The sequence below is a fragment of the Stenotrophomonas pavanii genome (genome assembly GCF_900101175.1).
GTDB classification, from domain to species: domain Bacteria; phylum Pseudomonadota; class Gammaproteobacteria; order Xanthomonadales; family Xanthomonadaceae; genus Stenotrophomonas; species Stenotrophomonas pavanii.
The window spans coordinates 1-57,190 of the sequence record NZ_FNFQ01000010.1 but is presented as its reverse complement, the minus strand read 5'-3'; the positions used below and the strand labels follow the sequence as shown (position 1 = coordinate 57,190).

51 protein-coding genes (1 of these 51 cut by a window edge) are annotated in these 57,190 nt (G+C 68.1%); 1 reads left to right on the top strand and 50 read right to left on the bottom strand.

Annotated features, from left to right (window positions below):
• A protein-coding gene (gene acnB / locus BLS66_RS16085) for a bifunctional aconitate hydratase 2/2-methylisocitrate dehydratase (protein WP_049407406.1) crosses the window boundary here: on the top strand, positions 1–2,575 show its 3' portion. 17 nt of this gene lie to the left of the window's left edge; only the last 2,575 of its 2,592 coding nucleotides appear in the window; its start codon lies off the left edge, out of view; its stop codon occupies positions 2,573–2,575.
• Positions 2,576–2,668: 93 nt separating this feature from the next.
• On the opposite strand, the gene BLS66_RS16080 is transcribed toward acnB, so the two are convergent.
• The 50 genes from BLS66_RS16080 to BLS66_RS15835 form a co-directional block, all read right to left on the bottom strand.
• Positions 2,669–4,144 carry an XVIPCD domain-containing protein gene (locus tag BLS66_RS16080; protein ID WP_074726311.1) on the bottom strand — a complete coding sequence of 492 codons (1,476 nt, stop codon included), beginning with the start codon at positions 4,142–4,144 and terminating at the stop codon, positions 2,669–2,671.
• On the bottom strand, positions 4,141–4,779 hold the full coding sequence (locus BLS66_RS16075) for a hypothetical protein (RefSeq protein ID WP_074726310.1): 639 nt from the start codon (positions 4,777–4,779) through the stop codon (positions 4,141–4,143). The genes BLS66_RS16080 and BLS66_RS16075 overlap by 4 nt, the downstream gene beginning before the upstream one ends.
• Positions 4,780–5,182: 403 nt before the next feature.
• Entirely contained in the window at positions 5,183–6,256 is a 1,074-nt protein-coding gene (locus BLS66_RS16070; RefSeq protein WP_074726309.1) for a protein-glutamate methylesterase/protein-glutamine glutaminase, read from the bottom strand.
• On the bottom strand, positions 6,253–6,849 hold the full coding sequence (cheD, locus tag BLS66_RS16065; protein ID WP_014037083.1) for a chemoreceptor glutamine deamidase CheD: 597 nt from the start codon (positions 6,847–6,849) through the stop codon (positions 6,253–6,255). Before cheD ends, BLS66_RS16070 begins: the two co-directional genes overlap by 4 nt.
• Positions 6,846–7,715, bottom strand: a complete 870-nt coding sequence (locus tag BLS66_RS16060; protein WP_049416359.1) for a CheR family methyltransferase — start codon at positions 7,713–7,715, stop codon at positions 6,846–6,848. Before BLS66_RS16060 ends, cheD begins: the two co-directional genes overlap by 4 nt.
• A gap of 34 nt (positions 7,716–7,749) precedes the next feature.
• Positions 7,750–10,020: a methyl-accepting chemotaxis protein gene (locus tag BLS66_RS16055; RefSeq protein WP_074726308.1), complete on the bottom strand. Its 2,271-nt coding sequence runs from the start codon at positions 10,018–10,020 to the stop codon at positions 7,750–7,752.
• 662 nt (positions 10,021–10,682) lie between these two features.
• Positions 10,683–13,058 (bottom strand): methyl-accepting chemotaxis protein, encoded by a 2,376-nt coding sequence (locus BLS66_RS16050; protein ID WP_074726307.1) that lies wholly within the window; start codon positions 13,056–13,058, stop codon positions 10,683–10,685.
• Positions 13,059–13,159: 101 nt separating this feature from the next.
• Positions 13,160–13,543 carry a hypothetical protein gene (locus BLS66_RS16045; RefSeq protein WP_014647020.1) on the bottom strand — a complete coding sequence of 128 codons (384 nt, stop codon included), beginning with the start codon at positions 13,541–13,543 and terminating at the stop codon, positions 13,160–13,162.
• A gap of 135 nt (positions 13,544–13,678) precedes the next feature.
• The gene (locus BLS66_RS16040; protein WP_049465492.1) at positions 13,679–14,170 is read right to left on the bottom strand and encodes a chemotaxis protein CheW; all 492 of its coding nucleotides are present in this window, start codon (positions 14,168–14,170) and stop codon (positions 13,679–13,681) included.
• 324 nt (positions 14,171–14,494) lie between these two features.
• Complete coding sequence (locus BLS66_RS16035; protein ID WP_049465495.1) at positions 14,495–15,268, bottom strand: flagellar brake protein; 774 nt, start codon at positions 15,266–15,268, stop codon at positions 14,495–14,497.
• 160 nt (positions 15,269–15,428) lie between these two features.
• Positions 15,429–17,678: a methyl-accepting chemotaxis protein gene (locus BLS66_RS16030; RefSeq protein ID WP_074726306.1), complete on the bottom strand. Its 2,250-nt coding sequence runs from the start codon at positions 17,676–17,678 to the stop codon at positions 15,429–15,431.
• Positions 17,679–18,047: 369 nt separating this feature from the next.
• Positions 18,048–20,033 carry a chemotaxis protein CheA gene (locus tag BLS66_RS16025; protein ID WP_074726305.1) on the bottom strand — a complete coding sequence of 662 codons (1,986 nt, stop codon included), beginning with the start codon at positions 20,031–20,033 and terminating at the stop codon, positions 18,048–18,050.
• A gap of 45 nt (positions 20,034–20,078) precedes the next feature.
• Positions 20,079–20,444 carry a response regulator gene (locus tag BLS66_RS16020; RefSeq protein WP_005409521.1) on the bottom strand — a complete coding sequence of 122 codons (366 nt, stop codon included), beginning with the start codon at positions 20,442–20,444 and terminating at the stop codon, positions 20,079–20,081.
• Positions 20,441–20,749, bottom strand: coding sequence for an STAS domain-containing protein (locus tag BLS66_RS16015; RefSeq protein ID WP_057494251.1), 309 nt, complete (start codon positions 20,747–20,749; stop codon positions 20,441–20,443). The genes BLS66_RS16020 and BLS66_RS16015 overlap by 4 nt, the downstream gene beginning before the upstream one ends.
• A gap of 285 nt (positions 20,750–21,034) precedes the next feature.
• Positions 21,035–22,336, bottom strand: coding sequence for a chemotaxis protein CheW (locus tag BLS66_RS16010; protein ID WP_074726304.1), 1,302 nt, complete (start codon positions 22,334–22,336; stop codon positions 21,035–21,037).
• Positions 22,333–23,115 carry a ParA family protein gene (locus BLS66_RS16005; protein WP_049466530.1) on the bottom strand — a complete coding sequence of 261 codons (783 nt, stop codon included), beginning with the start codon at positions 23,113–23,115 and terminating at the stop codon, positions 22,333–22,335. The genes BLS66_RS16010 and BLS66_RS16005 overlap by 4 nt, the downstream gene beginning before the upstream one ends.
• Positions 23,116–23,119: 4 nt before the next feature.
• Positions 23,120–24,136, bottom strand: a complete 1,017-nt coding sequence (gene motD / locus BLS66_RS16000; protein ID WP_049466528.1) for a flagellar motor protein MotD — start codon at positions 24,134–24,136, stop codon at positions 23,120–23,122.
• Position 24,137: 1 nt separating this feature from the next.
• Positions 24,138–24,878 carry a flagellar motor protein gene (locus tag BLS66_RS15995; RefSeq protein WP_005409527.1) on the bottom strand — a complete coding sequence of 247 codons (741 nt, stop codon included), beginning with the start codon at positions 24,876–24,878 and terminating at the stop codon, positions 24,138–24,140.
• A gap of 101 nt (positions 24,879–24,979) precedes the next feature.
• A complete protein-coding gene (locus tag BLS66_RS15990; RefSeq protein WP_074726303.1) occupies positions 24,980–26,809 on the bottom strand; it encodes a chemotaxis protein CheA in 1,830 nt (609 codons plus the stop codon).
• Positions 26,810–26,811: 2 nt separating this feature from the next.
• Positions 26,812–27,417: a protein phosphatase CheZ gene (locus BLS66_RS15985; protein WP_074726302.1), complete on the bottom strand. Its 606-nt coding sequence runs from the start codon at positions 27,415–27,417 to the stop codon at positions 26,812–26,814.
• Complete coding sequence (cheY, locus tag BLS66_RS15980) at positions 27,417–27,809, bottom strand: chemotaxis response regulator CheY (RefSeq protein ID WP_005413247.1); 393 nt, start codon at positions 27,807–27,809, stop codon at positions 27,417–27,419. The genes BLS66_RS15985 and cheY overlap by 1 nt, the downstream gene beginning before the upstream one ends.
• A 57-nt stretch (positions 27,810–27,866) precedes the next feature.
• Positions 27,867–28,610: an RNA polymerase sigma factor FliA gene (locus BLS66_RS15975; protein WP_049465789.1), complete on the bottom strand. Its 744-nt coding sequence runs from the start codon at positions 28,608–28,610 to the stop codon at positions 27,867–27,869.
• Positions 28,607–29,494, bottom strand: coding sequence for a MinD/ParA family ATP-binding protein (locus BLS66_RS15970; protein ID WP_032959426.1), 888 nt, complete (start codon positions 29,492–29,494; stop codon positions 28,607–28,609). Before BLS66_RS15970 ends, BLS66_RS15975 begins: the two co-directional genes overlap by 4 nt.
• Complete coding sequence (flhF, locus tag BLS66_RS15965) at positions 29,481–31,097, bottom strand: flagellar biosynthesis GTPase FlhF (protein ID WP_057494248.1); 1,617 nt, start codon at positions 31,095–31,097, stop codon at positions 29,481–29,483. Before flhF ends, BLS66_RS15970 begins: the two co-directional genes overlap by 14 nt.
• Before the next feature lie 145 nt (positions 31,098–31,242).
• Positions 31,243–33,303 carry a flagellar biosynthesis protein FlhA gene (flhA, locus tag BLS66_RS15960; protein WP_180995886.1) on the bottom strand — a complete coding sequence of 687 codons (2,061 nt, stop codon included), beginning with the start codon at positions 33,301–33,303 and terminating at the stop codon, positions 31,243–31,245.
• Positions 33,304–33,347: 44 nt separating this feature from the next.
• Positions 33,348–34,478 (bottom strand): flagellar biosynthesis protein FlhB, encoded by a 1,131-nt coding sequence (gene flhB, locus BLS66_RS15955; protein WP_049404619.1) that lies wholly within the window; start codon positions 34,476–34,478, stop codon positions 33,348–33,350.
• Positions 34,479–34,684: 206 nt separating this feature from the next.
• Positions 34,685–36,817, bottom strand: a complete 2,133-nt coding sequence (locus BLS66_RS15950) for a putative bifunctional diguanylate cyclase/phosphodiesterase (RefSeq protein ID WP_057494245.1) — start codon at positions 36,815–36,817, stop codon at positions 34,685–34,687.
• Positions 36,818–36,984: 167 nt separating this feature from the next.
• Complete coding sequence (gene fliR / locus BLS66_RS15945; RefSeq protein WP_046430450.1) at positions 36,985–37,776, bottom strand: flagellar biosynthetic protein FliR; 792 nt, start codon at positions 37,774–37,776, stop codon at positions 36,985–36,987.
• 13 nt (positions 37,777–37,789) lie between these two features.
• On the bottom strand, positions 37,790–38,059 hold the full coding sequence (locus BLS66_RS15940; RefSeq protein ID WP_005413254.1) for a flagellar biosynthetic protein FliQ: 270 nt from the start codon (positions 38,057–38,059) through the stop codon (positions 37,790–37,792).
• A gap of 59 nt (positions 38,060–38,118) precedes the next feature.
• Positions 38,119–38,898, bottom strand: coding sequence for a flagellar type III secretion system pore protein FliP (gene fliP / locus BLS66_RS15935; protein ID WP_049466148.1), 780 nt, complete (start codon positions 38,896–38,898; stop codon positions 38,119–38,121).
• Position 38,899: 1 nt separating this feature from the next.
• The gene (fliO, locus tag BLS66_RS15930; RefSeq protein ID WP_053495137.1) at positions 38,900–39,319 is read right to left on the bottom strand and encodes a flagellar biosynthetic protein FliO; all 420 of its coding nucleotides are present in this window, start codon (positions 39,317–39,319) and stop codon (positions 38,900–38,902) included.
• Positions 39,316–39,651, bottom strand: coding sequence for a flagellar motor switch protein FliN (gene fliN, locus BLS66_RS15925; RefSeq protein WP_005409543.1), 336 nt, complete (start codon positions 39,649–39,651; stop codon positions 39,316–39,318). The genes fliO and fliN overlap by 4 nt, the downstream gene beginning before the upstream one ends.
• Positions 39,648–40,652 carry a flagellar motor switch protein FliM gene (gene fliM, locus BLS66_RS15920; RefSeq protein WP_014647040.1) on the bottom strand — a complete coding sequence of 335 codons (1,005 nt, stop codon included), beginning with the start codon at positions 40,650–40,652 and terminating at the stop codon, positions 39,648–39,650. The genes fliN and fliM overlap by 4 nt, the downstream gene beginning before the upstream one ends.
• A gap of 10 nt (positions 40,653–40,662) precedes the next feature.
• Positions 40,663–41,178, bottom strand: a complete 516-nt coding sequence (locus BLS66_RS15915; protein WP_005416435.1) for a flagellar basal body-associated FliL family protein — start codon at positions 41,176–41,178, stop codon at positions 40,663–40,665.
• 193 nt (positions 41,179–41,371) lie between these two features.
• Positions 41,372–42,550, bottom strand: coding sequence for a flagellar hook-length control protein FliK (locus tag BLS66_RS15910; RefSeq protein WP_074726301.1), 1,179 nt, complete (start codon positions 42,548–42,550; stop codon positions 41,372–41,374).
• On the bottom strand, positions 42,550–43,017 hold the full coding sequence (gene fliJ, locus BLS66_RS15905) for a flagellar export protein FliJ (protein WP_021203862.1): 468 nt from the start codon (positions 43,015–43,017) through the stop codon (positions 42,550–42,552). Before fliJ ends, BLS66_RS15910 begins: the two co-directional genes overlap by 1 nt.
• Positions 43,018–43,020: 3 nt before the next feature.
• Complete coding sequence (locus BLS66_RS15900) at positions 43,021–44,406, bottom strand: FliI/YscN family ATPase (RefSeq protein WP_014647044.1); 1,386 nt, start codon at positions 44,404–44,406, stop codon at positions 43,021–43,023.
• Complete coding sequence (locus BLS66_RS15895; protein ID WP_049466157.1) at positions 44,403–45,044, bottom strand: FliH/SctL family protein; 642 nt, start codon at positions 45,042–45,044, stop codon at positions 44,403–44,405. The genes BLS66_RS15900 and BLS66_RS15895 overlap by 4 nt, the downstream gene beginning before the upstream one ends.
• Complete coding sequence (gene fliG / locus BLS66_RS15890) at positions 45,041–46,027, bottom strand: flagellar motor switch protein FliG (RefSeq protein WP_024958226.1); 987 nt, start codon at positions 46,025–46,027, stop codon at positions 45,041–45,043. The genes BLS66_RS15895 and fliG overlap by 4 nt, the downstream gene beginning before the upstream one ends.
• A 7-nt stretch (positions 46,028–46,034) precedes the next feature.
• Complete coding sequence (gene fliF, locus BLS66_RS15885) at positions 46,035–47,681, bottom strand: flagellar basal-body MS-ring/collar protein FliF (RefSeq protein WP_049466159.1); 1,647 nt, start codon at positions 47,679–47,681, stop codon at positions 46,035–46,037.
• Between the two features lie 13 nt (positions 47,682–47,694).
• Positions 47,695–48,060, bottom strand: a complete 366-nt coding sequence (gene fliE, locus BLS66_RS15880; RefSeq protein ID WP_014037113.1) for a flagellar hook-basal body complex protein FliE — start codon at positions 48,058–48,060, stop codon at positions 47,695–47,697.
• Positions 48,061–48,800: 740 nt separating this feature from the next.
• Complete coding sequence (locus BLS66_RS15875) at positions 48,801–50,306, bottom strand: sigma-54 dependent transcriptional regulator (RefSeq protein ID WP_053462827.1); 1,506 nt, start codon at positions 50,304–50,306, stop codon at positions 48,801–48,803.
• Positions 50,303–50,680 (bottom strand): response regulator, encoded by a 378-nt coding sequence (locus tag BLS66_RS15870; RefSeq protein WP_005409556.1) that lies wholly within the window; start codon positions 50,678–50,680, stop codon positions 50,303–50,305. The genes BLS66_RS15875 and BLS66_RS15870 overlap by 4 nt, the downstream gene beginning before the upstream one ends.
• Before the next feature lie 14 nt (positions 50,681–50,694).
• On the bottom strand, positions 50,695–52,104 hold the full coding sequence (rpoN, locus tag BLS66_RS15865; RefSeq protein ID WP_049466166.1) for an RNA polymerase factor sigma-54: 1,410 nt from the start codon (positions 52,102–52,104) through the stop codon (positions 50,695–50,697).
• A 321-nt stretch (positions 52,105–52,425) separates the two neighbouring features.
• Complete coding sequence (locus BLS66_RS15860) at positions 52,426–53,058, bottom strand: response regulator (RefSeq protein ID WP_032959406.1); 633 nt, start codon at positions 53,056–53,058, stop codon at positions 52,426–52,428.
• 92 nt (positions 53,059–53,150) lie between these two features.
• Positions 53,151–53,729 (bottom strand): PilZ domain-containing protein, encoded by a 579-nt coding sequence (locus BLS66_RS15855; RefSeq protein WP_049466167.1) that lies wholly within the window; start codon positions 53,727–53,729, stop codon positions 53,151–53,153.
• Positions 53,726–54,019 (bottom strand): hypothetical protein, encoded by a 294-nt coding sequence (locus tag BLS66_RS15850; protein WP_049466169.1) that lies wholly within the window; start codon positions 54,017–54,019, stop codon positions 53,726–53,728. The genes BLS66_RS15855 and BLS66_RS15850 overlap by 4 nt, the downstream gene beginning before the upstream one ends.
• Positions 54,016–54,432 carry a flagellar export chaperone FliS gene (gene fliS, locus BLS66_RS15845; RefSeq protein WP_005416447.1) on the bottom strand — a complete coding sequence of 139 codons (417 nt, stop codon included), beginning with the start codon at positions 54,430–54,432 and terminating at the stop codon, positions 54,016–54,018. Before fliS ends, BLS66_RS15850 begins: the two co-directional genes overlap by 4 nt.
• Before the next feature lie 128 nt (positions 54,433–54,560).
• The gene (fliD, locus tag BLS66_RS15840) at positions 54,561–55,976 is read right to left on the bottom strand and encodes a flagellar filament capping protein FliD (protein ID WP_074726300.1); all 1,416 of its coding nucleotides are present in this window, start codon (positions 55,974–55,976) and stop codon (positions 54,561–54,563) included.
• Between the two features lie 441 nt (positions 55,977–56,417).
• Positions 56,418–57,190: flagellin (locus tag BLS66_RS15835; RefSeq protein WP_074726299.1), on the bottom strand; the 773-nt coding region annotated here is incomplete at its 5' end.

Here is a 57,190-nt window from a genome sequence, read left to right as displayed (position 1 = left end):
CCACCACGTCGCCGAGCGCGCTGCGCTTGGCATCCCGCCGCTGCCGCTGAGCGCGCAGCAGACGGCCGATGTCATCGAACTGCTGAAGAACCCGCCGCAGGGCGAGGCCGAGTTCCTTCTCGACCTGCTGACCCACCGCGTGCCGGCCGGCGTCGATGACGCGGCCAAGGTCAAGGCGTCGTACCTGGCGGCGATCGCCCTGGGCAGCGAGCAGAACCCGCTGATCAGCCGTGAGCGCGCCACCGAACTGCTGGGCACCATGCTCGGCGGCTACAACGTGGCCCCGCTGGTGCAGCTGCTGGACGACGCCAGCGTCGGCACCATCGCCGCCAACGGCCTGAAGAAGACCCTGCTGGTGTTCGATGCGTTCCATGACGTGCAGGAAAAGGCCAAGGCGGGCAATGCCAACGCCCAGGCCGTGCTGCAGAGCTGGGCCGATGCCGAGTGGTTCACCAGCAATCCGGAAGTGCCGCAGAGCCTGACCGTCACCGTGTTCAAGGTGCCGGGCGAAACCAACACCGACGACCTGTCGCCGGCACCGGACGCGACCACCCGCCCGGACATTCCGATGCACGCCCTGGCGATGCTGAAGAACAAGCGCGACGATGCGCCGTTCACCCCGGAAGAAGACGGCAAGCGCGGCCCGATCCAGCAGATCCTGTCGCTGAAGGAAAAGGGCCACCTGGTTGCCTACGTCGGCGACGTGGTCGGCACCGGTTCCTCGCGCAAGTCGGCCACCAACAGCGTGCTGTGGTGGACCGGTGATGACATTCCGTTCATCCCGAACAAGCGCGCCGGTGGCGTCTGCCTGGGCGGCAAGATCGCACCGATCTTCTACAACACCATGGAAGATGCCGGCGCGCTGCCGATCGAGCTGGACGTATCGAAGATGGAGCACGGCGACGTCATCGAGCTGCGCCCGTACGAAGGCAAGGCGCTGAAGAACGGCGAAGTGATCGCCGAGTTCCAGGTCAAGTCCGACGTGCTGTTCGATGAAGTGCGTGCCGGCGGCCGCATTCCGCTGATCATCGGCCGTGGCCTGACCGGCAAGGCGCGCGAAGCGCTGGGCCTGGCCCCGACCGACCTGTTCCGCCTGCCGGTGCAGCCGGCCGATACCGGCAAGGGCTTCTCGCTAGCGCAGAAGATGGTCGGCCGCGCCTGTGGCCTGCCGGAAGGCCAGGGCATGCGCCCGGGCACCTACTGCGAACCGAAGATGACCTCGGTCGGCTCGCAGGACACCACCGGCCCGATGACCCGCGACGAGCTGAAGGACCTGGCGTGCCTGGGCTTCTCGGCCGACCTGGTGATGCAGTCGTTCTGCCACACCGCCGCTTACCCGAAGCCGGTGGACGTGAAGACCCACCACACCCTGCCGGAGTTCATCTCCACCCGTGGCGGCGTTTCGCTGCGCCCGGGCGACGGCGTGATCCACAGCTGGCTCAACCGCATGCTGCTGCCGGACACCGTGGGTACCGGCGGTGACTCGCACACCCGTTTCCCGGTGGGCATTTCGTTCCCGGCCGGTTCGGGCCTGGTCGCCTTCGCCGCAGCCACCGGCGTGATGCCGCTGGACATGCCGGAGTCGGTGCTGGTGCGCTTCAAGGGCAAGATGCAGCCGGGCGTGACCCTGCGTGACCTGGTCAACGCGATCCCGCTGTACGCGATCAAGTCCGGCCTGCTGACCGTGGCCAAGGCTGGCAAGAAGAACATCTTCTCCGGCCGCATCCTGGAAATCGAAGGCCTGCCGGAGCTGAAGGTCGAACAGGCGTTCGAACTGTCCGACGCCTCGGCCGAGCGTTCGGCCGCCGGCTGCTCGGTACGCCTGAACAAGGAACCGATCATCGAGTACCTGACCAGCAACATCACCCTGCTGAAGTGGATGATTGCCGAGGGTTACCAGGATCCGCGTTCGCTGCAGCGTCGCATCGAGAAGATGGAAGCCTGGCTGGCCAACCCGCAGCTGCTGGAGCCGGATGCCGACGCCGAGTACGCCGCCGTCATCGAGATCGACCTGGCCGACATCCACGAGCCGATCGTGGCCTGCCCGAACGACCCGGACGACGTGAAGACCCTGTCCGAAGTGGCCGGGGCCAAGATCGACGAAGTGTTCATCGGTTCGTGCATGACCAACATCGGTCACTTCCGCGCCGCGGCCAAGCTGCTGGAAGGCAAGCGTGACCTGCCGACCCGCCTGTGGGTGGCCCCGCCGACCAAGATGGACGCCTCGGAGCTGACCAAGGAAGGCGTGTACGGCACCTTCGGCGCCACCGGCGCGCGCATGGAAATGCCGGGCTGCTCGCTGTGCATGGGCAACCAGGCGCAGATCCGTGAAGGCTCCACTGCGATGTCGACCTCGACCCGCAACTTCCCGAACCGCCTGGGCCGCAACACCAACGTGTACCTGGGTTCGGCGGAACTGGCGGCGATCTGCTCGCGCCTGGGCCGCATCCCGACCAAGGAGGAGTACATGGCCGATGTGGGCGTGATCGCCGCCAGCGGCGCGGAGATCTACCGCTACATGAACTTCGACCAGATCGAGGAATACCAGGACGTGGCCAAGACGGTCGCTGCCTGATGCGGTAGTGCCGGTCGCTGGCCGGCATCCTGTTGAAATGAAAAACCCCCGGCGAAAGCCGGGGGGTTTTTTGTGTGCGGCGGGCTGGGTGGCCTAGCCCATCCGCATCGCCGTCCGGATCTGCTCTTGGGCGTGGTCCTGCTGACCGACCTGCTGTGCCTGCGCAATCTGTTCGGCTTTGGCGAGCGACTGCTCCACCGGCGTATTGATTGCCTCGCTGATCGGTACCGACGCCCGCAGGTGTGCTGGATTCTCCGGCGCTCCCTGCACAACGAACATGTGAGGGCCCGAGCCATCGCTGGGTGGAGTGCCCAGGACCACATGATCAACGCGTTCGAGGCCGCTGCGCTTGGCCGTCGCAAGCAGGCTGGCCGTCATGCGCTCACTGGTTTCATCGAAGCTGCGCCCGTGCCTGGCATCCACGGCGGATACACCCTCGCGAATCTGCTGGTAGAGCGCATGGTCTGGATGGCCTTCCTTCCTGGGATCCAAGCTTGCCTTGTCCAAGGTTGACTCAATGCTTTCCTGCAATGGACTCCTGGGAGAGAAGGCGGGATTGCCGAGCGAGGGCGAGCCCTTGTCGGTTGCATCCTGGATCAGCTGCTCCCCCGGCTTGAGCGCATTCCGGGCCCGCTGCTCCGCTTCAGCCTCGCGGCGGGCATATGCACCGGCTTCCTCGGTACCGCGCAGGTAATTGATCCCGTCGCGCAGCAGGCCAGGTCCGCCGCCGACCAGCACGGTGGTGCCCGCACGCAGCTGATGAACATCACGGCGATAGTCGGCAATCCGGCGCAGGTCGTCAGGATCTGTGATCCGGGCCTGCGGATTGTCGAGTACAGACTGCACCGGGCCCTTGTCGGTCACGCGATCAAGGAAATGAACCAATCGATGGGAGTCGCCCAACTGGACCGCCACTGCGGCGGACATGACATGGCCGCTTTTCATCCCGGGTGTTCCAAGTGAAGCGATGCGCTGGCCGTGCTCGGCGTTGCGCAGAACCTCCAGTTCCCTGGGCAGCGCATACATCTCGACCTTGCCGTAATGAGGACCGCCCGCGCTGACCAGGTCGCCTGCCATCACGTGGTTGGTGAAGGGTGCCGCGTTGGCCGGCTGGCCTTCGGGAAGGCGATACGCCAGCCCGGCGGCACCGTAGGGATTGAATGCATCACCGGGGAGGTTGTAGTGATGCGCAGTGATCTGCGCAAGCGCGCCGCCCAGCGAGTGGCCGGTGACGTACACCGGACCATACCCATTCTCTTTAGCCAGATCGATTGCCTGCTTGGTGAGTGCGAGGGCATCGCCGAGTTGTGCGTTGACTCTTGCGGTGACCATTGCAGCGTCGATGCCGCCATCAATCAAAGGCTGGCGATCGAACTCGGTACCGCGATGGGTGACGATTACTTCTTTGGATTCGAGATTATGGTAAATGACGCCTTGGTAGCCGGTGGCGGAGTTTGGGCTGGCCAGTACACGATATTCCGTCCCGGCAATGGTAACAATGGCCTTGGGCTCAGGGAGCGGATCCTTGTAGACATGATCTGAGAGGGCTGCATTTGCTCCAGGATTCATTGGGCTGTTCCTTCAGTCCGTGTGGAGATTTCGATTGGGAAGTAATCCTTTCGCTTATCTTGAGACATCTTCTCGTACCAAGTCGAAGGCTCGGTAGGCGTCCACTCTGGCGATCCCCCTGAAGTCATGGGGCGTAAGGCGCGATGTACGTAGGTAGTAGCGAGTTTTTCGGTTTCAAGCTTTGTGAATGAAGTCCATGCGGTTGCTTGGATAGGACGATCATCGATGATGAAGGCGAATGAAGCTTCCACGAGCACGGGTGTCCAAGTGCACGGGCCACGACCGTAATAGTCGGCAACTTCCATGCCGTCGTTGAAAACAATAGTGCTGAATTCAGTTGCACTGAGGCGCTGTGCCTGAAGCTCAACCTTGTGCTGGTTCGGCTCGTACTGCACCCCCTCCCAATTGTTGACCGGCGGGAGACAGAGTGGGTCTATCTCATACGTGACGAAGACCGAAGGAACGGGGACATCCACGGGTGCATCATGGACCCGGACCACAATCGGCAGCGCATCCTTTGGCGCAGGATTCTCGCGATAGACCGGGTATGAGCGTTCCTTGCTGCAGCCCGGGACGGCCAGTGTGATCGAGGCGATCAACGCAACGTGAGCAAGGGTCGGGAGAATTTTCAGCATGAGCAGTCCATGTCGCTGCAGGATTGTCCTTGCTCCTTGGAACATGCGGTCCCATCACGAACGAAGGCGCCACATCCGGGCAAATGCGACAGGTTGCGCAGTGGGTATTGCGGACTTCCCTCCCTGCGTACCCGAGCAGCGCGGCCTTGCGGGGTAACGTTCATCGGCGTTCCATTGCTGTGCGATAACTGACTATACGACCCGCTCCAGCCGCGCTCCAAGTCGATGCCCTGCGGGCTCCCGGTCGACGCGCATCGCCTGCGGCAGGGTCACGCCTCGAGCACGCCGTTGAAGCATCAATGGTCGAAGGCACTGCCGGCGGATCGGCAATTGAGCCTGACGTCTCGTGGAGGTGTTCAGCAGGGTGCAGAGCCGAGCGTCGGCTCGGCTCCACAGGGGCCTGTCAGCTGCGGGCGAGGGCGAGCAGCCGCTCGGCGATCCGCTCCAGCGGCACCTGTTCCTCGGCCGCGCCCAGCTTGAACGCGGCGCCGGGCATGCCCCAGACCACGCTGGTCGCTTCGTCCTGCACCAGCGTCGGCGCGCCGGCCTGGCGCATTTCCAGCAGGCCGCGTGCGCCGTCGTCGCCCATGCCGGTGAGGATGGCACCGATCGCATTGCCACCGGCGCTCTGCGCGACCGAGCGGAACAGCACGTCCACCGCGGGCTTGTGGCGGTTCACCGCGGGGCCGTCGTCGACGCGGCAGCGCCAGCGGGCACCGTCGCGGATGATCCGCAGGTGCTTGCCGCCCGGCGGCAGGTAGGCGTGGCCGGGCAACACCGCTTCGCCGTCGCTGGCCTCGCGCACGGCCATCGCCGAGTGGCGGTCCAGTCGCTCGGCGAAGGCACTGCTGAAGCTGGCCGGCAGGTGCTGGGTCATTACCACGGCGGGCGCGTCGGCCGGCATGCCTTCCAGTACCACGCGCAGCGCCTCGGTGCCGCCCGCCGAGGAGCCGATCGCGATCAGCCGGTCGGTGGTGCGGAACTGCGGAGCGGCGGGGCGCATCACGGGCGCGGCGTCCAGCAGGAGTTTCGGTGCGGCGGCACGCACCAACGGGCGGACGCGTGAGCGCGCCGCCATCTTGACCTTGGCGATGATCTCGTCGGCGTAGCCTTGCAGGCCCCGGGCCACGTCCAACTTCGGCTTGGAAACGAAATCCACGGCGCCCAGCGCCAGTGCCTGCAGGGTGGTGTCGGCGCCGCGCTCGGTCAGCGAGGAGATCATCACCACCGGCAACGGGTGCAGGCGCATCAGGTTTTCCAGGAACGCCAGCCCGTCCATGCGCGGCATTTCCACATCCAGGGTGATCACGTCCGGGGCCAGTCGCTTGATCTTTTCACGGGCCAGCAGCGGGTCAGCGGCGGTGCCGACCACGTCGATGGCCGGATCGCTGGACAGGATCTCGGTGAGCATCTGGCGCACGACGGCGGAGTCGTCGACGATCAGCACCCGGCAGGGAGCGTTGCCGGTGAAGGTCATTCGAACAGCTCCACGCCACCGGTGACCGGTGCCTTGGACAGGCGCGCGCGCACGGCCGATTCGGTGGCGGCCACTTCGGCCTCATGTGCATGGGGCAGGCGCTGCACCACCACGCGGCCGGTGTCGGCGAAGAACCAGATCTTGCGCGGATGGATGCCGCACAGGTCCTCGGCGATGATCGGGATGTGCTCGGCCTGCAGGTACTGGCGCACGAATTCGGCGTTGCGGGTGCCTACTGGATTGCTGGTGAAGCCCTTGAGCACGTTGGCGCCGCCGAACACCTTGGCTTCGATGCGCTTGCGGTGGGCGCCGCGCTTGAGCATGTCGTTGATCAGCAGTTCCATCGCGTAGCTGCCGTAGCGCGCGGGTGCACCATCGCCGGCGTTGCCTTCGGGCAGCAGGAAGTGGTTCATGCCGCCGATCTTCAGCACCGGGTCGCGCAGGCACGCCGCCACGCACGAGCCTAGGGTGGTGGTCAGCGCGGTGGTGTCATCGACCACCAGGTACTGGGTCGGCAGCAGCTTGGCGGCGATGGTCTGGAAACGCGCATCCTGGTAGCGCATCACATCGTCGGTACGCAGCGAAGCGTTCATGCGCCGGCCTTCGCTGCACGGCGGTACAGGGTGCGGCCACAGGGCTGGATCAGATCGGCGGCGTGCAGGTAGTTCTCCGAGTGGCCGGTGTAGAGCAGGCCGTCGTCGGCCAGGTGCTGGACCAGGCGACCGAGGATGGCGCGCTGGGTGGGCTTGTCGAAGTAGATCATCACGTTGCGGCAGAACAACGCATCGAACGGGCCACCGACGTCGTAGCGCGGAGCGAGCAGGTTCAACGGGCGGAACTCGATCAGCTCGCGCAGCGCCGGCAGTACGCGGCACTGGCCCTCATTCGGACCGCTGCCCCGCTGGAAGTAGCGGCGGCGCAGGTCCGGATCGAGGCTGGCGACGCGATCGATGTTGTAGACGCCGCGGCCGGCGGTGGCCAGCACCTGGGTATCGACGTCGGTGGCGATGATGCGCACCGGCGGCTTCAGGGTGCCGAAGGCCTCGCAGGCGGTGATCGCCATCGAGTAGGGCTCTTCGCCGGTGGACGCCGCGCACGACCACAGCAGCAGCGGGGTGCGGCTGGAGCGCTGCTGGAGTTCTTCGCGCAGCTTGTCGAAGTGGTGCGGCTCGCGGAAGAAAGAGGTCAGGTTGGTGGTCAGGGCATTGGTGAACGCCTGCCACTCGTCGCCGTCCTCCTGTTCCAGATGGTCCAGGTACTGCTGGAAGCTGCGCATGCCCAGCGTGCGCAGGCGGCGCGACAGGCGGCCATAGACCATGTCGCGCTTCGCCGGGGCGAGGGCGATGCCCACGCGCTGGTAGATCAGGTCGCAGACGCGGCGGAAATCACGGTCGGCGAACTCGAATTCGCGCGGGCCGGTAACGATGGGAGTAGGACTTTGCACGGGGGACGTGTCCATCGGCGGAGGCGGTGGCCGAAGCCACCGCAGTGGGTCAGAATTCCTGCCAGTCGCTGTCGCTGGCAACGAAGGTGCCGCTGCCGCCTGCGCGCCGCGCCGGTGCTGGCACGCTGGCGGGCTGCGGGCGCGTTGCAGGGGCCGCGCGGGCGGGCTCGACGCGCGCGGCCGCGGCCTTCATTGCAGCAGCCACCTGATTGTCGAGGCGGAAGATCGCCACCGCGTCTGCGAGCTGCGCGGCCTGCTCTTCCATGGCGCGTGCGGCGGCGGTGGCTTCCTCCACCAGCGCGGCGTTCTGCTGGGTGGTCTCGTCCATCTGCACCACGGTCTGGTTGACCTGCTCGATGCCGGCGCTCTGTTCCTGCGAGGCGGCGGAGATCTCGGCCATGATGTCGGTCACGCGCTGCACCGAGGCGACGATCTCGCCCATGGTGCTGCCGGCCTGGCGGACCAGGCTGGAGCCTTCGGCGACCTTGCCGACCGAGTCGTCGATCAGGCCCTTGATCTCCTTGGCGGCCGCGGCCGAGCGCTGGGCGAGGGTACGCACTTCGCTGGCGACCACGGCGAAACCGCGGCCCTGTTCACCGGCACGCGCGGCTTCCACTGCGGCGTTCAGCGCCAGGATGTTGGTCTGGAAGGCGATGCCGTCGATGACGCTGATGATCTCGGCGATCTTTTTCGACGAGGCTTCGATGGCCGACATGGTGGTGACCACCTGGCCGACCACTTCACCGCCCTGCGAGGCGACGCCGTGCGCGCCGATGGCGAGCTGGTTGGCCTGGCGGGCGTGCTCGGCGTTCTGGCGCACGGTGGAGGTTAGTTCCTCCATCGAGGCGGCGGTTTCTTCCAGGTTGGCGGCCTGCTGCTCGGTACGGCGCGACAGGTCGCTGTTGCCGGAGGCGATCTCGCCGGCGGCCAGGGTGATGCTGGAGGCGCTGGCCTGGATCTGGCCAACGATCTGGGTCAGCTGGGTGACGGTGGTGTTGGCATCGTCGCGCATCCGTGCGAACACGCCCTGGTAGTCGCCGTGCATGCGTGCGGTCAGGTCACCCTCGGCGATCGCCGACAGCAGCTGCGAGAGCTTGCCGAGGTTGTCATCGCTGACCGCCATCATCGCGTTGAGGTTCTCCAGCATCAGGCGGAAATCGTGATCGAAACGCTGCGCGTCGCCACGGCGGCTGAAGTCGCCCGCCGCGGCGGCACTGGCCAGCTGCTTGATTTCGGCATTGATGCGGCCGAGGTTGGCCTTGACCGTGTCGACGGTGCGGGTCATCGCGGCCTTTTCGCCGGGATAGCGCGCGATGTCGCGGCTGAGATCACCGACCGCGTACTGCTGCACCACGTCCAGCACGTCGTGCAGGGTCTGCACGTGGCTGCCGACCAGCGCGTTGGTTTCCTGCACCATCAAGCCGTACTCGCCCGGGAAGGCACTGGCATCGATGCGATAGCTCAGTTCGCCGGCATCGTGGCGGCGGGCCATCTCGCGCTGGCCGCTGATCACCGCGTGCAGCTGCTGCTGCATGCCTGACATGGCCTCCAGCAGGCGGCCCGGTTCATCGTGCGGCTGCGGGCCGATGTGGCTGTCCAGGCGACCGCTGGCGATGCCTTCTGCCACGGCGGTGGCCTGCTTGAGCGGTCGTGCGATGCGGTTGCCGATGACCCAGCTCAGGGCGAGAACGATCAGCACCAGCAGGCCACCGGAGAGCGCCATGATGGCGGTGAACACCAGTGCCTGCTTCTGCACGTCGTCCATGTAGACGCCGCTGCTGACGACCCAGTTCCAGGGCGCGAACAGGCCGGCGTAGGCGACCTTTTCGACATCGCCCTTGCTTCCCGGCTTGGCCCAGCGGTAGTTGACGAAGCCGCCGCCGGCGCGGGCGGCCTGGACCTGGTCGTAGTAGATGCGCACGCCGTCGTCGGTGCGGAAGTCCTTCATGTCCTTGCCGACCAGGTCCTTGCGGAACGGGTGCATCAGCAGCGTGTAGCCGGTGTCGTAGACGTTGAAGTAGTAGGTATCGTTCTCGGCGCGCATCACCTCCAGCGCCTGCAGCGCAGCGGCCTTGGCCGCCGCTTCGCTGAGCTCGCCGGTGCCGGCCAGGCGGTGGTAGTGCTGCAGGATGCCGTAGCTCAGTTCGACCTGGGTCTTCAGCGCGGTCTTGCGGGTCTCGGTGAGGTCCAGGTACTGCATGCGGGCGGCGATCACCGAGAGCGCGATCACGCCGAGCGCGATGAGCAGCGTCAGCAGGTTGAGCTTGCGCCGGACGGAAAGATTGCTGAAGTAGTGTTGCCAGCGATGCAGGAGATTCATCGAGCAGGACCAGGTCGAAGGGGGCGGGCGGCGCCGAGCCGGTCATCGGCGGTACACGCCGTGACAACCCCGTTATCGGCCGTTGCGGCGGGGGATTGAGGCGTGCTGTCGGAACGTATTCAGGTTTCCTTGCAGCGGCGGCTGCGGCGCTGCCTGCGGCAGGCTTTTGAAGCAACGGCAACGGCAACGGCAACGGCAGCTCATGGCGGCATTGGGTTTCCAAGTGGAAAGAGGGGTCAGATCCGTTTTCCTACGGAAGACGGATCTGACCCCGGAAGCAACGCGGCTGTTGCTCTTGCTCTTCTTTCTTCAATCCGGGGGGGGGGGCGCGCACGGGAAGTGTCCGTGGCCGGGAGGATGGGTTGCGCAGGGGCGTGAGCCGCATGGGCTCGAGGCATGCCTCGGGCGGGTTGGGCAGGACGCCCAACCCCGGTCTTGCCGTGTGCGCAGGACAGTGCACACGAGCAAGCGGCGACCGAGCTTACAGGGACGTACTTGCAGCGTCCCCTGCGCAGCCCACCCTCCCGGCCAGCCCGCAGTAGCCAAGCGCTCTCCGCGACCACCCCGAGGGGCTTCGCCGTTGGCTGATATCCAGATGCCCCGTAAACGAAAACGCCCCGGCGCGGGGCCAGGGCGTGTTCGTGGATCAGGTCAGGCAGGCATCAGAACTCCTGCCAGTCTCCGTCGGCCAGTTCGGTGGCCATCGGGCGACCACCCGCCGTGCGGCGGGCCGGCGGGGCAGCCGGGGCCGGGGCAGCCGGTGCAGCGGCGCGCGGGGCCGGTGCGAAGACGCGCGGGGCGGTCACCACGTCGGCTTCGTCGACCACGAAGATCGACACCGCTTCGCTGAGGTGGCCAGCTTGTTCTTCCATCGCCCGTGCGGCGGCAGTGGCTTCTTCCACCAGCGCTGCGTTCTGCTGGGTGGTTTCGTCCATCTGCACCACGGTCTGGTTGACCTGCTCGATGCCGGCGCTCTGTTCCTGCGAAGCAGCGGAGATTTCGGCCATGATGTCGGTCACGCGCTGCACCGAGGCGACGATCTCGCCCATGGTCGCGCCGGCCTTGTGCACCAGCGCCGAGCCGTCGTTGACCTTGCCGACCGAGTCGTCGATCAGGCCCTTGATCTCCTTGGCGGCAGCGGCCGAGCGCTGGGCGAGGGTGCGCACTTCGCTGGCGACCACGGCGAAGCCGCGGCCCTGTTCGCCGGCACGCGCGGCTTCCACCGCGGCGTTCAGCGCCAGGATGTTGGTCTGGAAGGCGATGCCGTCGATGACCGAGATGATCTCGGCGATCTTCTTCGACGAGGCTTCGATGGCCGACATGGTGGTGACCACCTGGCCGACCACTTCACCGCCCTGCGAGGCGACGCCGTGCGCGCCGATGGCGAGCTGGTTGGCCTGGCGGGCGTGCTCGGCGTTCTGGCGCACGGTGGAGGTCAGTTCCTCCATCGAGGCGGCGGTTTCTTCCAGGTTGGCGGCCTGCTGCTCGGTACGGCGCGACAGGTCGCTGTTGCCGGAGGCGATTTCACCGGCGGCGGAGCTGATCGCGCGGCTGGACTGCTTGATGCGGGTGACGATCTCGCTGAGCTGTGCGGCGGTGGCGTTGGCGTCGTCGCGCATCCGTGCGAACACGCCCTGGTAATCGCCCTGCATGCGCACGGTCAGGTCACCCTGCGACAGTGCGGCCAGCAGGCCCGAGACCTGCTCGATGCTGCCGGCGTTGGCGTCCAGCAGGCCGTTGATCTGCTGGGCCAGCTGCAGGAAGAAGCCCTCCTTGTCGGAGGCGTCGATGCGGCCGGACAGGTCGCCGGCGGCGGCCTGGGCAATCACGCGGGCGACTTCGGCTTCAACCTGCGCTTCCTGGGTACGGTCACGCCACTCCACCACGTAGCCGACGGTGTCGCCGCCTTCGTTGCGGATGGTCGAGACCACCTGGGCGAACTGGGCATCGCCGTACTGCATCGGGCGACGGGCGACACCGTGTGCCTTCAGGTTGTTCAGCAGGGTCTGGTCCATCTCACCACGGTGCTCAAGCACGGTGACCGGCTTGCCGATCAGGGGGGCCTGGGCGTCGAAGTCCGGCAGGTCACGGCGCAGTTCGTCCTGGTACTGGCTCAGGGTCTGCTGCAGGGCGCGGTTGCTGTAGACGATGGTGTTGCTGGTATCGGTCAGGTAGACGCCGGTCGAGCTGTAATCCAGCGCGGTACGGATGCGCAGGTTCTCGCGGGCGATCGCCTGGTCGGTCTCGATGCGCTCGCGCAGGTCGCGCTGCATGCGCTGCATGGCCTGCATCAGTTCGCCCACTTCGTCCTGGCGGCTGACATCGATGTGGCCATCGAGCTTGCCACCGGCCACGTCGTTGGCGACCGACACGGCGCCACGCACGCTGCCCACCAGGGCACGGGCAAACAGCCACACCAGCACCAGGCCGAGCGCGGCGCCGCCCAGCAGGGCGATCACGGTCAGCACGGCCGAGGCGGAGTAGGTGGATGCAGCCTCATCACGCGACGCGCGGGCGAGGCGGTTGTCTTCGGCGATCAGCGCCTCCAGCGCCGAGGCGGCCTTGCGGTGCTTGGTGCGGGTCTCGCCGACGAAGGTATCGATGGCGTCGTCCGGCAGGTCCAGTTCCAGCATCTCGGTGACGCTGTCATAGGACGCCAGCGCGTCCTTCCATTCCTTGGCGAAGGCGTCGAACAGCTTCTTCTGCTGCGGATTGTCGACCAGCTTCGGATACTCCTTGATCGACTTGTCCATGCTGGCGCGCAGGTCGACACCCTGCTTGCGCGCATCGGACTTGACGTCATCGCTGGCGCGGATCAGCTGCTGGTAAGCGGCATTGCGGTACTCGCCGAGCATGCCGCGCATCTCGCCGGCCATGCGGATGCTCTCCATGCGCGAACCGGCCAGCTCGGTGGTCACGTTGTTCAGCGAATGCAGGCCGCGATAGGCGACGATGCCCTGCAGCAGCATCACCAGCAGGAGGACGCCGAAAGTCAGCAGCAGTTTCGGCATCAGTTTCAGGTTGTTGATCCACGGCATGGGCGTTGCGAGCTCCTAAGGCAGACGCGCCCGGGCATCGGGCCCGGTTGCAGCAGAAACCACGCCAGGACCAGGCCCGGCGTGGTCCGACGAACAGCGGATTACTTGATGTTGGCCAGCTTCAGCCCAGCCGGCGAGCTGACTTCGATTTCCGCGCGCGAGGCGTCGCGCTGGATCTTGCCGATCACGCAGACGGTCTTGCCTTCCAGGGTTTCCAGCGGGAAGGAGAACTTGCCGCGGTTCTCGCCGGCGATGCGCGCCGAGAAGGTGTGGCGCGGGAAGGCGCCGCCCATGTACAGGAAGGTCGGCTGGCCTTCGGAGCCTTCTGCGTAACGGGCCTTTTCGACCTTGCCACAGACCATGCCGTCCTTGCCGACCGAACGCGGCGCCATTTCCGGCGGGATCATGTCGGCCGACTGGGCGAATGCGGAGGCGGCGGTGGTGGCCAGGACAGCGGCCGAGACGAACGCAAACAGGGACTTCATCGAGGGTATCTCCGGGGATGGTAACGATCGGGCCGGTCCTGCGCGCTCCTGCGCGACCGGCTTCTGTCCCCCTATCGGCACCGCCGAAGGGAACTGAAGGGTTTTGTGACTGGAACGTGAAGCAGTTCCGTTTACTCAGGCAGCGACGTCTTCGGCAAGGCTGGCTTGGCCCATGTCGGCGCTGTCGAGCAGGGTCTCGATGTCCAGCAGGATCAGCATGCGATCGTCGTGGGTGCCGATGCCGGAGATGAAACGGGTGTCGACGGCCGCGCCGAATTCCGGGGTCGGGCGGATCTGCTCGGCCGACAGCGGGATCACGTCGGAGACGCTGTCGACGACGATGCCGACCACGCGGTCTTCCACGTTCAGCACGATCATCACGGTGAACGCGTCATAGCGGGCGTTGTCCAGGCGCAGCTTCAGGCGCAGGTCGATGACCGGGACGATGGTGCCACGCAGGTTGATCACGCCCTTGATGTAGTCCGGGGCGTCCGGTACGCGGGTGACGGCGTCGTAGCCACGGATCTCCTGCACCTTGAGGATGTCCACGCCGTAGTGCTCGGCGCCAAGGGTGAAGCTGAGGAATTCGCCACCGGCGCTGGCGGCGGAGCGGGTCTTGTCGTTCATCGAGGGGTCCTGGTTCAGCCGGAAATCCCGGTGTCAGGCTCGATATCGGCGCCGCTGGGGGGGACTTTAGGTGCCGGGGGAAGGGCATCCACGCATGGCGTGGATCTACCAGGGAGGGTGGGGGCATCCACGCATGGGGTGGATCTACCTGGGAGGGTCGGGGGCATCCACGCATGGCGTGGATCTACCTGGGAGGGTCGGGGGCATCCACGCATGGCGTGGATCTACCGGAGATCGGTAGTGCCGGCCGCTGGCCGGCAATGGCCGTACCCGCATTGTCGCGAAGTTGCCGGCCGGCGGCCGGCACTGCCTGTTGGCCGGGCCTCAGAGCTCGCCGTTGCGGCGTGCCTTGCGCTGGCGGTCGATGCGGAAGATGTAGCGCTGGATGGCGCTGTCGGCGCCGCGCGGCAGGCGTTCGAAGCGCATGCCCACGCGCTTGACCTCGATGCCGTTGGGCTGGCGCTGCGGCAGCAGGTTGCAGACCACCAGCTCGATGTCCAGGTCGGGGCCGTCGGGCAGCGAGAGCTGTGCCGGATAGCGCTTCTGCAGGCCGAACACGGCGCAGTCGTTGGGCACCACCACGGCCAGGCCACCGCCGCTGATGTCCACCACGCGCATCGACAGGGCTTCGGCGCGCGCTTCGCCAGGCGGCAGCAGCAGGTGGGGCGAGTCGGTGACCGGCGTCTCCAGCCGGTACAGCTCGCGGCGCTGCAGGTGCACCAGTTCCTCCGGCAGCGGGGCACGGAAGGCGACGTGGCCGTCGTTGTCCACACGCTGCAGCTGGTGCAGGCGGAAGCGCACCAGCACCCGTTCGAGCTGGGCAAAGCACAGCAGGTGATCGGCCTGCTCGGCGGCGCGGTTGGCGGCTTCCTGCGGGCTGCCATCGAGCAGCAGGGTGTCCTCGTCTTCGTCGAGGTCGAGCAGGGCGGTAGGGAAGGAGCGGTCGCGGCCGTCGATGTGCGCGTTGATCAGCGACCGCTGGTCGATCAGCGACCGCAGCAGCTGGCGCAGCTGGCGCGGGTTGCGGACCAGGAAGCGCTCGTCAGCGGTATCAGCCGCGTGGCCATCATGCACTGCAGTGTCGTTGCCGTCGGACATGGAATCTACGGTCAGGGGCGGGCGCCAGCACGCGTTGGCGCGAGGCTCGATGGAGATATCGGCTCCTGCACCGGATTATGAAGTGGGATTTGCATCACTTTCCACGCGTAAGGGGTCAGATCCCTTTCCCGCGGGAAAGGGATCTGACCCCGTGGTTCTGTCAGAATTCCTGCCAGTCGCCGTCCGCGGCCAGCGCCGGCTGGGCCGTTGCCGTGCGCAGCCCACGTGCCGGGGCCGGCCTTGCGGCTGGTGCGGCGGCTGCCACCTGTCGCGGTACCGGCGCGGCCAGCGGGCGTGGCGGGATGGCCGCCGTGCCCTGCGATGCCAGCCGGAAGCGGGCGACGGCTTCACCCAGCTGCACGGCCTGGTCTTCCATGGCGCGTGCGGCGGCGGTGGCTTCCTCCACCAGCGCGGCATTCTGCTGGGTGGTTTCGTCCATCTGCACCACGGTCTGGTTGACCTGCTCGATGCCGGCGCTCTGTTCCTGCGAAGCGGCGGAGATCTCGGCCATGATGTCGGTCACGCGCTGCACCGAGGCGACGATCTCGCCCATGGTGCTGCCGGCCTGGTGGACCAGGCTGGAGCCTTCGGCGACCTTGCCGACCGAATCGTCGATCAGGCCCTTGATCTCCTTGGCGGCGGCGGCCGAGCGCTGGGCGAGGGTACGCACTTCGCTGGCGACCACGGCGAAACCGCGGCCCTGCTCACCGGCACGCGCGGCTTCCACTGCGGCGTTCAGCGCCAGGATGTTGGTCTGGAAGGCAATGCCGTCGATGACGCTGATGATCTCGGCGATCTTCTTCGACGAGGCTTCGATGGCCGACATGGTGGTGACCACCTGGCCGACCACTTCACCGCCCTGCGAGGCGACGCCGTGCGCGCCGATGGCGAGCTGGTTGGCCTGGCGGGCGTGCTCGGCGTTCTGGCGCACGGTGGAGGTCAGTTCCTCCATCGAGGCGGCGGTTTCTTCCAGGTTGGCGGCCTGCTGCTCGGTACGGCGCGACAGGTCGCTGTTGCCGGAGGCGATCTCACCGGCGGCCAGGGTGATGCTGGAGGCGCTGGCCTGGATCTGGCTGACGATCTGGGTCAGCTGGGTGACGGTGGTGTTGGCATCGTCACGCATGCGGGCGAATACGCCGTTGAACTGGCCCTCCATGCGCGTGGTCAGGTCGCCGGCGGCGATCGACTGCAGCAGCTGCGAGAGCTGGCCCAGGTTGCCGTCGGCAACCTGCATCATGGTGTTGAGGTGCTCGATCATCAGCTTGAAGTCATGCTGGAAACGCTGGGCATCGCCACGCTGGCTGAAGTCGCCTGCGGCGGCCGCCGCAGCCAGCTGCTGGATCTGCGAATTGATCGCCAGCAGGCTGGCCTTGGCTGCGTCCATCGATTCGTGCAGGATCGCGCGGCTGCCGGGCAGGCGGCGTGCATCCGGGGCGAGGTTGCCGATTGCGTACTGGTTGAGTACTTCAATGGCATCGACGATTGCATCGAGGTGTTCGAAGATCACCGTATTGATGCCGTTGGCCAGCTGGCCATACACGCCCGGGAAATCCTCCGGAATGCGGTGGCTGATGTCCGGGCCGGCGTGCATCTGCGCCATCAGCTGGGTCTGCTCGCTGAAGCGGCGCAGCATCGTGGTCATCTCGGCGGTCGCCGCGAGCATCTTGCCGGCTTCGTCCTTGCTGGTGGCGTGGGTGCTGACGCTGAGGTCACCCCGGGCGACGGCCTGGATGGCATGCACGGCCTTGCCGAGCGGGCCGGTCACCGCGCGCGAGATGACCGTGGCCAGTGCGGCCGCCACCAGCGACAGCAGCACCACGCAGGCAATGATGGCGATCATGCTGGTGCGATGGGTGGCGTTGGCGTCGGCAATCTTGCCGTCCATCTGCCCGGCGATGTGCGTGCCCAGCGCCTTCATGGCGGCGAACAGGTCACGCCGGGCCGGGCGCGACTGCTCGTCGGAGATCTGCTGTGCCAGCACGCCATCGCCCGCGGCCACGGCTTCGCGCATGGCTTTGTTGGCGGCGAAATAGCGATCCAGCTGCGCGCTGGCGGCGCGATACAGTTCACGCTCCTTGGCCAGCGCCGGCAGCGCGGCGTAGGCGGCCAGCTCGTCATGCACGCCCTTGGCGGTGTCGTCCATGCGCTTGGTGTAGTCGGCCACCTTGTCCGGCTGGTCCAGCATGCTCAGCAGCGCCAGTTCGTAGGTGCGGAATTCGCCCAGCTGCGAGCGCGCTTCGCCCAGGTGCTGTACCGAAGGGATGTCGTTGCCGGCCATCTCGCGCAGCTGCGCGTTGGCCTCGCTGAGGCGCAGCAGGGCGAACGCACCGAGGACCAGGGTCATCAGGGTGGTGAGGGTGAACCCGAGGGCCAGCTTGCGGGCGATGGGCAGATCGTGGAACCACTTCATGCAGGGTGCTCCAGGTGGGCAGAGTACCGGCGACGGTGCACCGGATCGGGGGTGGTTGCAGAGCGAACGGGGGTGCCCGGTGGGGTTCGGTGACGACCGTCATTGCGAAATAACGGCGCCGTCCGCGCGGACTTTATGGACGCAGATCACATTCGGTTGCGTAGGGATGACAGCGCGAAAGCGTTGCGGCGCCGGGGTTTCGCTTGGATGCGGTGGTTGCAGCCGCAACCATCGTGTTGACGGAGTTCACAGAAGGGATGGGGTCAGATCCCTCTTCCCTGGAAAGGGATCTGACTCCGGCTGGAATGGCGCGCAAACAAAAACCGCCGCCCCGAAGGGCGGCGGTTCAGTGCACGTCTGCAGCGTGGATCAGGCGGCCTGCGGCACCCGCAGCGAGCGCACCAACCCACCGATGTCGACGATCAGTGCGACGCGGCCGTCGCCCAGGATGGTGGCGCCGGACACCCCGCCGATGCGGCGGTAGTTGTTCTCGATGTTCTTCACCACCACCTGCTGCTGGCCGACCAGCTCGTCCACTTCCAGCGCGATCTTCTGGCCATCGCCTTCGACCACCACCACCAGCGATTCGCTGCCGGGTGCGCGATTGCCGTAGCCGTAATACTCGCTCAGCGACAGGATCGGCAGGTACTCGCCACGGACCCGCAGCACGCGGCCTTCGCCGGCCATGCTGCGGATGTCCTCGGCCTGCGGCTGCAGGGCTTCCAGCACGTAGGCCAGCGGCAGGATCAGGGTTTCGCCGGCCACTGCCACGGTCATGCCGTCGAGGATGGCCAGGGTCAGTGGCAGGCGGATCAGCGTGCGGGTGCCGGCGCCGAGGCTGCTTTCGATCTGGACTTCGCCGCCCAGTGCCTGGATGTTGCGACGGACCACGTCCATGCCGACGCCACGCCCGGAGAGGTCGGTGACCGCATCGGCGGTGGAGAAGCCGGGCTGGAAGATCAGGTCCCAGACCTGCGAATCGGTCGGGTTGTCCGGCACGGCCAGGCCGCGCTCGGTGGCCTTGGCCAGGATCTTGGCGCGGTCCAGGCCGCGGCCATCGTCGCTGACCTCGATGACGATGTGGCCGCCCTGGTGCGAGGCTGCCAGCGTGATCGTGCCGGTCTCGTCCTTGCCCGCACCGCGACGCACGTCGGGCATTTCCAGGCCGTGGTCGATCGAGTTGCGCACCAGGTGCACCAGCGGATCGGCGATCTTCTCGATCAGTCCCTTGTCCAGTTCGGTGCCTTCGCCGACGGTGCGCAGGCGCACCTGCTTGCCGAGGCGGCTGGACAGGTCGCGGACCAGGCGCGGGAAGCGGCGGAACACCGCATCGACCGGCAGCATGCGCACGCCGATCACCGCTTCCTGCAGGTCGCGGGTGTTGCGTTCAAGCTGGTCCAGGCCGGCGAACAGGCTTTCGGCGTGGACCGGGTCCAGCGCATGCGAGACCTGCTTGAGCATGGCCTGGGTGATGACCAGCTCGCCGACCAGGTTGATCAGCGCATCGACCTTGTCGACGCTGACGCGGATCGAGGTCTCCGCTTCCTGGCTGCTGCCACCGCTGGCAGCAGGCGCGGCCGCAGCGGGAGGCGCGGCGGCCGCTGCCGGCGCAGGGGTGGCGGCAGGAGCCTGGGTGGCCAGGCTCGGCGGCGCAGCCGGACGGATGTCCAGCTCGCAGTCGTCCAGTACCCACGCGAAGGTGTCTTCGATCTTGCTGCGCGGCACCTTGCCGACCAGGCCAAGGTCCCACGCCAGGTGGGCTTCGAGCGGGTCGAGCTGGGCGAAGCCAGGCAGTCGCTCCATGCGCGCGGCGACCTGCAGCGAGCCGAGGTGTTCCAGCTCGCGGATGATGCGCAGCGGGTCGTTGCCGCTCATGAACAGCGACGGCGCCGGAGTGAAGCCGATCTGCCAGGCTTCCGGCGTATCGTCCGCCTTGGCGGCCGGCGCGGGGGCACTCGCTGCGGCCTGCCCGGACAGCACTGCCTCCAGGCGCGCCTTCACTGCGGAAACTGCGGCCGGATCGGCGGCCTGGCCATGTTCGGCCTCGCGCAGCAGGGCACGCAGCACGTCCACCGAGGACAGCATCGCGTCGACGGCATGGCCTTCCAGTGCCCGCTTGCCGGCGCGCAGCTCATCGAGCAGCGTCTCCAGCACATGGGTCAGTCCGGCGATGGCATCGAAGCCGAAGGTGCCGGCGCCGCCCTTGATCGAGTGGGCGGCGCGGAACACCGAATTGATGATCTCCGCGTCCTGCTGCCCCGATTCCAGGGCCAGCAGGCCAGCCTCCATCGCGTCGAGGCCTTCGCGGCTCTCCTCGAAGAAGGTGGCGTGGAAGCGTTGCAGGTCCATGCTCATGGCAGTGGTGGTCCGGAAGCGAAGAGGGGGAGCGGCGCCGGGCGATCAGCCCAGCACTTTCTGCACGGTGGCGACCAGCTGTTCGGGGTTGAACGGCTTGACCAGCCAGCCCGTGGCGCCGGCGGCCTTGCCTTCGGACTTCTTGTCGGCCGCCGATTCGGTGGTCAGCATCAGCAGCGGGGTGAACTTGTAGTCCGGCAGCTGGCGCAGTTCACGGATCAGCGCGATGCCGTCCATGTTCGGCATGTTGACGTCGGTGACCACCGCATTGAAGCGCTGGCCCTTGGCGCGACCGAGCGCGACCGCGCCGTCTTCGGCTTCTTCGACGGCAAAACCGGCCGAGGTGAGGGCGAAGGACACCATCTGGCGCATCGACGCCGAATCGTCCACCACCAAGATACGTGCGCTCATGCAGCGTTCTCCACAGATTTCAGGTTGTCATGGGTTACGTCCAGGCCCAGGGCCTGGGTGACGCCCAGCAGGCGCGCGGCGTCACGGAAGGTTGCGGTGCAACCGTGGAAGCCGGTGCCCAGGCCTGCCTCGCGGCGGGCCTGCACGAATGCACACAGCACCTGCACGGCGGCGGTGTGGATGCGTGCGACCTGGCTGGCATCCAGGGTCAGCTCGCCTGCCTGCTCCAGCAGTGGGGCGAGGCGGTTCTTGAGCTCGGCGGTGCTCTCGATGCCGAGATCCCCACCCAGTTCGACAGTGCTCATCGTTGCTCCGGACAAACGGTTCCGTGATCCATAACGGCAGCCCGGCAGGGTTCTTTAGCGGAATCGACGCGGGGCGTCGATGCGGTCGCTGTTGAAAAGGGGACGGAGGGGGATTAAGTCGCAAGCGACCTGGCTCCACCGCAGCCCCCTCGGCAACGGCGACCGCGCAGTGGGGACGTAAGGTGTTGATCCAACGGATCAACTCCTTGCGTCCCCGACAGGCACCGCTTCGGCGCAAAGCGCCGAGCCACTTGCGACTTAATCCCCTCCGTCCCCTTTTTCTGCTCAGCTCAACAGGCGGGTGGCGTCAAGCAGGATCATCGGCCGTTGGCTGACGCGGGCGACGCCGCGGAACAGGTCGTTGGAGATCTGGCAGATGCGCGCGGTGTCGGGCGGCTCGATCTGCGAATCGGTGAGGTTGGCGACATCCTCCACCGCAGACACGCGCAGGCCGATGGTCTCGCCGTCCTCCTCCAGCACGACGATGCGGGTCTGGGCGTCGTCTTCTGCCGCCGCGGCGCCCAGGTGCAGGCCGAGGTCCATCACCGGCACGACCTGGCCGCGCAGGTTCATGATGCCGAGCATGGCCGGCGCAGTGCCACGCAACGGCAGCAGTGGCACCGGCAGCACGACCTCCTGGACCTTCAGCAGTTCCAGCGCGTAGGCCTGGGTGCCGCAGCGCAGGCGCAGCCAGCGCGAGGTGCGTTCGCCGGCCCGGCGGTTCTGTGGATGCGGGCTGTGGGCCGGCTGGTGCGCCTGCGCCTGCAGTTCCTGCCAGGTGCTGGGGCGGTTGCCCGTGGGCGCGTCCATGGCCACGCGCGGTGGTGGTGCGGTGGCCGCCCGTGCCATCGGGGGCGGTGCGGGACGTGCGGCAGGTGCCGACACCGGTGCTGCGATCACGGCCGGGGCGGGCACAGGGACGTCCTCGCCTTCGGCAGCGGCCTCGAACGCGGCCTGCAGCCCGGGGCTGTCGGTGTGGGCGAGGCGATGGCTGTCTGCGGGATCGGTCTCGTAGATCACCTCGTCCGGCAGATCGTCCCAGGTCGGCTCCGGGCCGGCCTGCACAGCGGCGGCGGGGGCAGGCGCGGTTTCGTGGAGGACGTCGGCCGGCAGGTCGTCCCAGGTCGGCTCGCGTTCGCTGGCCGCAGTGCTCGCCGCGGCTGCGTCGGTGCCGACGGAGGCGGCCGCCGTCTCGAAGGCGGCGTCCAGCGCGGCGTGGTCCTCGCCCGGCGGGGCGGCGGCGGTTCCGGTTTCGTAGATCACGTCGGCGGGCAGGTCGTCCCAGGTCGGCTCGCGTTCGCTGGCCGCAGTGCTCGCCGCGGCTGCGTCGGTGCCGACGGAGGCGGCGGCCGTCTCGAAGGCGGCGTCCAGCGCGGCGTGGTCCTCGCTCGACGGAGCGGCGGTGGTTCCGGTTTCGTAGATCACTTCGGCGGGCAGATCGTCCCAGGTCGGCTCGCGCTCGGGGGGCGCTGCGTGCGCCGCGGCTGCCTCGGCGCCACCGGGCGGCGGTACGGCCGGCGCAGCCGGGGCGATCGCCTCGCCCAGCAGCTCGTCCAGGTAGTCGTCGAGGACGCCGATGCTGTTCATGCGGCCTGCTCCAGGGCGCGGGCATCCTCGCCGAGGATCCAGTTCAATGCGCGGCGGTAGGCGGCCAGGCCGCGGCCCGGATAGTCCTCGCCGACGCTCGGCAGGGTCAGGCCGGCGGCATTGCTGATGCGGGTGTCGATCGGAATCGCGTCTTCCCACACGCGGTTGCCATGGCGGTCCTGCATGGTGCGCAGCGACTCGTTGCCGGCGCGGGTGCGGCGGTCGAACAGGGTCGGCAGGATCGAGATCGGCAACGGGCGGCGGCGCGAACGCTCGACCATCTCGCCGGTGCGGACCATCCCATCCAGGCCGTGCAGGGCCAGCGGCTCGGCCTGGGTCGGGATGACCAGGCGGTCGGCAGCGGCCAGGGCATTGATCATCAGCAGGCCGAGGGTAGGTGCGCAGTCCAGCAGAATGTAGTCGTGCTGCCCCTGGTGGCGGGCCAGCGCGTTCTGCAGTGCCAGGCCGAGGCCGGGCTGGTTGGCGCTGCGGCGCTCCAGCGTGGCCAGCGCCGATTGCGCGCAGACGTAGTCCAGGCCCTGGATGTTGCTGGCATGGCACAGGCCGGACAGGTCCGCCGGCGGCGTGCCGAACAGTTCCAGCACGCCGGCCGGCGGCGGGTCCACCGGCACGCCGAAGGCGCGGCTGAGCGAGGCATGCGGATCGAGGTCGATCAGCAGCACGCGATGGCCGAGGGCGGCCAGTCCGCGGCCGAGGGCGAGGGTGGTGGTGGTCTTGCCGACTCCGCCCTTCTGGTTGGCGACTGCCCAGATGCGCATCGGATTACTCCTTCATTGCCGGGGGAACGGCGGCGCCGACGCGGCTGCCAGCCGGCACCGGCGGCAACTTCACCGGTGCGATGGGGGAGGTGGGGGTGCTGGCCGGAGTTGCGGCGGCCTGTTCGGTGTCGGTGCTGCCGGTGGCGCCAGTGGCGGCGTTCAGGCGCTGGCCGAGCGGGTCCACCGAATGCGAGGTGTCGGCCAGGATGATGACCATCACCCGGCGGTTGCGGTTGCGGCCCTGCGCGCTGTCGTTCTCTTCGCGGGGGCGGAACTGGCCGTAGCCGACCATGGCCAGCCGCGAGGGCTGCACGCCCTGGTCGGCGAACAGGTGCACTACGCTGGCGGCGCGTCCGGCCGACAGCTCCCAGTTGGACGGGAAGGTGGCGGTGGCGATCGGCACGTTGTCGGTGTGGCCTTCCACGCGCACGCTGTTGGGGACATCGCGCAGCACGTCGGCGAGGCTGGACAGGGTCTGCCGCGCGTGCACGTCCAGCGCGGCCGAACCGGTGGGGAACAGGATGTCGCTGTTGATCTCGACTTCGATCCACAGTTCGGTACGGCGCACGCTGATCATGCCGCGGTCGATCAGCGGCGCCAGCGCGGCGGTGAGGCGATCGGCAATCGTGTTGAGCTGGCGCTCGGCACGGGCGATCTGCTCCTGGTTGTGCACCGACACCGGCATGCGCATCTGCGAGGCCATCGACGGCAGCAGCGTCGGGTCGTGCGAGGGCGCCGGCGCCGATGGGCCGATCTTGGTGCCGGACTTGATCACCGACGGGCTATCCCAGCCGCCGCCCTGCACCTGCTTGTTGCCCACCTGCACCGGATTGATCGTGCGCGGCGCACCGCCGAAGGCATCGGTCAGCGCGTCGGCCATGATCCGGTACTTGCCCTCGTTCACCGAGGAGATCGCGTACATGACCACGAAGAAGGCGAGCAGCAGCGTCATCAGGTCGGCATAGGGGATCGCCCATGCTTCGTGGTTGGCGTGCTCTTCGTGGTGCTTGCGGCGGGCCATGTCAGTGCAGGAAGCCGGAGAGGTTGGTTTCGATGTTGCGCGGGTTTTCGCCCTGGGCGATCGAGATCAGGCCTTCGATGACCATCTCGCGGTCGCGCGTGTTGTGCGAGATCACGCTCTTGAGCTTGGCAGCGATCGGCAGGAACAGCAGGTTGGCCGAGGCGATGCCGTAGATCGTCGCGGTGAACGCGGCGGCGATGCCGTGGCCGAGCTTGCTCGGGTCAGCCAGGTTCTTCATCACCGCGATCAGGCCGAGCACGGCGCCGATGATGCCGAGGGTGGGGGCGTAGATGCCCATCGCCTCGAACACCTTGGCGCCGGCCTGGTCCTGGTGTTCCTGGCTGCCCAGTTCGATCTCCAGCATGTGCCGCATCGATTCGGGCTCGACGCCGTCCACCAGCAGCTGCAGGCCCTTGCGCAGGAAGGGGTCCTGCTGCGCTTCCACCTGCGATTCCAGGCCCAGCAGGCCCTGGCGGCGGGCGATGTTGCTCCACTCGACGATCTGCTGGATCAGCTCGCGGCGGTCGCTGTGCGGGGGGCGCACGACCCAGCGCACGATCTTGAACGCATGCTTGAACACCGCCGGCGAGGTGTGCAGCAGGATCGCGGCAACGGTGCCGACGATGACGATCACGAACGCCGCAGGCGACCACAGGGACGCCAGGCCGGCGCCCTTGAGGATGCTGCCGCCGACCAGCGAGGCCAGGGCGAGAAAGAGTCCAATGAGGCTGAGTCTATCCATGGATCCGGTATCGGCTTGTATGAATGGGACTTGAGACACCGGTAGATCGCGTAACGACGGTAGTCACAGTTTTCGGGGCGCCGGGACTGGCCCGGCGAGCGTCAGCGCAGGCCGTCCACATCCAGGATCAGCGCCATGCGACCATCGCCGATCAAGGTTGCACCGGCGTAACCGCGCAGGCCGCGCAGGGCCTTCGGCAATGGCTTGATGACCACTTCCTCGCGCCCGCGGACCTGGTCCACGACCAGGCCGAAGCGCGCTTCACCGGCCTGCAGCACGACGATGGTCAGCAGGGTCGACGTGGCGGGCGTCACATCCAGCCACTGGCGGAGATCGACCAGCGGCAGGGTGTGCGAACGGCGGTCGAGCACGGCGCGGCCATCGAACCAGCCTAGCGACGTGCCAGGCGCGTGCAGCACTTCCATCACGCGCGCCAGCGGCAACGCATAGACGTCTTCGCCGGCCTGCACCAGCAGGGTCGGCAGGATCGCCAGGGTGAGCGGCACGCGGATCAGGAAGCGGCTGCCACGGCCCAGTTCCGACTGGATCTGGATCTGCCCGCTGAGTTCGCGGATGCGCGACTGCACCACGTCCATGCCGACGCCACGGCCGGAGATGTCCGTGACCTGCTGCTTGGTCGAAAAGCCCGGCAGGAACACCAGGTGCAGGCACTCCTCGCTGCTCAGGCGGGCGGCGGCTTCGGGATCGATCAGGCCCTTCTCGCGCGCCTTCGCACGCAGCTTTTCCGGATCAATGCCGGCGCCATCGTCCTGCACCTCGATGCTGACGTAGTCACCTTCCTGCTGCGCGGACAGCCGCACGTGGCCCATCCGCGGCTTGCCCTGTGCTTCGCGCAGGTCGGGCATTTCCACGCCATGGTCGATGGCATTGCGGACCAGGTGCACCAGCGGGTCGGCCAGGGCCTCGACCAGGTTGCGGTCGAGTTCGGTCTCGGCGCCGATCAACTCCAGGTCCACTTCCTTCTTCAGCGAGCGGGCGACATCGCGGGCGACCTTGGGGAAGCGCGAGAACACCTTGCCCACTGGCTGCATGCGGGTGCGCATCACCGCCGACTGCAGGCGCGCGGTGGCGATGTCCAGGGTGGACACGGCGCGGTCCAGCTCCTCGTCGCGCAGGCGGGCACGCAGGGTCTTGAGCCGGTTGCGCGACAGCACCAGTTCGCCGATCAGATTGACGATCGCATCCAGGCGCTTGGTGTCCACGCGCACGGTATGTTCCGCCTCGGCCAGCGGCTTGGCGGCCGGCTTGGGCGCCGGCGCCGGTGCGGCCGCCGGGCGTGGGGCAGCGAGCGGCGCCGGCGCCGGCGCAGCGGCAGGCTTGGCGCCGGGTGCGGCGCCACCGTGCAGCTGGTCGAGCAGGGCTTCGAATTCGTCTTCGCTGATCAGCCCGTCGTCGGCCTTCTTGGCCGGTGCGACCGCGGTCGGGGCGTTGCCGCCGTGCAGCTGGTCAAGCAGGGCTTCGAATTCGTCGTCGGTGATCAGGTCACTGCTACCGGCTGCCGGAGCGGCGGCGACAGGCGCCGCCGCGGTGCCACCGTGCACATCGAACTGGGCGATCAGGTCCGGCGGTGCATAGCCCGGTTCGGTGCCGGACGACACGGCATCCAGCATCGACTGCAGGTAGTCCAGCGATTGCTGCGCGGCGTCGAAGTGGTGCGCCTGCAATACGGCCTGGCCGGCGCGCGCGGCGCCCAGCGCTTCCTCAGCAGCGTGGCACAGCTCGACCATCGCGGTGACGCCAAGGAAGCCGGCGCCGCCCTTGAGCGTGTGATAGCCGCGGAACACCGCGTTCAGCTGTTCGCCGTCCTGCGGTGCCTGCTCCAGCGACACCAGCTGTTCGCCGAGGCGATCCAGGATTTCCTGTGCCTCGATGATGAAATCGGCAGTGATGTCGTCGGATACCGCGCTCATGCTTACAGCCCCAGATCCGACAACAGGTCGTCGGCGTCGTTCTGCGAGACCGCGTGGCGGTCCAGTCCCTTCAGTGCCGGCCCGGCCAGTTCCGGGTCGGTGCGATGCTGTTCCGGCGGCAGGCCGAGCGCGCCGAAGCCTTCGTGCACGCGGCGGACGATGCCGACCACGCGACGGATGATCTGCCCGGTCAGGTCCTGGTAGCTCTGGGTCAGGGCGATCTCGGTCAGGTTGTGGCGGATGCGCTCGAGCTGCGCGTCCTGGCCCGGCTGCAGGCCTTCGGCGCGCAGCTGCTCGGTCAGGCTGCGGCATTCCTCGGCCAGGTCCAGGGTGCGGTGCGTGGCCTGTTCGGTCATCGCCACCACATGGTCCAGGCGTGCGCAGGCATCGTCCAGTTCGCCGGCCTCGCTGGGCACGGTCGGCAGTTCGCCCAGGGCCTGCCCGAGCTCGCGGGCCAGCCGCGAGAGGCCGCTCATCATCGGCTGCGTGCGCAGCGCGACCAGCCCGTCGATGCGTTGACGCCACGCGGCTTCATCGCCGGACTCCAGCGCGTCCAGGGCTTCCTGCAGGCGCAGGGCGAGGGCGTTCCTGTCGACCATGGTATCCATCAGGCGCTGGCCGCCAGGCGTTCGAAGATCTTGCCGAGCTTTTCTTCCAGCGTCTGCGCGGTGAACGGCTTGATGATGTAGCCGTTCACGCCGTTCTGGGCTGCTTCGATGATCTGCTCGCGCTTGGCTTCGGCGGTGACCATCAGCACCGGCAGGGTCTTCAGCTTGGCGTCGGCGCGGATCGCCTTGAGCAGTTCGATGCCGGTCATCACCGGCATGTTCCAGTCGGTGACCACGAAATCGAACGGCTGGCTCTGCAGCAGCGACAGCGCGGCATGCCCGTCCTCGGCTTCGGCGGTGTTGGTGAAGCCAAGATCGCCCAGCAGGTTCTTGACGATCCGACGCATAGTCGAGAAGTCGTCGACGATCAGGATGCGCATGTTCTTGTTCAAAGCAGAGTTCCTTTGTTGTTCATTCCGGGCGGCCGGGGGCAGCCGCCTCGGGCATGTTCACTCTTCCAGGCCGGCGTCCGCCGCCTCGAAAATCTTCAGCCGTCCACGCAGGCGCAGCACGGCCTGGCCGTGGATCTGGCAGACCCGCGATTCGCTCACGCCGAGCACCGCGCCGATCTCCTTCAGGTTCAGTTCCTGCTCGTAGTAGAGCGAGAGCACCAGCTGTTCGCGCTCGGGCAGGTGGCCGATGGCCTTGCCCAGCTCGCGACCGAACTCGCCACGCTCCAGCACCTGTTGCGGGGTCGGGCCGCCCTGGGCGACGGTGTCCAGCTCGCCCTGGTCTTCGATGCGCGATTCCAGGCTCAGCACCTGGCCGCGCGCGGCGTCTTCCATCAGGCGCAGGTACTCGGGCAGCGGCATCTCCATCGCGGCGGCGACTTCGGTGGCGCTGGCGGCGCGGCCGCTGCTCTGTTCCAGGCGGCGGATGGTGGCGGCCGCATCGCGTGCGCGCCGGTGCACCGAGCGCGGCACCCAGTCGCCACGGCGGATCTCGTCGATCATCGAGCCGCGGATGCGGATCGAGGCGTAGGTTTCGAACGAAGCGCCCTGGTCGGCGTCGTAACTGCGCGAGGCTTCGATCAGGCCCATCATGCCGGCCTGGATCAGGTCGTCCACCTCGACGCTGGCGGGCAGGCGCGCGGCCAGATGGTGGGCGATGCGCCGCACCAGGTCCGAATGCTGGGCGATGACATCGTTGGCCGCCGAGCGCTGGACTTCCCTGTACTGGGCTGCGCCTTTCATGCTGCCACCCCACGCTGCTTGAGGATGCGTTCGAGGAAGAACTCGACGCCACCGCGCGGTTCGGTCGGCGCCTGCCAGCGCGCGGTACGGCGTGCGATCTCGGTGATCGCCAGCGCCGACGGGCTGGACGGATAGGCCTTCACCACCGGTTGCTGGCGCTGCACCGACAGGCGCAGCCAGTCATCCTGCGGCACGCAGCCCAGGTAGTTCAGCGAGACGTCGGCCAGGAACTTCTCGCAGACGCGGGTCAGCTTTTCGTACAGCACGCGGCCCTCGTTGGGGTCGCGGACCATGTTGGCCACCACCTGGACGCGGTCCACGCCCCGTTCGCGCGACAGCACCTTGATCAGCGCGTAGGCGTCGGTGATGGACGCCGGCTCGTCACAGACCACCACCACGGTGTCCTGCGCGGCCTGGCAGAAGGTCAGCACGCCGTCGGTGATGCCGGCGGCGGTGTCCACCACCATGATGTCCAGCTCGCGTTCCAGTTCGGAGAACACATTGACCAGGCCGACGTGCTCGGCGGGGGCCAGCTCGGCCATGTGCCGGCGGCCGGACGCGGCCGGCACCACCAGCACCCCGTTCGGGCCTTCGACGATGACGTCGTCCAGCGAGCAGCGGCCGGCGACCAGGTCGGCCAGCGTAAAGGTGGGGTTCAAGCCCAGGATCACGTCGATGTTGGCCAGGCCGAGGTCGGCGTCCAGCAGCAGCGTGCGCTTGCCCATGCCGGCCAGCGCCACGGCCAGGTTGGCCGACACGTTGGTCTTGCCCACGCCGCCCTTGCCGCCGGTCACGGCAATGGTGCGCACAGGGCCGAGCGGCTCGCTGCGGGTGGCCGACAGCGGGAAGGTCTTGGTCAGCTTGGCGTACTCACGCGACGGCATGGTTCAACTCCGGGTTGCAGGGCATATCGGCCGCTCGGCGCAAATCTTCAAGGCGAAGTACAAGATTGGCTGCACTGGCCCGGTGCAGGTCCTCCGGAACGTCCTGCCCATCGGTCACCCAGGTGATCGGCAGGGCGTGGTCCACGGCCACCGACAGGGCGTTGCCGAAGCGGCCGGTCTCGTCCAGCTTGCTCAGCACCAGGCCCTGCAGGTTGGCGGCGCCGAAGCGGCGGACCACCTCGTCCATGTCGCCGAAGCTGGTGTTGGCCGGCAGCACCAGCAGGGTGCGGACCTGGCGCGCGGCGCGCAGCCACTGCAGCTGGGCGGCCAGCGCGCGGTCGCGCGGGCCCAGGCCGGCGGTATCGATCAGCACCAGCTTGTAGTCCTTCAGGCGTTCCAGCAGCTGGTCCAGGTCAGTGCCGCTGTTGGCCTCGTGCACGGCGATACCGAGCTGGCGGCCGTAGCCATACAGCTGCTCGCGGGCGCCGATGCGGGTGGTGTCGGTGGTGACCAGGGCCACGTCACGCGGCGCATGCTTCTCGGCGAAGCGCGAGGCCAGCTTGGCGATGGTGGTGGTCTTGCCGGCGCCGGTCGGGCCCACAAGGGCGATCACGCCGCCTTCTTCCAGCGGGTCGACCGGGGCGATCGGCAGCTTGCGCGAGATCAGCCCCAGCATCAGGCCGCGGCCGCGGTGGGCTTCGGTTTCCAGCGGAATCTGCATGGCCACGTCGCGGGCCAGGCCGGCGTCGAAGCCGTACTCGTCCATCAGGTCCAGCGCGGTGGCGCGCACCGGGCAGCCGCGCAGGCGCTCGTCGGTGAAGCGGTTCATCTCGCGCTCGATCACCTGGCGCATGCCGGCCACTTCCTGGCGCAGCTGGCGGATCTCGGCGTCGTCCTGGGCGACCACCGTCAGCACCGGGGCCGGGGCCAGGGTGGGCGCCGGCGCGGCTTCGACGATGGCATCGGCCAATGCCGGTTCGGTGGCGGCGCTGGCCGGCTGCGCGTCGGCGACGGCAGCGGTCGGCAGCGGCGGCGGCTGCACCGCCGGCGCCACGCTTTCGTGATGCGCCTCGTGCGGCGGATCGATCGGGAAGCGGGCGCGGTTGGCCGGCACAGCCGCGGCCGGTGCGACGATGGCCTCGGCGAACGGCGCGAAGATCTGCTCCGGCAGTGCCGGTTCGTTGACGGTGGCGCGCGCCAGGGTGGCGGCAAAGCCGGTGCTGCCACGGGTCGGCACGATCTCGTCGGCGCTGTCCAGCGTGCGGCCGGTGGCGCCGACGGCGGCGCGGGCAAGGGCGGCCACCGCCGAGGTCGTGGCGGCGACCGGTTCCGGCGCCGGGGTGGCGCTGCGGCGGCGGGTGACGGCGGCGATCACCGCGTCGGCGGCGGTGCGCGGCTTGGCTGCCGGCGGCGGTGCGACGTCACGGCGCGAGGCTTCCAGTGCACGCTGCACGGCGCTCTCGTCATAGTTGGCGGCGGCGACGATCTCGATGCCTTCCTCGATCCGGCGGTTGGACAGGATCACGGCGTCAGGACCGTGTTCCTTGCGCACCAGGTTCATGGCCGAGCGCATGTCGGCGGCGACGAATCGTTTGATTTTCATGCTGTGGTCACGAGGCGAAGACGGCGGGGTGGCGGTCGGGGAACTCGGGTGATCGGTGGTCTGCACGGTGCGGGTTCCCCTTGGTATCGGTCTGTTGCGTTGGTTCGAAAGTGGTGTCTGTTTTCTGGCGCGTCGGAGCCCGGCGTCAGCTGATCGTTCCGACCAGCTTCAGGCGCTTGTCTTCCGGCACCTCGCTGTAGGCCAGGACCGACAGCGACGGAACGCTGTGGCGGACCAGGCGGGCCAGCGCGGCGCGCACCGGGCCGGGTACCAGCACGACCGCGGGCTCGTTGCGGGCTTCCTGCTTGCTGACACATTCGGCCAGACTCTGGTGCAGTCGCTCAGCGAGTCCGGGTTCCAGCGCGGCGCCGTTGCCCTGCGTGGACTCCTGCAAGACACGTTCCAATTGCGGGTTGAGGGTGAACACCGGCAGCTCCGCCGACATTCCGGCGATCTCCTGCACGATGAAGCGGCCCAGTGCGGTGCGCACGGCAGCGGTCAGCACGGCCGGATCCTGGCTGCTGGGCGCGTGTTCAACCAGCGCTTCGGCGATCTTGCGCAGCTGGCGGATCGGAATGCGCTCGACCAGCAGGTTCTGCAGCACGCGCACCACCGCCGACAGCGGCAGCGCCTTGGGCGTCAGATCTTCGACGAGCTTGGGTGCGCTCTTGGCCAGGTTGGCCAGCAGGTGCTGCACTTCCTCGTGGCCGAGCAGTTCCGGCGCGTGCTCGCGGATCAGGTGCGAGAGGTGCGTGGCGACCACCGTGGCCGGATCGACCACGGTGTAGCCCAGCGTTTCGGCCTGGGCGCGCTGGTGCGGCTGGATCCAGGTGGCATCCAGGCCGAACGCGGGGTCCTTGCCGGCGATGCCCTCCAGGGTGCCCAGCGCGCTGCCCGGGTCCAGTGCCAGCTCGCGGTCCGGGTGGATTTCGGCGGTGGCCACCGGCACGCCGTGCACCAGCACCCGGTAGCCGTTGGCGGGCAGTTCCAGGTTGTCGCGGATGTGCACCGATGGAATCAGGAAGCCGACATCCTGGGTGAGTTTGCGGCGCACCCCCTTGATGCGCGCCATCAGTTCGCCGCCCTGGTTGCTGTCCACCAGCGGAATCAGCCGGTAGCCGACCTCCAGGCCCAGCGGATCGACCGGTCGCAGTTCGTCCCAGCTCAGCTCGGCAGTGGGGGCCGCGGCGGCCGGGCGCCCGAGCGCAGTGAGCGCGGCGGCATCGGTGCCACTGCCTGTCGCATCGGCGGCCGGTGCCTTGGTCTTGCGATACAGCTTCCAGGCGATGAAGCCGAGGATCGAGGCCAGCGTCAGGAAAGCGACGTTGGGCATGCCCGGCACCAGGCCGACCAGGCCGATGATGCCGGCGGTGATCGCCAGCGCGCGGTACTGGCCGAACACCTGGCCGGTCATGGCCTGGGCCATGTCCTGCGAACGCGAGGCGCGGGTGACCAGCATCGCCACCGCGCTGGAGACCAGCAGGGCCGGCAGCTGCGCCACCAGGCCGTCACCGATCGACAGCAGGGTATAGGTCGCAGCGGCCTCGCCGAACGGCATGCCATGCTGCAGCACGCCCACGGCCAGACCACCGAGCATGTTGATGAACAGGATCAGGATGCCGGCGATGGCGTCGCCGCGGATGAATTTGCTGGCGCCGTCCATCGCACCGTAGAAGTCGGCTTCCTCGCGGACTTCCTCGCGGCGCAGCTTGGCTTCTTCACGCGTCAGCAAACCGGCGTTGAGGTCGGCGTCGATCGCCATCTGCTTGCCGGGCATCGCGTCGAGGATGAAGCGCGCGGTCACTTCCGAGACACGGCCGGCGCCCTTGGTGATCACCACGAAGTTGATGATGGTCAGGATCGCGAACACCACGATGCCGACCGCGTAGTTGCCGCCGATCACGAATTCACCGAAGGCGGCGATGACCTTGCCCGCGGCGTCGTGGCCGTTCTGGCCGTTCAGCAGGATCACGCGGGTGGAGGCCACGTTCAGCGCCAGCCGCAGCATGGTGGTGATCAGCAGCACGATCGGGAAGATGGTGAAGTCCAGCGGGCGCTTCACGTAGACCACCGCCAGCAGCACCATCAGCGAGATGGCGATGTTGAAGGTGAACAGCGCATCGAGCACCGGCGCGGCCAGCGGCACCACGACCATGGCCAGCAGGGCCAGCACGATCAGCGGCGCGCCCAGGCCCTGGCGGATCATTTCCAGGGCGCGGCGGGTGTTGAAACCGGCGGAGGGCTGGGCGCTCACGGGCGGCCTCCCTTGCCGAATTCATCCACCTGGATGTGCGGGGCGTCCGGCATCGGGCCAGTGCGCCAGGCGCGCAGCTGGTAGACGTAGGACAGGACCTGGGCGACGGCCGAATACAGTCTCACGGGGATTTCCTTTCCGAGTTGGCCTTCCCGATACAAGGCGCGTGCCAAAGGCGGGGCAGAGACGATCGCCACCTTGTTGCCGTCGGCCACCTCACGGATGCGCAGGGCGGTCTCGTCCACGCCCAGCGCGACCACGGTGGGGGCGTTCATGGCGCCGCCCTCGTACTTCAGGGCCACCGCGTAGTGGGTGGGGTTGACCACCACCACGTCGGCGGTGGGTACCGCTTCCATCATCCGGCGGTTGGCCATCTGCTGCTGCAGCTGGCGGATGCGGCCCTTCACCTCGGGGCTGCCCTCGCTCTCCTTCATTTCCCGGCGCAGCTCTTCACGGGTCATCTTCAGCTTGCGCATCCAGTTCCAGCGCTGATACGGCGCATCGATGGCGGCCAGCACCAGCATCGCGCCGGCGGTGGCCAGCAGCAGGCGCAGGGTGAAGCCGAGGCCGTCGGTGATGGCCGTCTCCAGCGGGTGGTGGATCAGCCCGCGCAGGGTGTCAAAGCCGGTCCAGACCACCAGCCCGGCGGCGACGCCGACGAAGGCCACGCGCAGCAGCGATTTGGTGAACTCGGCAATCGCCTCGGGCCCATACAGGCGCTTGAGCCCGCTCATCGGGTTCATGCGGTTGATGTCGGGCAGCAGCGCCTTCTGCGACCAGCGCAGGCCGCCCATCACCAGCGGGGCGACGAAGCTGGCCAGCAGGCAGACCAGCACCAGCGGTGCGATCACCAGCATGAACTGCAGCAGCAGGTCGCCGAAGTGGCCGAACAGTTCCTTGGGGTTCTGCCGCAGGCTCTGTTCCGGGCTGAGCGCCTGCTTCATCCAGGCACTGGCGCCACGGCCGATCGAGCCGCTCATGGCCATCACCGCCAGCACGCCGGCGCCGAACACGGCGGCGGTGCCGAGTTCGCGCGAGCGCGGCAGGTTGCCCTGTTCACGGGCATCGCGCAGGCGTTTTTCGGTGGGTTGTTCGGTCTTTTCGCCGGCGGATTCGTTCTCGGACATCACGGGCACTGCGGCAGGGGTTGCCGGGGTGCGTGCAAGAACCGTTCCACGCATGGCGTGGATCTACCGAGGGCCCGTTCTGTAGAGCCGAGCCCACGCTCGGCTACGGTTGGGGCCAGGCGCGAAGCACAGCCGGGCATGAGCTCGGCTCTACAGGAGAGTGCCGCAGGAATCGTTCCGTGATGGCGGGCGCGCGTGGCCCGGTGTCAGCCGGGCGGGTATTGCGGCGGCGGGCTCTGCGCCAGTTCCACCCGCGGCCGTGGCAGGTCGTGCAGCTGCATGAAGCGTGCCGCGTCGACCGGGCGGCCGAGCAGGTACCCCTGCAGGAAGTCGCAGCCCAGGCGCTCCAGGTAGGCGCGCTGCGCGGCGGTCTCCACGCCCTCGGCGACGATGTCCATGTCCAGCGCGTGGCCCAGCGCCACGATCGCCGAGACGATCACCACGTCCTCGGCACTGTGCTCCAGGTCGCGCACGAAGGCGTGGTCGATCTTGATCTCGGTGGCCGGCAGCCGCTTCAGGTACAGCAGGCTGGAATAGCCGGTCCCGAAATCATCGATGGAGATGCCCACGCCCAGCGCCGACAGCGCCTGCAGCAGGCGCAGGCTGGTGTCGGTGTCGCGCATCACCGTGCTTTCGGTGATCTCCAGCACCAGGTGGCGCGCGGGAATGCGATGGCGCTCGATCACCTCGCGCACGTCGCGCAGCAGGTGGGGCGAGCCGAACTGCACTGGCGACAGGTTCACCGATATCGACCAGCCTTCGTGGCCCGCATCGTGCCAGTGGCGCAGCTGGCGGCAGGCCTGGTCCAGCGCCCAGCGGCCGATCTCGTTGATCGCGCCGCTGCGCTCGGCCAGCCGGATGAAACGGTCCGGCGGAATCAGCCCATGCTCCGGATGCTTCCAGCGGATCAGCGCCTCGGCACCCGCCACCTTCTGCGTGGCCACGCGGATCTTGGGCTGGTAGTGCAGGAACAACTGCTCGCTGCCAATGGCCCGGCGCAGGTCGGCCAGCAGCCGGAACTGCTGTTCGGCACTGTCGTTCATCCAGTCGGCGAAGAGCACGAAGGCGTTGCGACCGGACTCCTTGGCCTGGTACATCGCCGCGTCGGCGAAGGCCATCAACTGGCGCTCGCTGGCGGCGTGGTCCGGGCAGATCGCCACGCCGATGCTGGCGGTCACCTGCAGTTCGTTGTCCTGCAGCAGCGGACCGCTGCCCACCGCCTGCAGGATGCGCCGGGCCAGGGTCGGCAGGTCTTCGTCGTGCTCGATGCGCACCACCAGCACGAACTCGTCGCCGCCCAGGCGGGCCAGCATGTCGTTGGGCCGCAGCAGCTGCCGGGTACGCTCGGCCACCGCCACCAGCAGCGCGTCGCCGGCCTGATGACCGTAGGCATCATTGACCTGCTTGAAGCCATCCAGGTCCATGAACATCACCGCAAAGCGGTTGCCGCCCTGTTCGGCTTCGGCCAGCGCCTGCACGATGCGCCGCTGCAGCAGCAGGCGGTTGGGCAGGCGGGTCAGTGGATCGTGCAGCGCGGCCTGGGTCAGTTCCTGCTGGGCATCGGTCAACGAGGTGCTCAGCATCGAGTTGCGCAGCCGCAGCAGCTGCGCCTCCACCCGCTGGTCCAGCCATGAAACCACCAGCACTACCGCCAGGATCGCGACCGTCAGCACCACCACCAGCATCGCCAGCCACTCGCTCTGCAGGCCATCGCCGACCGCCGCGCCGCAGATGCTGCCTTCCGGGAAACGCGCGGCGGCCATGCCGGTGTAGTGCATGCCGACGATGGCCAGGCCGAGCAGGCCCGCGGCTGCCAACCGGTCACCGACGCGGGTGCGCTGCGCGCGCAGGCGGAACGCCACGTACAGCGCGGTCCACGACGCGGCCACCGCCACCACCAGGGAGAGCAGCAGCCAGCCCGGGTCGTAGTCGATTCCCGGCTGCATGCGCATCGCCGCCATGCCGACGTAGTGCATGCCGGCAATGCCGGTGCCCATCAGCAGAGCACCACCGGCCAATCGCGGATGGGGCAGGGTGCGCAGCGAAACCAGCCACAGTGCGAACACCGACGAGGCGATCGCCAGCGCCAGCGAGAGCAGGGTGATGGGCAGGTCGTAGCCCAGTGGAATGGGCAGGTCGAAGGCCAGCATGCCGATGAAGTGCATCGACCAGATGCCCAGGCCCATGGCAAAGCCGCCGCCCAGGCGCCACCACCAGGCCGCGCCCTTGCCGGGGGCGGTGACCGTGCGTCCGGCCATCGCCAGCGCCGTGTACGACGCCATCACGGCAACCAGCAGTGAGATCGCCACCAGCCACGGGTTGTACGTGCCTACCAGCATTCGTCAGTCTCCCGGACCTGCCTGTCGACGGAAACTACGGTGGGGCATGCATGAGGCAGGCCGACGCGGACGGGCGCCGGCCAGGTGCGGCATCCCCCCGGTTGCCGCGCATTCACTCTAACGCGCAGACCGGGGGGGACTTCAAGCGGCAATTCGTGATGACCGGGTCAGTGTGTGACCGCGTCCGCAGCCTGGAAGGCGGCGTCGAACAGTCGCTGCACCGGCGGCCCCATTTCCCCGGCCAGCAGGGCCAGCAGGAACAGGCCCAGCAGCAGCGAGACCGGCAGGCCCAGCTGGATCGGGTTCAATGCCGGGGCGGCACGCGCCAGCACGCCGAAGGCCAGGTTCACCGCCAGCATCGCCACGGTCAGCGGAATGGCCAGGCTCAGCGCGCCGCGCAGCACGGTCAGCAGGAAGGTGGGGGCGATGCTGAAGAAGGCATGCGGGTCCGGCAGCGGGGCGCCAATCGGCAGCGCGCGATAGCTGTCCACCAGCAGCGAGATCAACGCCAGGTGGCCGTTGGCGGTGAAGAACAGCAGGCCGAACAGCAGGTAGAACCACTGTCCGATCACGCCGGAGGTTCCTCCGCGCAGTGGATCGCTCATCTGCGCGAAGGCCAGGCCGGTGCCCTGTGCGATCAGTTCGCCGGCCATCGCGCCGGCTTCGAACACCAGCCGCAGCATGAAGCCGATGGATACGCCGATGGCCAGTTCACGGGCAATGGTCAGCACCGTAGCCGCGTCGAAGCCGGTCCAGTCCGGTACCGGCGGCAGCAGCGGGGCCAGTGCGATGGCCAGGGTGCCGGCCAGCACCACGCGCACCCGCGATGGCACCGCACGCGTGCCGACCATGGGCATGGCCATGGCCACTGCGCCGATGCGCAGCATGGTCCACAGCACCGTGCCGATCATGCCGAAGGCCTGCAGGCCGTCGGCCGCCATCTGTGTCGCGGCGTCCATCGAAGCGCGTGCCCTAGCCGATCAGGTGTGGAATGCGCTGGAACAGCAGCGTGGTGAATTCAACCAGGTGGCCGATCAGCAGGCTGCCCAGCGCGAACAGCACCGCGGTCAGCGCTGCCGCTTTGGCGACGAAGGCAATGGTCGGTTCATTGAGCTGGGTCGCGGCCTGCACCACGCCCACCACCACGCCCACCACCAGCACGGTGAGCAGCAGCGGTCCGGCCACCCACAGCACGGTGATCAGGCCGCCACGCAGTTCGGTCAAGGCAAGTTCGGGAGACATTCGGGTTCCATCTGCTTGTGCAGCGTCGAGCCATGCTCGACGGCGCTTTGTGGGGGATATCAGGCCGGATTGAAGCTGGCCGCCAACGTGCCCACGGTCAGCACCCAGCCATCGACCAGCACGAACAGCAGGATCTTGAACGGCGCCGACACCAGCATCGGCGAGAGCATCATCATGCCCATCGACATCAGCACGCTGGCCACAACCAGATCGATGATCACGAACGGGATGAAGATCAGGAAGCCGATCTCGAAGGCGGTCTTCAGTTCGCTGGTGACGAACGAGGCGACCAGCACCGGGAACGGGATCGCGTCGGGGCTGGCGTAGGTGCCATGCCCGGCGATTCCGGCGAAGGTCATCAGGTCGGTCTCGCGGATCTGCGCCAGCATGAACCCGCGCAGCGGCTGCGTGGTCAGCGTCCAGGCGGTCTGGAAGTCGATGTCGCCGTTGAGGTAGGGCGCCATGCCCGCGCTCCACGCCTTGTCCCAGGTCGGCATCATCACCATCGCGGTGAGGAACAGGGCCAGGCCCAGCAGCACCTGGTTGGACGGCGTCTGGCCGGTACCCAGCGCCTGGCGCAGCAGGCCCAGCACGATGATGATGCGGGTGAACGAGGTCAGCACCAGCAGCATCGACGGGATCAGGGTGATCGCCGTCATCAGCAGCAGGGTCTGCAGCGGCAGGCTGACCGGCTGGCCGCCGATCTTGCCGACATTGACGTCCGGCAGCGGGGTGGCCGGGGCACCGGGCGCGGCGAACGCCAGCGCCGGCAACAGGCACAGGGCAAGCAACAGCAGCCACGGCATCAGGGTGGCAAGACGGGTACGGGTGACACGCATGTCAGGGATCCTTGCGCAGCCGCTGCTGCAGCAGCTGGGCGAAATTCGGCAGGTTCTTGAAGTCCGGCACGCGCACCGGTGCCGGCGGCGGCAGCGGTTCGGGCAGGGCATGCAGGGTGTTGATGCCGCCGGCGGTGACGCCCAGCAGCAGTTGCTGGCCATTGACCTCCACCACTACCACCCGCTCCTTGGCGCCGACGCTGAGGCTGGCCACCAGCTTCATGCCTTCGGCCGGGCGGAAGCCGCTGCCGGGCATGCGCTTGAGCAGCCAGCCCAGGCCGATCACCAGCGCCAGCACCGCCAGCAGCGCCAGCACCGCGCCGAACAGGCTGGGCGCGGCCGCCGCATGCTGGCCGACCTGCGGACCGATCGGCGCGGCGGTCTTGCCGACCGCCAGCAGGGTGGAGGCCAGCAGGCTCAACGCAGTCTCCGGATCCGCTCGCTCGGGCTGACCACGTCGGTCAGGCGCACGCCGAAGCGGTCGTTGATCACCACCACTTCGCCGTGTGCGATCAGGGTGCCGTTGACGAACACGTCCAGCGATTCGCCGGCGCCGCGCTCCAGTTCCACCACCGAGCCCTGGTTGAGCTGCAGCAGGTTGCGGATCGGCAGGCGGGCACGACCGACCTCCAGCGACAGGGTCACCGGCACGTCGAGGATCACGTCCAGGTTCAGGTCCGGACCGTTGGCCTCGTCGGCCTGCAGGCTGCTGAACTGGGCCGGGGTCGGTTCGAGGGCGTCGATATCGTTCATTGCGGGTCTTCCTGGATGACGGGTACGCGCGGGCGGGTGCCCGGCGGATGGGTAGCGGTGATCTTCACGGCGTTCATGCCGTTGGCGATGCCGAACTCGCCGGTGAACACCGGAATGTTCTCCACGCACAGCGGCACCTGCGGGCTCAGCTCGATCGGCAGGATGTCGCCGACCTTCAGCTGGGTCAGGTCGCGCAGGGTCATGCGCTTGCTGGCCAGTACGCTGGACAGGGTGACTTCGGCGATGTTGAGCTGCTCGCGCAGGGTCTTGCCCCAGCTCTCGTCGCGGTCGTTGCGGTCGCTCTGGATGCCGGCATCGAGCAGTTCGCGGATCGGTTCCAGCATCGAATAGGGCAGGGTGACGTGGATGTCACCGCCGCCGCCGTCGAGCTCGACGTGCAGGCGGCACACCACCACGTATTCGCGCGGGGTCACGATGTTGGCGAAATGCGGGTTGATCTCCGAGTTGATGTACTCGAAGTCGACGTCCATCACCGGTGCCCACGCTTCGCGCAGATCGGCGAAGGTCTGCTTCAGCAGCAGGTGGATCACCCGCATTTCGGTGGCGGTGAACTCGCGGCCCTCGATGCGGGTGGGGTAGCGCCCGTCGCCGCCGAAGAAGTTGTCGACGATGGCGAACACCAGGGTCGGCTCGAACACGATCAGGCCGGTACCGCGCAGCGGCTTGAAGCGGATCAGGTTCAGGTTGGTCGGCACATACAGCGAGTGCATGTAGTCGTTGAACTTGATCAGTTCGATGCCGCGCACCGACAGCTCGGCCGAGCGCCGGATCAGGTTGAACAGGCCGATCCGCCACAGGCGCGCGAAGCGCTCGTGGACCATTTCCAGGGTCGGCATGCGACCACGGATGATGCGGTCCTGGCTGGCGAAGTCGTACGAGCGCGCTTCGCCTGACGGGGGTTCCGCATCGGTCTCGACCGCGCCACTGTCCACGCCGTGGAGCAGGGCATCGATCTCGTCCTGGGACAGCAGATCATTCATCGGTGGGCCCTTACTGGGTCACGAAGCTGGTGAACAGCAGATCGTCGGCGCCGTTGCTGCCGGTCTCGGCCTTGAGCACTTTCTGCACCTCGGCCAGCGACGCGGCCTGCAGCTTCTGCTTGCCGGCGACATCGGCGATCTGGTCCGGGCTGACCTGCGAGAACAGCATCAGCAGGCGCGCGCGGATGGCCGGGGCATGGGTCTTGATCGCTTCCAGTGCGGCCGGGTCGCGGGTCATCAGCTGGACCTCCAGCTGCAGGTAGCGCGGGCCGTCGACCGGGCCATTGAGGTTGACCACGAACGCCGGGTCCAGCGCGAAGTACTGCGCCGGGGCCGGGGTCGCGCTCTTCTTCGGCGCCTGCGCGGTCTTCTCTTCGTGCTTGGACTGGGTGAAGAACCACACGCCGCCACCAGCGGCAGCGGCAGCCAGTACGGCCACCAGTGCGGTGATCAGGATCGGACTGCGCGGCTTGGCGGCCTTGTCCTTCTCGGCGGTCTTCTTGGTTTTGTCAGCGGCTGCGGCCACGGGGTGAAGCTCCTGAGGGTTGCTTCACCGGGATATGCAAGGGGTGTGCCGAAGGCGGGGCAGTGGGGTGCGACGGAATTCCGTCGGAGGCGCGGACGGGAGGGTGCCGATCCTCGCTGGCGCTAGTGCAGGGTGCCCGGGCGGGTGCCAACCGCCCAGCGCTGGTGGGTGCCAACCTTGGTCGGCACGCCTGTCAGGCGTAGGCGTCCAGCAAGCCGCGCTGGCGGATCAACTGTGCGGCCGACACGCTGGTGTCGCCCGGCGTCGGTTCTCCGTCGCGGGTGAGGCCGCTGCCACCGGGCTGGCCCGACGCATTGCCGTCACCGCCCGGTGCCTGGTGGCCGACGTCGGCGTGGGCCAGCTGGAAGCCCTGTTCGCCCAGCAGCTCGCGCAGCCGCGGAAGGCTGCTTTCCAGTGCCTGCCGCACGTCCACGTGCGGGCTGCTGAAGCTGGCATGCACCTTGTCGCCGTTCAACTGCAGGCGCACGTCGACCGGGCCCAGGTCGTCCGGGCTCAGGCGGATGTGGGCGTGGCCGATCTTCTGGTCGGCCAGCCAGCCCAGGCGTGCGCCGATGGCCTGATCGAAGCCCTCGTCACCGAGCACGGGCTTGGGCGTCGGTTCGCCATTGAAGATCGCGGTGCCGGTGGCGAGTGCGGCCTTCAGGTCCTGCACGGCGGCCGCTGGCGGTGCGTGCAGCAGCGGCGCACTGGCGCGGTCGCCAACGGCGGCCACGTCGCTGCCTTCGGCGCGCTCGCTGCGCTTGCCGGGCAGGATCATCTCCGGCAGGGGCAGTGCGGTGGCGTCGTCAGCGTTGGTGGGCGCCGGTTTGCCGTCGGCCGCCACTGGCGCTGCGCTTGCCGCTGCCGGCGCGGCTGCAGGCAGTGCCGTGTTCGCGGCAGGGGGAGCGGGCAGCGCGCTACCGTCGCTGGCCAGCGATGGCGCAGCGGTGGTCGGCAGGGCGGCGGCCGGATCCACGGGCGTCGGCATCGCCAGCACCAGGCCGGCCAGGCCGAGCGGTGGCCACGGGGCGTCCTCGGTTGCGGCAGGCTTGTCCTTGTCGGTGCCGGCTCCAGCCGGGGTCACGGCAACGGGCGGCAGCGGCGACGTTTCAGCGGTTGCCGCTTCGCCGTCTGCGTTGCGTTCGCCCGGTGCCTGGCCATGGCTGTCGGCGGTCGATGGCTGGCTGGGTGTGGATGGCGTCGGCGTCGGCGTCGGCGTCGTGGCGCCGCCAGCAGGCGCGGGTGACGAGGGTGCGCCACCCTGCAGCAGTTGGCTGAAGTCCTTGCCGCCTTCGCTGCGCGGGGCACGCGCAGCGCTGTTGCTGGCGGCTGGCGTGGCGGCGTTGGCGCTGCTGGCGAGCGGAGCGGGCATCACGGGCGGCCTCCCTGCTCGGTGCCGTCCTGGTCTTCGGCCTGCACCAGGCGCGCACGCCGCGCACCGATATCGTCCATCTCGCGCTGGTCGCGGCGGTCGGTCACCACCTTTTCCTGCGCGCGGTAGCTGGCGGCCAGCTGCTCCAGCACCGCCTTGTCACGGCTGGCCAGGATCAGGCGCGCGCGCTCGGCCTCCACCTTTTCGCGGTTGCCGTTGACCGTGGCCTGCTGCTGCTCGACCGCGCTGTCCAGGCGATCAAGGAAGGCGCGGCGGTTCAGCAGCTGTGCCGGGCTGGTCGCTGCCATCTGGGCGTTGGCGTACTCCTCGGCATAGCGGCGCAGTTCGTCCAGGCGCGACAGATGGGTGTCGAGCACGCGCTGGCGTTCGGCCAGGTCGCGGGCGACCGCGTCCTCGTGTTCCTGGGCCCGCTTGAGCAGGGGATCGATGCGCTTGGACTGGTTCATGGCTTAACTCTCTTGTTCCACCAGGCGCTGCAGCGCCGCCTGGCTGTGCGGGAGATCTGCGGCCTTGGCAACGTCCTGGCCGAGGAACTCCATGATTTCCGGCCAGCGTTCCAGGGCTTCGTCGGTGGCCGCGTCGTTGCCGCGCTGGTAGGCACCGATCGCGATCAGGTCCCGGTTGGCCGAGTAGGCCGAGACCAGTCGCTTCAGCTTGCGGATGCGCAGGCGCCACGGCTCGTCGGCGATTTCCGTGACCACGCGGCTGACCGACGATTCGACGTCGATGGCCGGGTACAGGCCGCTGTCGGCCACGCGGCGCGAAAGCAGGATGTGGCCATCGAGGATCGCGCGCGCGGCGTCGGCGATCGGGTCCTGCGGATCATCGCCTTCGGTCAGTACGGTGTAGAACGCGGTGATCGAGCCGCGGCCCTTTGCACCGTTGCCGGCGCGCTCGACCAGCGCCGGCAGCTTGGCGAACACCGACGGCGGGTAGCCGCGGGTGGTCGGCGGTTCGCCAACCGACAGCCCGATCTCGCGCTGCGCCTGCGCAAAGCGGGTCAGCGAGTCCATCAGCAGCAGCACGTTCAGGCCCTGGTCGCGGAACCACTCGGCGATGGCGGTGGCACGGTAGGCACCGTGCAGGCGCGCCAATGGTGGCCGGTCGGCAGGGCTGGCCACCACCACCGCGCGGCGCAGGCCTTCCTCGCCCAGCGTGGTCTCGACGAAGTCGCGAACTTCGCGGCCACGTTCACCGATCAGGCCGACCACGATCACATCGGCGGCGGTGTAGCGGGTCATCATGCCCAGCAGCGTCGACTTGCCGACGCCGGAGCCGGCGAACAGGCCGACGCGCTGGCCGCGGCCGATCGGCAGCAGCGCGTTGATCGCGCGCACGCCCACGTCCAGCGGTTGGGTGATCGGTTCACGCGCCAGCGGGTTGATCGACACGCCGGCCATGCCGACGTGGCCTTCGGCGCGGATCGGGCCCTTGCCGTCCAGCGGCACGCCGTCGCTGTCGATGACGCGGCCGAGCAGGCCTTCACCCACTTCCACGCCGCCACGTCGCGCCGACGGCACCACCCGCGCATTGGGCAGCAGGCCGTGCAGTTCGGCGCTGGGCATCAGGTAGGTGCGTTCGCCGGCGAAGCCGACCACTTCGGCATCGACCCAGCCGCCATCGACCACTTCCACCTTGCAGCTGGCGCCCAGCGGCGCCTCGCAGCCGACCGCTTCCAGGGTCAGGCCGACCGCGCGGCGCAGCACGCCCTCGCGGATCAGCCCACGGCCATGCGCGGTATCCACGCGCAGGCCATCCAGGCGCCGGGCCAGGCGCAGGTTGCGGGCCACGGCCCAGTCGGCCGGCGGCGGCGTCGTTTGCGGTGCAGCGCTCATGCCGTCGCTCCGGTCTGGCGGATCACCGCATCCAGCGCACCGCGCAGGCGGGCCTCCAGGGTGCCGTCGATGCGCACCGCTTCGGCGTGTACGCGCAGGTCGCCACGGCTGAGGCTGGTATCCGGTACCAGGCGCTGCGCCGGCGACAGGTTCAGCAACGGGGCGAGCGCGGCGATGTCATCCGGATGCAGCCGCACTTCCACCTCGCGCGTGCTGCCGCCCACGGCGTCGATCGCTTCGCCGACCAGCTGCGCCAGCAGTGCCGGCTCCGCCTCGTAGGCGCGGCCGACCAGTGCCCCGGCGATGCGCACCGCCAGTTCGCCAAGGGCGCCGACCACTTCGTTCTCCAGCCGCACCAGCGGCCGGCTGAAGTTGTCGAGGATGCCTTCGATCTGCGCGGCGAGGCGACGCACCTCGGCCTGGCCCTGGCCGTAGCCTTCGGCATGGCCCTGATCGAATCCTTCCTTCTCGGCGCTGTCCTGGATCGCCTGGATTTCCTCCAGCGTCGGCAGCTGCAGCGGCGGCTCCGGTTCGTGTTCCGGGTCCGGCTCGGTGAGTTCGAACGTGTCCTCCTGCTCCAGCACCGGTTCGGGCTGGGCCAGCAGGTCCGGGGCAAGCCAACGCACGACGTTGCTCACAGCATGGCCTCCGCGCTGCCGCCGATGGTGACGGTGCCTTCATCGGCCATGCGCTTGACGATGGCCAGGATCTCGCGCTGCGCGCCTTCCACGTCGGACAGGCGCACCGGTCCGCGGGCCTCCATGTCTTCCAGCAGGATCTCGGCCGCGCGCTGCGACATGTTGCGGGTGATCTTGTCGCGCACCTTGATGTCGGCGCCGCGCAGGGCCAGGCCCAGGCGCTCGCCGCTGACTTCGCGCAGCACCAGCTGCATCTCGCGGTCGTCCAGGTCGACCAGATCGTCGAAGACGAACATCAGGTCCTGGATGCGGTTGCTCAGCGGCGCATCGATGCGCGCGATCTCGCCCAGGATGGCCTGGTCCTGGCCGCTGTCCATGAAGTTCAGGATGTTGGCCGCGCACTGCACGCCACCGATGTTCGACGACTTCAGGTTCTGGTTGCCGGCGAACTGGCGCTCCATGATCTCGTTGAGTTCATTGAGCGCGTTCGGCGGGATGCCGTCGAGGGTGGCGATGCGCAGCAGCACGTCCACGCGGGTGCGATCGGGCAGCAGCTTCAGCGCGTCGGCGGCCTGGTCGGTTTCCAGGTGCGCCATCACGATGGCGATGATCTGCGGATGCTCGTTGCGCACCAGGTCGGCCACCGCGCGCGGGTCCATCCACTTCAGCGCGTCCAGGCCGGTGGTGTTGCGGCCCAGCAGGATGCGGTCGATCAGGTTGCCGGCCTTCTCGCTGCCCAGCGCCTGCACCAGCATGTTGCGGATGTAGTCGTCCGAGCCCACGCCCAGCGAGGTCTTCGAGCCCAGCTCCTGGCCGAACTGGTCCATCACCCGTTCCACCTGCTCGCGGGTGATGTCGGTCATCGTGGCCATGGCGATGCCGATCTTCTGCACTTCCTTGGGTTCCATGTGGCGCAGCACTTCGGCCGCGTCCAGCTCACCCAGCGAAAGCAGCAGTACGGCGGCGCGCTGCACGCCGGTCAGGGCTGCCTCAGTCATTGGCCACCCAACCCTTGACCACCTGGGCCACGCGCTTGGAGTCGGTCTTCACGGCTTCACGCGCCATCCGCAGTCGTTCCTCATAAGAATCCACCGGCAAGGCCAGTGCGTCCGGCCCGGCCAGGCTGGCCCGGTCGGCGCCCAGCGCCGGCAGCGGGGTGCCATCGTCATCGACCAGCTGCACGTCTGCGGTGTGCGGCTCCAGTGCCTGCGGGTCGTCCTTCCTGTTCTGGCCGGTGATCGCGCGCAGCGCCGGGCGCAGTACGCCGAACAGCAGCGCCAGCACCACCACCGCGCCCAGCAGCATGCGGCCGGCATCGTGCACCCACGGCAGCTCCCACCACGCCGGGCCTTCCTCAGGCGTGGTCTCGCGCACGAACGGGGCATTCATCACCGACACGGTGTCGCCACGCTCGGCGTTGAAGCCGACGGCCTGCTTGACCAGCGCTTCGACGCGGGTCAGTTCGGCAGCCGACAGCGGCTGCGGGCTCATCTTGCCGTTGGCACCGGCACGCGGCACGTTGTCCACCAGCACCGCCACCGAGACGCGCTTGATGCGACCGGCCGGCTGGCGGGTGTGCTGCAGGGTGCGGTCCAGCTCGTAGTTGCGGGTGGCGTTCTTGCTGCTTTCGGTCGGGGCCTGCGCGGTGGCCGGTGCGGCCTGCTGGCCCGGCGGGCTGTTGCTGGTCGCGCCGGGCACGCCCTGCGGGCCCGGGGTGCTGGTGGTGTTCTCGCTCATCTGCTCGCTGCGCAGCTTCTGCGGTTCACCGTTGTAGAGCTCACGGGCTTCCTCGGTCACCGAGAAATCCATGTCCACGCTCACTTCCGGATTGACCCGGCCGGGGCCGGTCATCGGTTCCAGCAGCTCGCGGATGCGCTGGTTGAACGAGGTTTCCTGGCGGCGCACCTGCTCGAACTGGGCGGCGTTGACCGCCGCTTCGCTGTTCGGGTCGGTGATGCTGAGCATGCGCCCGCTCTGGTCGACCACGGTCACTCGTTCCGGCGCGAGGTCGGGAATGCTGGCCGCGACCATGTGCACGATGGCGTCCACCTGGCTGCGTTCCAGCTGCTGGCCGCCGCGCAGTTCCAGGGTGACCGAGGCGCTGGCCACGTCACGCTGGCGGGTGAACGCGCTGGGCTTGGGAATGGCCAGGTGCACGCGTGAATCACGCACCGGGCGCAGCGTGTTGATGGTGCGCGACAGCTCGGTTTCCAGTGCGTGCTGGTAACGCGCACTTTCCACGAACTGGCTGACGCCGAAGCCGGGATCGCGCTCCATCAGCTCGAAGCCGAGCTTGCCGCTGTCGGTCAGGCCGGAGCCGGCCAGCTTCAGGCGAGCGTCGTGCAGGTTCTTTTCCGGCACGGTGATGCCACCGGTGGCCGGGTCGAGCGCGAACGGAATCTGCGCGGCGCGCAGCAGGTCGGTCGCTTCCGCCGTCGCCTTCTGGTCCAGGCCGGTGTACAGCGGGACCATGCCCGGCTTCTGCGACCAGAAGAACACGGACAGGCCTGCCGCCACCGCCACCGCGATCATTGCCATCAGGCCCAGCCGACGGGTGATCTGCAGGCTCTGCAGGCGGTCGAACCACTGCCCGGCCTTCTCGGCGTTCAGGCTGTCCTTGGAGAGCGTCAGTGCCATGCGTCTCTATTCCTTACAGCGGCATGTTCATCACGTCCTGGTAAGCCTGGACGAGACGGTTGCGGACTTCCACGGTGGCGCGGAAGGCGATCTGGGACTGCTGCGAAGCGACCATCACCTTGGCCAGGTCGGCGCTGGGGTCGCCCATTTCGAAGGCCTTGGCGAGGGCGCCGGACTTCTGCTGCGCATCGTTGACGCCGGCAATCGCACCACGCAGGGTTTCGGTGAAGCTGGCCGGCTGCACCTGCGGCGCGTCCAGCACCGTGCCCGGCAGGGCATTGCTGCGCGGCGTTTCGCCCAGCGGGTTGAGCGCCGGCTGTCCCATCTGGGTCTGATAGGAGCGGATCTGCGAAAGGATCGAAGTGACGGAGTGGGACATCTGCAACGGTTCCAGAAACAGGGATGGGGTTGTCTGCTAGAGCCAGTGCAAGTGCCGTGCCGAAACCGGTTTTCGATTCAGTGACGTGAGGAGGTTGGATGTGCGTGCGGGGTTGCACCCCGCGCCCCGCGGTGGTGCCGGCCGCTGGCCGGCAACCTCAACGGCAACGGCCGAAGCCGGAGCAACAGCAGAAGCGGGTCTACTGAGGGATGGCGGGGTGGGTCCGGTTACGGGGACGCCGTAAACCCGTCCTTGGGGGCTTGGCCGCGGCATCCATGCCGCGGGCACCCCGCAACCGGACCCACCCGCCTTCGACAGGTGGCCGCGATCTGTTGGAACCTGCTACTGATGGTGGGTGGCGACCGTTGGTTGGCACGGGGTCGGATCCCGTTGCAACGCAACGGGCTCTGACCCCATTGGCGGCGTCATTTAACCGGCGTCGGTTTTCTGGCCTGGGGCAGCAGGGTGCAGCGGCCGGAATTCTGGCGCTGGCGCGGTGCGATGGGGCCCGCGTGCTGGGTGTCGACGAAACGGCCCTGGCGATGGCTCTGGCCGGTCAACAGCAAGGTGTAGGGGGCGGGGCGCTGGTTGCGGCAGCTGCGGCCGATGTGGCTATCGGTGCTCGGAACGTCCGGGGCCAGATCCGTTTCCTGCGCAAAGGGATCTGACCCCGGGCACTACAAACACCAACGCCCGGGCAAGCCCAGGCGTTCGTGCCCCCTTCATGCCGGTAGCGCGGTTCAGCCGGCCAGCTCGGCCTGCTCGCGCTCGATGCCGTACTTGCGCAGCTTTTCCACCAGGGTGGTGCGACGCAGGCCAAGCAGTTGGGCGGCGTGGGCGACCACGCCCTGGGTGCGTTCCAGTGCTTCGTTGATCAGGCCCAGTTCGATGTTGGCCATGTGGTTGCGCAGGTCCAGGCCATCGTCGGGCAGTGCCGCCGGCGCCGCCGGGCGATTGACGGCGATACCGTGTTCCAGCGCCGGCTGGTTGCCGCTGCCCGGGGTGTGGAACGAGAAGCTGCGCAGGTCCAGGCGGTCTTCGCTGGCCACCGGCGCTGCCGGTGCCGGTGCGGCCACCGCGGCCAGTGCGGCGTCGCCACGATAGCGGGCCGGCAGGTCCTGCACGCGCACCGAGCCACCCGGATGCAGCACCGCCAGGCGCTCGACCAGGTTGGTCAGCTCGCGCACGTTGCCCGGCCATTCGTAGCTGGACAGCGCCTGCAGCGCTTCGGGAGTGAAGCGCACTTCGCCACGGCCGGTGCGGGCCAGCTGCGCGGCGATGGTTTCCACCAGCGCCGGCAGGTCCTCGCGGCGCTCGCGCAGCGCGGGCACTTCGATCGGGAACACGTTGAGGCGGTAGAACAGATCCTCGCGGAACTTGCCCTCGGCGATGCGGGTCTCCAGGTCGCGGTGGGTCGCGGCCACCACGCGCACGTTGCAGCGGATGGTCTGGTTGCCACCGACGCGCTCGAAGCTGCGTTCCTGCAGCACGCGCAGCAGCTTCACCTGCATCGGCAGGCTCATGTCGCCGATTTCGTCGAGCAGCAGGGTGCCGCCCTCGGCCATTTCGAAACGGCCCTTGCGCGCGGTCAGTGCGCCAGTGAAGGCACCCTTTTCGTGGCCGAACAGTTCGCTTTCCAGCAGGTCGGCCGGAATGGCGCCGCAGTTGATTGCCACGAACGGGCCATCGCGGCGCGGCGAGCGCTGGTGGATCGCGCGTGACACCACTTCCTTGCCGGTACCGGATTCACCCAGCACCAGCACGGTGGTATCGAACGCGGCGACCTGTTCGATCATGGTGCGCAGCGCGGTCACTGCCGGGCCGTTGCCGGTCGGCCCCTGGTCCTGCGCGGCACCGGCCTGGTGCTCGGCGTCCAGGCGCTTGAGGCTGGCACGGCGCAGCAGGGCCTCCATCTGCGCATGGCGCAGCGGCGTTTCCAGCGGCCAGATGTTGGCTTCGTGCAGGCCGTGCTGCTGGGCAAAGGCAGCGGCATCACCGTCGGCCAGCAGCACCGGCGGCGGCAGGCTGCTGCCGCCCAGCCAGTGGTACAGCGCGGTACTGGCAGCGCTGTCGTCCAGGCTGCCGACGATCACCGCCATCCAGTCGTTCTGGCGCTGGCGGCCCAGGTCGAAGTCGGCTGCGTCGGACACCCAGCGCGGGTTGAAGTCCATGAATTCCAGCAGGGCAACGGTGCGCTCCGCGCGCACGGCGTCGTTGTCCAGCACCAGGATGCGCGATTCGCTCACGACTGTTCCTCCCTGAGGCCTTCCAGGATCGGCATGACTTCCTGGATGTAGGACAGCTTGCTGACAAAGTTGTCGGCGCCGGCGCGCAGCGCGTGTTCGCGGTGCTCGGCGTCGTCGAAGTGGCTGGCGATCACGATGTACGGCGCATCGTCCTGCGACTTGATCAGGCGGGTGGCCTGCAGGCCGCCCATTTCCGGCATGGCCAGATCCATCAGCACCACCTGCGGGCGCAGCGTTTCCGAGCGCTCGATCGCTTCCAGGCCGTTGCCGGCGCTGCCGACGATCTGCAGCCAGTCGATCTTGCGGAAATGGCGCATCGCCGCGTTGATGAAGCCCTCGTGGTCATCGACCAGCAGGACCGTGAGCTTGTTCATGTCCAACATCCTTTTCAGCCCACCCGGGCCAGCTGGGGTTGCCTGGCGCTGAGCCGGCGCCGTTCGCGGGCCGGGGCGATATCCAGTTGTTCTCGGTATTTTGCGACGGTTCGGCGGGCAATGTTCACCCCCTGGCGCGACAGCAGGCCGGCAATGGCCTCATCGGCCAGCGGGCGGCCGGCCGGTTCGGCGTCGATCAGGCGGCGGACCATGGCCTTCACCGCCTGGCCGGAGACGCTGGCGCCCTCCAGGCGCACGGCGAAGAAGTGCTTCAGTTCGAAGGTGCCGCGCGGGGTCTGCAGGAACTTGCCGGTGGTGATGCGCGAGACGGTGGACTCGTGCATGCCGATTTCCTCGGCCACTTCCTTCAGGGTCAACGGCGCCATGGCCTCTTCGCCGCGCACCAGGAAGGCGGCCTGGCGCTCGACGATCACCCGCGCCGTGCGCAGCAGGGTGTCGTAGCGCATCGACAGGCCACGGCTGAACCAGCGCGCCTCCTGCAGCATCTCGCGCAGCGCCGGGGCGGCGTCGCTGGTTTCGGCCAGCACCTGTTCGTACTGGCTGTTGATCGACACGCGGCGGCTGGTGGCCGGGTTCAGGGCGACCTTCCACTGCCCGTCGGCGTGCCAAGCGACGACGTCCGGCACCACCACCGCGTTGCGTTCGGGCAGCAGGCTGTCGCCCGGGCGCGGCTGCAGCGAGAGGATCAGGCGCACGGCCTCGCGGACGTCGTCGATCTCGGCATCGTGCAGGCGGGCGAGGGCGGGGTAGTCGTGCGCGGCCAGCGCTTCGAGCGCGCCATCGAGAATGCGGGCGGCCAGGTGGCGGGCCGGCACGACGCCGTGCAGGCTGCGCAGTTGCGCCTGCAGGCCTTCGCGCAGGTCCTGGGCGGCCATGCCGGCGGGCTCGCCATGCAGCAGCTGCTGGCGGATGGCTTCCACCCCGTCGGCAGCGATGTCGAACTGGGCACTGGCCAGCAGCTGCAGCTGTGCCAGCGGCGCCTGCAGGTAGCCTGCCTCATCGCACTGGTCCAGCCAGAAGGCGGCGACCGCCAACTGGCGATCATCCATGTCCAGCGACAGGCGCTGCAGCACGCGCAGCTGCGGGTCGGTCGACTCGCCGGCGGCGATGCGCGCCATGCGGTCGTCGTCGCCGTCCTGCCAGCTGGCACCGGCCACGTCCCACATCGACGGCTCGGGCAGCTCGTCAAAGGCGGCGGTATCGATCGTGGAAGTGCTGGCTTCGGTGGCGTCGGCAGCAGGGGCCTCGGCCTCTTCGATCTCCAGCAGCGGATTGGAGTCCAGCAGGCGCTGGATTTCCTGCTCCAGGTGCAGGCCATCGAGCTGCAGCAGCCGGATCGACTGCAGCAGTTGCGGGGTGAGGTGGAGTTGCTGGCCCAGCTGGGTCGAGAGTGCAGCCTTCATCGTGGTTCCCCGGCACCGCTCCCCGGCGCCTTGTGGAACGCATCTTGCTTTTCATCCGGCGAGGACGGAATCGGGGGGTTCCTGATGCATTTCGTGGAACTCCCGACAGGGTGTAGGGGGATTCCCTACACCGGCGCGGGAAATTGACGAAATGCGCCGCCAAGTCATTGATTCGTCGTGGCGAGGCCGGTGGGCGCGCGGCGGCCGGGGTACGGATTCCTGTCAGGGAATGTCGGGGTGACGGGATTTCGTCGCCGATGCAGGGTGTCGCAGGGTCAGGTCCTTTTCCACGGGAAAGGGCGCTGACCCCGGGACCGGCGCTTACTCGAGCTCGTGCTGATGGCGCGCGGCCAGCAGCAGCAGGTCATTGGCGCGGCGGCAGCCCAGCGACTCCATCATCCGCGCGCGATGGGTTTCCACCGTCTTGACGCTGATGCCGAGATCGGCGGCGATTTCCTTGTTGCTCTCGCCCTTGCCGATGCGGCGCAGGATCTCGCGCTGGCGCGGTGAGAGCGCGGCGATGCCGGTGGGTTTCTCGCGGCCCAGCATCGGCGCCAGCATCTTGGCCGAGATCTGCGGGCTCAGGAACACCTGGCCGGCGTGCGCGGCGCGCAGTGCCAGTTCCAGTTCCTGCGGTGCGGCGTCCTTCACCACGAACCCGACCGCGCCACGATCCAACGCATCGCGCACGTGGGCAGCATCGTCGTGCATGGTCATCATCACCACCCGGGTACCGGGAGCACGCAGGCGGATGTCGCTGAGCGCTTCCAGGCCGGTGCGGCCCGGCAGCGAGAGGTCCATCAGCACCACGTCCGGTGCGTGCTGCAGGGACAGCTGCAGTGCCTGTTCGGCGTTGCTGGCCTCGGCGACGAGCTGCACGTCGGCAAACCCCTGCAGCAGCCGCGCCAGGCCGGCGCGGACAAGGGTGTGATCGTCGACGATGAGAACTCGCACAGGCACGCAGCAGATCCGTGTAGGGGCATCCACCTTAACTTAGCTGAACGGGCGCGCCAAGGGTCGGCCGTGCAGCGCCAAGGGGACGGGTTTCAGCGTGCGCGGCGTGCCTCGGCCACCTGGCGGCGGTGCAGGCGGAACAGGTGCCGCTCCATCGCCATCTCCAGGCCATCGCCCAAGCGCTGGAAGCGCAGCCACAGGAAGTGCCCGCCGCTACCGTCGGCGGCTTCCGCGACGACCTCCACCGGCAGGTCGATGTGGTCGGGCAGCCAGTCGCTGGGCTGCAGGCGCACCACCCCGGCCTGGCCGGGGCTGGCACCGCTGCGCGGACCCAGCTGCAGGCGGATGCCGCGCCGCGACCAGCGCACCGGGCGCAGCGTCAGTTCCTGGCCCTGCTGGCGTACCAGCCGGCCAAGCAGCACCATCGCCAGGTCCAGCTTGGCTTCCAGCCGCTGCAGCTGCAGGCTGGCTTCGTTGCGTTCGTCGTGCTCGTCGACGCGGCTGTCCTCAACCAGTGCCAGGCTGCGCAGCAGGCCTTCGGCACTGCTGGTGCGGCCGGCTGCGCTGCCTGCCTGGAACTCGGCCGGCAGCGCCAGTTCGCAGCTGAGCGTTTCGTCGAACAGCTCGCTTTCGGCCGGATGGTGCAGCGACGTGGTCGGCAACTGGGTCATGCCAGCGATTCTGCCTGCAGGTAGGCATGCGCGGCGCGAAGGGAGCGCTGGCCATCGTTCATCTGCGCGGCTACGGCGTCGCGGCGCTGGCGCAGCAGGCCCAGCAGGCTCTGCTGGCGCTCGAACAGGGCGCTCAGCGGCGCGTGGTCGGCCGCGGTCAGCGGCTGGCTGAGCAGGGCGTGCAGGGTGCTGTCGTGGCCGTCGAGCAGGCTGTCGGCCCGGTCGAGCGCATCATCGCCCAGCGCCTTCTCGAAGGCATCCAGCTGCGCATGCAGCGCGTGCAGGCTCATGGTGCCACCGCGGCGGGGCGGCGCTGTTCGTGCGGGATCGCGTTCCAGGCGCTGTCGATCTCGCCCAGCAGCTGCAGCGATTCATCCAGCGCGGCGCGGTCGTTGTGCAGGTTGGCTTCGGTCAGGCGCTGCAGCACGTAGTCGTACAGTGCCGACAGGTTGCCGGCGATCTCGCCGCCGGCCTCGTGGTCCAGCGAGCCGTTGAGGTGGCCGACGATCGCGCAGACTTCGCCGATCGCCTTGCCCTTGCCGGCCTGGTCACCGCGTTCAAGGCTGGCCAGGGCGCGGCGCACGCGCTCCAGCGCGCCGGCCAGCAGCATCGCCACCAGCTTGTGCGGATCGGCATCGGCGACCGCACTGGTCACCCCCACCTGGCGGTACTGCTCGGCATATTGACGGCTGGAACCGTACATTCGTGATTCTCCTTGCGCGGGGTGCCGTCGGGTGATCGCGGGGACCGGTGCCGACGGCGCGGCGATGATTGCTGTTGCGTCCGTTATCGGTGCATGGCGCGGCAAACTTGAGTGCCTCGCACGTTCCGTCAGCGGTTCAACTGGGCCAGCTGCTGCTGCAGCGCGGTGTTGCTCTGCTGCAGCTTGCCCATCAGGCTGTCCAGCGCCAGGAACTGCTTCTTGTAGCGCTCTTCCACGCTCTTCATGCGCGTGTCGAGGTCCTTGCGGCGCTTGTCGATGTTGTCCAGCGTGGTGTTCAGGCCCTTGGTGCGGGCAACGAAGGCGCCTTCCTTGCCGACCGTGGTGCTCACATAACCGTCAACCAGCGTGTACAGCTTGCCGGCGCCGCCGGTATCACCGGTGATCGCCTGGCGCATCTTCTCCGGCTGGCTGGCCAGGGCGGCGGCGAACTTGGTGGTGTCCAGGATCAGCGTGCCGTCAGCGTTGGGGTAGCCGCGGGTGTCCAGGCCGATCGCCTTGGCATCGAGCTTGTCACCGGCCAGGTCCTTGAGCACGCTCGACATCACCGAGCGCAGCTGGCTGGTGGCGCCGCGCATCTGCGCATCGCCGGTCAGCGTGGACGCTTCCTTGGTCTTGGCGTCGTACTTGGTTTCGGTGTTGATGGCCGCCAGTGCGGCGTTGTACGCGGTGACGAACTCCTGCATCACCTTGGTCGCCGCAGCAGTGTCGGTGCTGATGGTCACCGTGCTGGTGCCCGGCATCTTCAGGTTCAGGGTCAGGCCCGGGACCGCATCGGCCACCGTATTGCTGGCGCTGACGACCTTGACGCCATCGATGGTCAGCTCGGCATCGGCGGCGGCGGTGTTCTGCTTCAGGCTGTTGACCAGGCCGCCCAGTTTGGCATCGCTGCCGGCGTATTCGAGCTTGATCGCGTTGGCGGCACCGGTCTTCTCCTGGGCGATCGACAGGTACTGGTTGTCGCCGGAACTGATCAGGGTGGCCTGCACGCCTTCCTTGCGGCCGGCCGCGTCGATCTTGTTGCGGATGGTGGTCAGCGTGTCGCCCTCCTCCACCTCCACGTTCATGGTCTTGGCGTTGTCGCCCACGCCGACGGTCAGCGTCAAGGTTCCGGCAGCAAACGTGTCGGTCTTGGGTACCGAAGTGTCGGCGATCAGCTTGTGCGCGGTGGCCAGCGAGGTGACGTTGACCACGTGCGTGCCGTTGGAGGCCGCCGCCTTGGTGGTGCCGACGTCATACAGCGCGACCGAGGCCGTCAGGATCTCGTCGGTGCCCTTGTCGCCGCCCTTGCTGGCGGTCACCGTGCGCGTGTCGAACGCGGTGCTGGCCTTCAGCGCGGTCAGCGCCGTCTTCAGCTTGTCGAAGGCCGCGGTGACGGTGCCGATCGACGACAGCTGCATCTTGGCCTTGGACTGCTGCAGGTTCAGCGCATTGTCGGCGGGCTTGCGGTCAGCTGCGACCAGCTGGTTGACGATGCTGGAAATGTCCAGTCCCGAGCCGATGCCACCGTATCCAAAGTCTGCCACGTCGTTTCTCCTGGTATCCGGGCCTGGCCGCTGTGCGGTGGCCCGTCGTCAACGAAAATAGCGGCCTGCGCCGCTGGGTCTTGAGGACTTCGTTGATGCACGTGCCGTGCCAATGCTCTGGCGCAGGTTCTGGCACGCGGGTTGCAGGAGGTCTGGGGCAGGGTGCGGGTGGGTTCACCGCGGGCTGCCGGGGGTCTGCAAAAAACCCTCCCCCAATGCAGGGGAGGGATCAGGCTACTGACAATCGGGGGGAGACGAAGCCGCCCGGTACGTACAGTCAAAGGTACAGCGCTGAAAGAGAGGTCCGCAGGAGCGGGCGATGCCAAGCCGGTTCGGGAGTGATCCCGGGCCGGGCATGGCCCGCGCCTTCGTGCATCGTGGCTTCCCGGTTGCCGCTACCGTCGGTTCGATCCGACGGTAGCGGCGCCTTCTTGCCGTGGATCAGCGCAGCAGGCTGAGCACGCCCTGCGGCACCTGGTTGGCCTGGGCCAGCATGGCCGTACCGGCCTGCTGCAGGATCTGGGTGCGGGTCAGTTCGGCGGTTTCCTTGGCGAAGTCGGTGTCCTTGATGCGGCTGCGCGACGCCGACAGGTTTTCCGACGAGGTCTGCAGGTTGGCCACCACCGAGGTGAAGCGGTTCTGGATCGCACCGAGGTCGGCGCGGGTGCTGTTGATCGCACCCAGGGCCTTGTCGACCACTTCCAGGGCCTGCTGGGCGCCGAGCACGGTGCTCACGTCCAGCTTCTGCACGTTGGCCGCCGTATCGGCGCCAGCGGTGTAGGCGCCTGCCGCAGCCGCGGTGCCCCAGGTCTTGGCGGTCGCGTCGTAGTCGCTGCGCATCAGCGCGATGTCGGCAGCGGCAACGGCCTTGCCTTCCTTCACCGAGCTCAGCTTCAGCGTGCCGTCGGCATTGGCTTCGGCGTAGATGCCGGCCTCGCCGATCTTGGCGTTGATGGCGGTGGCGACGGCCTTGGAGGCATCGGCCGTGGTGGCGCCGGCCTTTACTTCAACCGTGCCGATGTCCACGCCCATCACGGTGCCGGAGAAGCGGGCACCGTCGGTGCTGGCAGCCAGGGCAGCCGTCGCGCCGGTGGCGAAGGTCGAGGTGCCCAGCGAGCCGGCCTTGGCATCGATGGTCTTGTCGATGGCGATGGCCTGGCCGGCGTTGGCGCCGACCTGGAACAGCTGGCTGGAGAACGAGCCGTCCAGCAGCT

Excerpts from the sequence above, each read along its gene's own strand:
- BLS66_RS15975 (WP_049465789.1), bottom strand. The coding sequence starts at position 28,610 with ATGAAAGGCGCAGCCCAGTACAGGGAAGTCCAGCGCTCGGCGGCCAAC.
- BLS66_RS16080 (WP_074726311.1), bottom strand. The coding sequence starts at position 4,144 with ATGAATCCTGGAGCAAATGCAGCCCTCTCAGATCATGTCTACAAGGAT.
- BLS66_RS16070 (WP_074726309.1), bottom strand. The coding sequence starts at position 6,256 with ATGACCTTCACCGGCAACGCTCCCTGCCGGGTGCTGATCGTCGACGAC.
- BLS66_RS16060 (WP_049416359.1), bottom strand. The coding sequence starts at position 7,715 with ATGGACACGTCCCCCGTGCAAAGTCCTACTCCCATCGTTACCGGCCCG.
- flhB (WP_049404619.1), bottom strand. The coding sequence starts at position 34,478 with ATGTCCGAGAACGAATCCGCCGGCGAAAAGACCGAACAACCCACCGAA.
- BLS66_RS15900 (WP_014647044.1), bottom strand. The coding sequence starts at position 44,406 with ATGAGCGCTGCACCGCAAACGACGCCGCCGCCGGCCGACTGGGCCGTG.
- BLS66_RS16040 (WP_049465492.1), bottom strand. The coding sequence starts at position 14,170 with ATGAACGACAAGACCCGCTCCGCCGCCAGCGCCGGTGGCGAATTCCTC.
- fliR (WP_046430450.1), bottom strand. The coding sequence starts at position 37,776 with ATGGACGCCGCGACACAGATGGCGGCCGACGGCCTGCAGGCCTTCGGC.
- BLS66_RS16020 (WP_005409521.1), bottom strand. The coding sequence starts at position 20,444 with ATGAGCGCACGTATCTTGGTGGTGGACGATTCGGCGTCGATGCGCCAG.
- rpoN (WP_049466166.1), bottom strand. The coding sequence starts at position 52,104 with ATGAAGGCTGCACTCTCGACCCAGCTGGGCCAGCAACTCCACCTCACC.
- fliS (WP_005416447.1), bottom strand. The coding sequence starts at position 54,432 with ATGTACGGTTCCAGCCGTCAATATGCCGAGCAGTACCGCCAGGTGGGG.
- BLS66_RS16010 (WP_074726304.1), bottom strand. The coding sequence starts at position 22,336 with ATGAACAGCATCGGCGTCCTCGACGACTACCTGGACGAGCTGCTGGGC.
- fliE (WP_014037113.1), bottom strand. The coding sequence starts at position 48,060 with ATGTCCCACTCCGTCACTTCGATCCTTTCGCAGATCCGCTCCTATCAG.
- BLS66_RS15970 (WP_032959426.1), bottom strand. The coding sequence starts at position 29,494 with ATGCCGTCGCGTGAGTACGCCAAGCTGACCAAGACCTTCCCGCTGTCG.
- BLS66_RS15850 (WP_049466169.1), bottom strand. The coding sequence starts at position 54,019 with ATGAGCCTGCACGCGCTGCATGCGCAGCTGGATGCCTTCGAGAAGGCG.
- fliM (WP_014647040.1), bottom strand. The coding sequence starts at position 40,652 with ATGAATGATCTGCTGTCCCAGGACGAGATCGATGCCCTGCTCCACGGC.
- BLS66_RS15985 (WP_074726302.1), bottom strand. The coding sequence starts at position 27,417 with ATGGATACCATGGTCGACAGGAACGCCCTCGCCCTGCGCCTGCAGGAA.
- fliF (WP_049466159.1), bottom strand. The coding sequence starts at position 47,681 with ATGGCACTGACGCTCTCCAAGGACAGCCTGAACGCCGAGAAGGCCGGG.
- BLS66_RS16075 (WP_074726310.1), bottom strand. The coding sequence starts at position 4,779 with ATGCTGAAAATTCTCCCGACCCTTGCTCACGTTGCGTTGATCGCCTCG.
- BLS66_RS16030 (WP_074726306.1), bottom strand. The coding sequence starts at position 17,678 with ATGAAGTGGTTCCACGATCTGCCCATCGCCCGCAAGCTGGCCCTCGGG.
- BLS66_RS16015 (WP_057494251.1), bottom strand. The coding sequence starts at position 20,749 with ATGAGCACTGTCGAACTGGGTGGGGATCTCGGCATCGAGAGCACCGCC.
- fliN (WP_005409543.1), bottom strand. The coding sequence starts at position 39,651 with ATGAACGATATCGACGCCCTCGAACCGACCCCGGCCCAGTTCAGCAGC.
- fliJ (WP_021203862.1), bottom strand. The coding sequence starts at position 43,017 with ATGAACCAGTCCAAGCGCATCGATCCCCTGCTCAAGCGGGCCCAGGAA.
- BLS66_RS16055 (WP_074726308.1), bottom strand. The coding sequence starts at position 10,020 with ATGAATCTCCTGCATCGCTGGCAACACTACTTCAGCAATCTTTCCGTC.
- BLS66_RS15910 (WP_074726301.1), bottom strand. The coding sequence starts at position 42,550 with ATGCCCGCTCCGCTCGCCAGCAGCGCCAACGCCGCCACGCCAGCCGCC.
- BLS66_RS16005 (WP_049466530.1), bottom strand. The coding sequence starts at position 23,115 with ATGCGCATCTGGGCAGTCGCCAACCAGAAGGGCGGAGTCGGCAAGACC.
- flhF (WP_057494248.1), bottom strand. The coding sequence starts at position 31,097 with ATGAAAATCAAACGATTCGTCGCCGCCGACATGCGCTCGGCCATGAAC.
- flhA (WP_180995886.1), bottom strand. The coding sequence starts at position 33,303 with ATGATCCGCCAGGGCCTGGGCGCGCCGCTGATCGTGCTGGCCCTGCTG.
- fliP (WP_049466148.1), bottom strand. The coding sequence starts at position 38,898 with ATGCGTGTCACCCGTACCCGTCTTGCCACCCTGATGCCGTGGCTGCTG.
- BLS66_RS15855 (WP_049466167.1), bottom strand. The coding sequence starts at position 53,729 with ATGACCCAGTTGCCGACCACGTCGCTGCACCATCCGGCCGAAAGCGAG.
- BLS66_RS15940 (WP_005413254.1), bottom strand. The coding sequence starts at position 38,059 with ATGTCTCCCGAACTTGCCTTGACCGAACTGCGTGGCGGCCTGATCACC.
- cheD (WP_014037083.1), bottom strand. The coding sequence starts at position 6,849 with ATGAACGCTTCGCTGCGTACCGACGATGTGATGCGCTACCAGGATGCG.
- BLS66_RS16050 (WP_074726307.1), bottom strand. The coding sequence starts at position 13,058 with ATGCCGTGGATCAACAACCTGAAACTGATGCCGAAACTGCTGCTGACT.
- BLS66_RS15990 (WP_074726303.1), bottom strand. The coding sequence starts at position 26,809 with ATGAGCGCGGTATCCGACGACATCACTGCCGATTTCATCATCGAGGCA.
- motD (WP_049466528.1), bottom strand. The coding sequence starts at position 24,136 with ATGGCCCGCCGCAAGCACCACGAAGAGCACGCCAACCACGAAGCATGG.
- BLS66_RS16035 (WP_049465495.1), bottom strand. The coding sequence starts at position 15,268 with ATGTCCGACGGCAACGACACTGCAGTGCATGATGGCCACGCGGCTGAT.
- BLS66_RS15995 (WP_005409527.1), bottom strand. The coding sequence starts at position 24,878 with ATGGATAGACTCAGCCTCATTGGACTCTTTCTCGCCCTGGCCTCGCTG.
- BLS66_RS15950 (WP_057494245.1), bottom strand. The coding sequence starts at position 36,817 with ATGCTGGTAGGCACGTACAACCCGTGGCTGGTGGCGATCTCACTGCTG.
- BLS66_RS16045 (WP_014647020.1), bottom strand. The coding sequence starts at position 13,543 with ATGAAGTCCCTGTTTGCGTTCGTCTCGGCCGCTGTCCTGGCCACCACC.
- BLS66_RS15870 (WP_005409556.1), bottom strand. The coding sequence starts at position 50,680 with ATGAACAAGCTCACGGTCCTGCTGGTCGATGACCACGAGGGCTTCATC.
- BLS66_RS16025 (WP_074726305.1), bottom strand. The coding sequence starts at position 20,033 with ATGAGCATGGACCTGCAACGCTTCCACGCCACCTTCTTCGAGGAGAGC.